This window comes from Massilia eburnea (assembly GCF_009720745.1).
Lineage (GTDB): Bacteria > Pseudomonadota > Gammaproteobacteria > Burkholderiales > Burkholderiaceae_D > Rugamonas > Rugamonas eburnea.
The window spans coordinates 57,136-111,923 of the sequence record NZ_WNKX01000008.1 but is presented as its reverse complement, the minus strand read 5'-3'; the positions used below and the strand labels follow the sequence as shown (position 1 = coordinate 111,923).

The window sequence follows — 54,788 nt, the reverse complement described above, 5'->3', positions numbered from 1 at the left end:
CTACATTTCCACCGAAGTGGCCGAGCAACTGGCGCTGAACATCATGCAGCCGGCGGAAACCCTGCTGCACAAACAGCTGTCCGACCGCGAATTCGAGGTGTTTTCGCTGCTGGTGTCGGGAAAATCCATCACTGAAATCGCCAACGGACTGCATTTGAGCGTCAAAACCGTCAGCACCCACAAGACCCGCATCATGCAGAAGATGGGCATGGCCTCCCTCTCGGAAATGGTCCAGTACGCTGTGGCGCACAAGCTGCTGACGCCGTTCAAGGCATGATTGGCAAGCTTAACTTTAGGATAATTCCTACACCTCCCCTCTGCCCTCCTACGGGCATATTCAGCAACGGCTGATATTTTTCCCACAATCTCGTTGGCATACTGAAACCATTCCGTTTGGGAACCAGGAGAACAGCATGCTCTCAACGCAACCCGTGTCCCATGAGGCCGGCCGACAGCGGCAAGGCCGCCTGTGGTCCAACCTGAAAGAAGTCTGCGAGCTGCTGCACCTGCCACCAGTGTCGCTTAACACTGAGGAGCTCCTGTTCCAGCACGTGCAATTCAAGACCGGCCAGCGCATCCACACGATCGGGCAACCGTTCGACATGCTGTACGTGGTGAACTCCGGCTTCGTGAAGACGGTACTGATTGACGAGTTCGGCAACGAGCAGGTGCTGGCCTTCCCGATGAAGGGCGACCTGATGGGCGTGGACGGCATCCACAGCAAGACCTACGCCTCGGAGGCGGTGGCCCTGTCGGATTGCGACCTGATCCTGCTGCCGTTCAAGAAGCTGACCACGCTGGGCCGCACCCACGTGGAGCTGGAGAACATGATGTACGGCGTGATGAGCCGCGAACTGGTGCGCGAGCAAGCCATGATCGGCATGCTGGGCGCCCTGAGCGCGGAGGCGCGGGTAGCGCGCTTCCTGGTCACGCTGTCGGACAAGTTTTCGCAGATGGGTTATTCGAGCAAGCTGTTCAACCTGCGCATGACGCGGCATGAAATTGGCAGCTATCTCGGATTGACGCTGGAAACGGTCAGCCGCACGCTCTCGGCTTTCAACGAGATCGGGCTGATCAGCGTAGACCAGCGCACCATAGGCATCAAGGACGTCGACGCATTGAAATCCCTGCGTCGCCTGCCGCCCTCGCGCACGCGCAGCAAGCTGCCGTCGCGGGCCAAGGCAGCAGCCGCCGCCAGCGAAGCCACCGTGCCGCTGCTGGCGACTTTGTAAAGAGTAATACTCACCCAGCTTTGGCCCGCTTCGGCGGGCCTCTTTTTTTTGTGTTTAATACCTAATATTTCATTTGACAAATATGAATCACATGCGCATACTGCAAATGCGAATCATTCTTATCTGAGGAACCAATGCAATCATCCCCCGTCGCCGAAGGCCCCAAACCCATCGCTGCTGCCGCCAGTGACGCGCAGCAGCCGAAACCCGCCCCGCGCCGCTTCACCACTGCCGGCCTGATGCAAGATCAGCGCGAAATCGAAATTGAACATGCCGGCCGCATCTACCGTCTTCGCATCACGCAGTTGAACAAGCTGATCCTGACTGCCTGAGGCTACCCGCCCCAACCGCCAGCCAGCCGCAGCCTGCGGCAGCCAGCACCCCTGCTTACCGAGGAGTGAACCATGGCTATCGACCGCAACGACCCCATCTTCCAGAACCAGGGAGCCGCCACGCAGCACCCGGAACTGATGTTGTCCGCTGTGCTGCACCTGATGTCCCATTACACGGCCAGTGCGGCTGGCGACGGCGGCTGCGTCAAGCTCGCCTCCGTCATCGAACGCCACCTGAAAGCCCTGTCCGGCCTGCCCGGCCTGGCGCCCGTCCTGCGCGCCACCTGCCAGCAACTGAGCGAGCAGTGGGCCGCCGTGGTCGAGCAAGCCCGGCCACCGCAGGAACGCGCCAGCCTGCTCGCCCGCCTGATCGGACGCCCCCGCCATCGCCCTTCCCCGCTCGCAATCTAAAAGTCGGGGTCAGCTCTGGCAATCGGACATTCATTGCGCTATGCGCAATGAATGTCCGATTGCCAGAGCTGACCCCGACTTTCAATATTCAATAAACGTCGCGGCGGTAACGGCCTGAGCGGGAGAGCTCGGCGATGTGGTCGATGCCGAGGATCTGCGTCAGCGCTTGGTCGACGCCGGAGGCCATTCCTTCCAGGCTGCCGCAGACGTAGAGGGCGGCGCCGTCGGCGATCCAGCTGCGCACGGTTTCGGCGTGGCGCAGCAGCAGGTCTTGCACATACTCTTTGCCATCCGGGCCGCGCGACCAGGCCCGGTCGAGGCGCGGCAGCAGGCCTTGCCGCTGCCAGGCTTCCAGCTCTTCGTGGTAGAAGGCGTCGTGCCCTGGATCGCGCTCGCCGAACAGCAGCCAGTTGCGGGCCTGGCCGGCAGCGGCGCGCGCTTTCAAATGGCCGCGCAGTCCGGCGATGCCACTGCCGTTGCCGATCAGGATCAGCGGGCGTTCCGCATTCGCTTCCAGGCGGAAGCGGCGGTGCTCACGCAGGCGCAGGCGCACGGGGGCGCCTTGCCTTGCCTGCTGCGTGAGCCAGCCGGAGGCCAGTCCGTGGCTGCCGTCACCGTGGCGGTGCAGGCGCACCAGCAGGTGCACGCGGCCATCGGCGGGGATCGATGCGATCGAGTATTCGCGCGGACGCTCGGGATCGGCCGGTGCGGCGATTTGTACCAGGTCGCCCGACTGCCAATGCGGCAGCGCCCCGCCGTCCGCCGGCTCGAGTTCGATGTGGTAGATGGGCGCTCCGACACTGCCCGGGTTCAGTTGGCGCCGTTCGGCCAGGCGCCATGCGTCGAACGCCGGCGCGTCCCAGTCCGGTGCGTCGCTGGTGCCGGCCAGGTGGCTCAGTTGCTGGCGCCAGGCGGCGATGGCTGGCGGCGCGCTGCGGTCCACTTCGACGCGGGGGAACAAGGGCTGGGCGCCGCGGGCGGCCAGCCAGGCGTCGAGCGTACGGCCAAAGCCACAGAAGCTGCTGTAGGCACTGTCGCCCAGCGCCAGCACAGCGTAGTGCAACTGGCCCAGTGCAAGGTCGCTGCGGGCCATCAGGCGCTGCGCAAAGCGTGCGCCGGCATCGGGTGCGTCGCCTTCACCGTAGGTGGAGGCCAGGAACAGGATGCGTTCGGCCGATTGCAGCGTGGCCGCGTCGATCTCGTCGAATTCGCACAGGTGGTTGGCGATGCCGGCCACGCGCAGGGTTTCACTGGTCTGGCGCGCCAGCAGTTCGGCATTGCCGGTCTGGCTGGCGTAGGCCACCAGCCATGGTGAGTCTCCCGCTGCGGCGCGCGCGGCCTTTGCGTCGGCGCGGGCGCGGCGTGCGCGCAGCCAGGGCTGCAGGCATACGGCGCCGTAGGCGGCCAGCATGGCGACTGTGAGGACTAGGCGGGTTGGGTCGTTGGTGAGGATCATTCGTCTTCGAGCATCTTCTGGAACCGGCTGCTGGCGATTTCGCGCAGCGCCCCCTCGTTTTCCCGCAGCAGGAAGCGTACAGCGAGCCGCTTGCGCTCGGCCAGCGCCAGGCCTTCCTCGTGGCCCAGCACCGTCAGGGCGGTGGACCAGGCATCGGCTGCCATGGCGCTTTCATGCACCACCGTCACCGAGGCCAGCGCATTCGCGATCGGCATGCCGGTGCGGGGATCAATCGTGTGCGGCCGACGGGTGGCGTCCTGCATGAAATATTTGCGGTAGTCGCCGGAGGTCGCAACGGCCAGGCCGTGCAAGGCGACAGCAATTTCTTCGCGCCCGCCAAACGGCTCTTCCAGCGCGACCCACCATGGCTGGCCATCGGGCTTGAAACCCGCGCCGCGCAATTCGCCGCCCACTTCCACCAGGTAGTTCGCACAGCCCTGCCCTTCGAGGTATTGCGCCAGCTTGTCCACGCCGAAGCCTTTGGCCACAGCGGACAAGTCGAGCTGCACGCCGCCGGGCTGGCAGGCGCGCTTGCGGGGGATGTCCAGTTCCACCACCCGGCCTGCCATGGCGGCGCAGATTGCGGCGACATCGCGCTCGCCTGGCGCTGCGAAGCCGGCTTCGTCGTGGCGGCCGGTCGGGCCGAAGCCCCACAGGTTGACCAGCGCGCCGGCACAGGGATCGCAGGCGCCGCCAGTATCGCGCGCGATGCCGAGCGCATAGCGCAGGACTTCGAAGAAATCGTCCGGCAACGTGTGCCAGGTGCCTGCGGCCGCGCGGTTGAAGCGGCCAAGGTCAGAGCGCGGCTCCCAGTGGCTCATCTCGGCCACTACCTGGTCCAGTTGCATTTGCAGGCCGGCCTGAAAGGCCGCCCGCTGCTGCACATCGGGCGGAGCAAGCGCCAGGCGCGCCGACCAGCGCGTCCCCATCGACTCGCCGCCGAAATCGGCGATCACCATCCCCGCCGGCGGAGGCTCGGCGGAGATCGCGGGCGGCAGCAGGACGCGGCGCACCAGCTTACTGCGGCAGGACTTCCACCGTCGCCGCGTATGTCACGCGGCGCGGCGGCATCGGGCGCGGGCCAGCCTGCTGGCCAGCTTGCGCGGCAGGCGGCGCAGGCCAGCTGCTCGACACCAGGTACATGCCAGCTTGCGGGATCTTGAAAGTCACCTCGCCCTTGGCATCGGTCGACAAACGGATCTCCCCCAGGGTGCCGCGATAACGCACGCCGCCCGGAATCAGGCTGAACGCCTGCTCGGCCGCAGGCTTGCCGTCCAACAGGAACTTCCACTTGGCTTCCTCGCCCGCACGCATATCGTTCGGATGCGTCACCGGCACCAGCTCCAGGCCAACGCCGGTTGGCTTGAACACAGCTTCGTCGGTCTTGTTGGCGCTGACGAAAGTCTCCAGGCGGCCGAAGGTACGCGACACGTTCAGTTCTTCCGCATGTGCCGGCACATTGGCCGCCATCTCGGCTTCGGTGCCGCGCCAGCGCTTCACTTCACCGTTCGCCTTCCAGCTCGCCATCACGGACTGGCTCACCAGCGCAATCTTGTAGGTACCTGGCTTGGCCATCTTCACGTCGAAGGTCGAACGCAGGCGGCCGGTGGTGGCGTTCTGCATATCCACCTTGGCGCCGTCAGGTCCGGTGATGGTGATGCCATCCAGCTTCAAAGGCATGTGGTCGATATCGAACAAGCCTTCCGAAATGGCCGCATCCACGGTCACCCAGGCATCCTTGGAATCGACCAGCGAAGACGAAGGCAGCAGCCAGGGCTTATGCGCCTGTGCGCTGAACGCTGCGCCGGCCAATGCCAGCGCGATCAGGGTTTTGCTCAACTTCATGGCGATCCTTATGGTTTGACTTGCACCGTGACTTCGCCCAGTTCTTCCTTGCCCTTGGCAGAGAAAGACTGCGCGGACTTCGGCGGCCATGCCATCGGCACTTTGACCAGTTCACGGCCGCCCGCTTCGCGCGCGGCCTCAATCACCAGCTGGTAATTGCCGGCCGGGAGCTTGTTCAGGGCATCCTTTGCGACCGGGAAGTTCAGCGTGTGTTCGCCGGGGCCGCGAGTGGCGCCGCTCACGCCGTCCATCGGCATCTCGACGTCGCGGCCGGATTTGCGCCACCACTGGCGCATGTCCTTCAGCCATTTGGCGCCGCCGTTGTCCTTCTTCTTCACGTCGTACAGCACGGCCAGGTTGGCGACGACTTTCTGGTCGGCGTTTTCCAGCCAGGCAGCCAGGTATGGACGATGGTATTCGGCCACGTTCAGCTGCGGGACGTCGAATTTCAGCGTCAGGTCGGCCGCCATCGCGGACACGCTCACCAGCGGCAAGCCGACGGCGATGGAATAACGAAGTTTCATACAGAAGTCCTTAATGAATGTAGAGCAAAGCAATGACGCATGGGATGACCACGCCCAGGCCCACCATCGGCCAGGTAAAGGGCCGCTTGGCCGCGTGGAATTTCAGGATCAGCAGGCCGGTGATGCAGAACACCAGGCAGGCCGCCGCAAAGATATCGATAAACCAGTTCCAGGCCGCGCCGGTATTGCGTCCCTTATGCACATCATTGAGCCAGGAAATCCAGCCGCGGTCCGTGTTCTCGTATTCCGCTGCGCCGTCTTCCAGGCCGATGCGCACCCAGGCGTCGCCCCCCGCTTTCGGCATCGGCAAATACACTTCATCGACCGACCATTCGGCTTCGCGCCCGCCCGCCTTGATGGACCAGGTCTCGCGCAGCCAGCGCTCGCCCGTTTCCGGCAGCGGCGCCTTGGCGCCGTCATGCTTTTCGGCGAAGGCGTGCAGCTCGTTCACCAGCGGCGACGGCGCCGTGGCCTGCTTGCGCTGCACTGCGGGCTTGGCTTCGATCTGGCTCGCGTGGTTCAGTGTAATGCCGGTAATCGCGAACAGGAACATGCCGAGCAGGCACATGGCCGAACTGACCCAATGCCATTCATGCAGGAGCTTGAGCCATACGGCCCGTTTCGCTTGAATTTCTGGACTGCTCAAGTTGTCGCTTTCGATGAGGGAATTTCAGGATGATAATGCACAGCGCTTGCCAATGCAATTGAGAATCGTTATCATTTACACGCTTTTACTCACCCCGCACTGCCAGCCAGCTCCAGTTCAAGGATGCCGCCAGCTTCAAACGCATCCATCTGGAGAACATTTTGACCATCCGTAGCCGCAAGCACACGCTGGCAACCCAGCCGCTGCTGAACCAATCCCTGCTCGCCATGGCCGCCATCGGCCTGCCCCTTGCAGTCCACGCCCAGGCCCAGGAAAAGACCATGGCCGAAGTCAAGGTCGAAGCCGGCGCCGACGTGCCATACAAAGCCGACCGCGCTTCCTCGCCTAAATTGACCGCCCCACTGCTCAATACGCCGCAATCCATTTCAGTGATCCGCAAAGAGATGATCCAGGAACAGGGCGCCACATCGATCGTGGAAGCGCTGCGCAACACGCCCGGCATCACGCTGCAACTTGGAGAGAACGGCAACACCAGCGCCGGCGATACCTTCCAGATGCGCGGCTTCGCAGCCCAATCTTCGATTTTCGTCGATGGCATTCGCGACCTGGGCGCGGTAACGCGGGAGGCTTTTAACATCGAGCAGGTGGAGGTGGCCAAGGGCCCTGCCGGCGCCGATATCGGGCGCGGCGCAGCGGGCGGCTACATCAACCTGGTGTCGAAAATGCCCGTACGTGAAGATTCGATCGCCGCTTCACTCGGCCTCACACAGGGCGGCGTCAAGCGCGGAACGGCCGACGTCACGCGCAGCTTCGGCAGCAGCGGCGCCTTTCGCATCAACGCGATGGCGCAGGATGGCAGCGCCAAAGGCAGCAACGCGCTGGACCGCGAAAGCAAGGGCTTCGCGCCTTCGATCGCCTGGGGACTGAGCACGCCAACACGCCTCTACCTGTTCTCGCAGCACGTACGCCAGGACAATGTACCGGACGGCGGCAACCCGAGCGTGGGCATGGAAGGCTTCTACAACGCTGGCGAGGCGCTGCGCAAGGCGCCGCGCGTGGACCGCAACAACTGGTATGGCATCAAGGGCGATATTGAAAAAGTCGATGCAGATATGTTCACCGCAAAGATCGAACACGAGCTGGCGCCCAAAGCCACGCTGACCAACACCACGCGCTGGGGCAAGTCGAAGATGGACCGCATCATGACCGGCATCTACACGGTGGCCATGCCGAGTGCTGCCCCTTCCACCTGGACCGTGAGCCGTATTCGCCAGAGCGTCCTGCAGGAAAACAAAATCCTGGCCAACACCACCAACATTTTCAGCGAGTTCACGCTGGGCGGCCTGCAGCATACGCTGTCGACCGGCATCGAGCTTCTGAATGAGGAACAGTTCTCGCCGTCCCGGCTGGCATCCAGCCTTGGCGCCGCGCCCGCCGCCAAGCTGTACCAGCCTGACCAGAACGACGCGCTGACCGGCTTCAAGCCGGTTCTGAGCGGCGCCTTCAGCAACGGCAAAACGAACACCGTCGGCGCCTACGCCTTCGACACGGTCAAGCTGAACGAACAGTGGCAGTTGAACGGCGGCCTGCGGGTCGAGCGCTACACGACCAGCACCGACAGCGCCACGCTCAACACCGCCACCAACGCGCTGACCGGCAGCCACCTTGAGAAGTCGGGCAACTTGGCAAGCATCAAGGCCGGTGTGCTGTACAAGCCGGCCGCCGACGGCAGCATCTACCTGGCATATGCCAATTCCAAGACGCCGCCGGGCAGCGCCAACCTGTCGCTGGCGGCGCAGAACGCGTCAAACGCCAACAACCCTGCGCTGAAGCCGCAAAAGACCAGCAACCTTGAACTGGGTACAAAGTGGGACGTGATCCAGAAACAGCTGGCACTGACGGCGGCGCTTTACCGCACCACCAACAAGGATGAATTCCCGCAGCTGGTTGATGCGGTGAGCAACACCTGGGCGCAGCTGGGCGAGCGCCGCGTGGAGGGCGTGGAGCTGGGCGCCGTCGGCCAGCTGACCAGGGCCTGGAGCGTGAGCGCAGGCCTCGCTACGATGCATACCGAAATCAAGGAAGGCACGAGCGGCAATAACGCTGCCGGCGCGGCCTCGCGCTGGTCGCCGAAGGTGTCGGCAACGATGTGGACCGCGTACAAGTTCGACGACCGGCTGACGCTTGGCGGCGGTGTGCGTTATATGGGGGAGCAGAAGCGCCTTGTCGACCCGTCGCAGGCAGCGGCGTCCACCAATATGCCGGCGATCCCGCACTACACGGTGGTCGATGCGATGGCGTCCTACAAGGTGAGCAAGCATGTTTCGCTGCAGCTTAACCTGTACAACCTGTTCGACAAGTTCTACATCAATACGCTGAATAACAGCGGAGCACGTGCGACGCTTGGCGCGCCACGCTACGCGCAGCTGACTGCGAACTTCATCTTCTAGGGCTCAAGCGAAAAAAAAGGCGGGCCATCAGCCCGCCTGATTCATACACCAGAACTTGCGTCCGGACCTGGCGCACCGCCTTCGGTGCCCAGTCCACTGCCGCCCTGCCGCGAACCGCTTTCCGTAGCGCTTTGCCGGTTGCCCGGCAAAGGTCGGTCGACGCGGCGGATCTGGCCTTCCGGAATCGTCGTGTTGCCGATCTCCGGATGCTCTGTATCGACCAGCACAAAGTTTTGCTGGTTCTCCGTGTCCTTACTGGGTTTGTCAGGCCTTCCCATGCTGGCCTCCTTGCTGCAAATAAAACCTTAATACTTATCGCCACCCTGCTTATTGCCCTGGTAGTCCTTTTGGTAGTCCTGCTGGTATTCCTGGCCTACCTGTTGGCCTTGGCTGGGTTGCTGCTCGGTACGGCTGGCATTGCCACGCGAACCGCTCTGGCGGTTGCCGTCGTTCTTGTGGCTCATGCTGCCTGCCTTGCGTGCTTCCTCGGAAGTGAACTCATGCGCCGTGCCCTTCTGGTGGGCGGCGCGTCCGCCCTCGGAAGCGATTTCGCGCTGACGCTGCGGGTCCATGGAGGCAAAGCCACGTGCACTTTGCTTGCTGCCGGCCGGACTGTCCTGCCGGTTGCCGCGTTTGTCGCCTGGATTGTTCGAAGCCATGATTCGTCCCCCTGCTCGGTTCGGATGGAAAAGACCCCCGCCCCCTTTTAGTAGGCGCGGGAGAACTCATGTTAGTGCAAGCACTGTACAGGTAATATAGGACGTTCAGCGCGACAAATGTAGGATATCGCCTACTTATTTTCGATCGGGAAATCTGATTCCTCCACTGTTGGCGGGGCGATACAGTTGTCGCAGCTACCGCAATGCTCTATGCCAGCGGACTCATCGCCGAAATAATTTAGCAATAGTTTCCACCGGCAATATCCTGACTGTGCGTAGGACACCATCTGGGCCAGCGCTTCGCGGTCATGCTCCTGTTTTTCCCGATAGCGTTCTGCCAGCCGTTCCATATCGAGCGGACGCGGCGCCTTGTCAGCCAGGCGGTATTGCAATTTGCGGTCCTGCAGTAGCCAGCCGCCTTCTTTCAGCAATTTCAAAGCCACCTGGCTGCGCTTGTCGCGTGGCCGCTCGCCATGGCCTATCGCTTCATAAGCGGCGTGCAACAGGCCCACGTCGGGATAGCTGCGCGCTAGAAAGAACTGTTGCACGCGCTTGTCTTCATGAAAGTACAACAGTGTGCAGGCTGCGGTATGTGCGTCGCGCCCCGCGCGGCCGGCTTCCTGATAATAAGCCTCGAGGCTGGCCGGCACCTGCAGGTGAATGACAAACCGGATGTCGGGCTTGTCGATGCCCATGCCGAAGGCGTTGGTCGCCACCATCACGCGGCGTGCGCCGGACATGAACATTTCCTGGTTCTGGTGGCGTTCCGCGGCGTGCAATTTGCCGTGGTAGAGCACCACGCTTTCACCAGCTTCTTCCAGCACCGCCAGCATATCCTGGGCGGCCTTCACGGTAGCGGCGTAGAGGATGCCGCTCCCTTCCGTTTCGCGCACCAGGCGCAGCGCCTCGGCCGCGCGCTCGTCGGCATTGGTGACCTGGCGCACCGCCAGGCGCAGGTTGGGACGGTAGATGCCGGTGTTCACCACGCGCATCTTTGGCGCGCCCAGCTGCTGGCGGATGTCGTCGATCACCTCCTCGGTAGCGGTGGCAGTGAGCGCCAGCACCGGCGGACGGCCCAGCGCGTCAAGCGCCGCGCCGATGTCGAGGTAGGCGGGCCGGAAATCATGGCCCCAGCGCGAAATGCAATGCGCCTCATCCACCACGACCAGGCCGATATCGGCCTGGTGCAGCAGGGACATGAATTCAGGCGTCGCCAGCCGCTCCGGGGTGCAGAACACAATCCGTTCTTCATTGTCGCGCAAGCCCTGCAGGGCGTCTTCCTGCTCTTCGGTTGGAACCTTGCTGTTGATCTGGGCGGCATCAATGCCGATATCGTCCAGCTTTTCCGCCTGGTCCTTCATCAGCGAGATCAGCGGCGACACAACCACGGTGCTGCCCTTCAGGATAGAAGCCGGAATCTGGTAGCACAGCGACTTGCCGCTGCCCGTCGGCATGATGGCGAGCGTGTCATGCCCTGCCAGAACACTGTCGATCACTTGTTTCTGGCCGGCACGCAGTCGTTCGACGCCGAATACTTCGCGCAGCAAATGGTTGATTTGATGATGAGTAGTCATGTCCGCAAGGTATCGCCATTGCTGGTAACATGTCGGCCACCTAAGTAACATAGCGGATTGCAAGATGTCCTTTTCCCTCAGCGAAACTATTTACAGCACCGATACCCCGGAAGCCAAGCGCACCATGTATGAAGACCTGCGCTCCCAGCTGGGCGGCCTGGTGCACGGCGAACACGACTGGATCGCCAACACGGCGAATGCCAGCGCGCTGGTGTTCAACAGCATGCCTGGCCTGAACTGGGCCGGCTTCTATTTCATGCAAGGTCCGGATGAACTGGTGCTGGGTCCGTTCCAGGGCAAGCCGGCCTGCATCCGCATCAAGAAGGGCCGTGGCGTGTGTGGCAGCACCGTTGAAAAACGCGCCACCAGCGTGGTGGCGGACGTCCATGCCTTCCCTGGCCATATTGCCTGCGACGCAGCCTCGCGCTCGGAACTGGTGGTGCCGGTCTTCGGCAAGGATGGCGAAGTGATCGGCGTGTTCGACCTCGACAGCCCGCTGCCGGGCCGCTTCGATGCAGTCGACGCCGAAGGCATCGAGTCGCTGGTCCGCATCCTCGAACAAACCCGCCTCTGATCCGCCTCAATATTTGCCCCGGTCGCGCTTGACTGGGGCAAGTTCCGTCGCCTAGCCTGTCTTTAGGGAGGGCTAGCCATGAACCACACTGCCTACGAAGAAGATTTCATCCCCTGGGTCGAAACCCAGGCCGCCTTGCTGCGCGACCGCAAGTTCGAGTTGCTCGACATTCCAAACCTCTACGAGGAGTTGACCAGCATGGCGTCCCATATCCGGCACCAACTTGCCAGCCGCTTGTGCGTGTTGGAAGTGCACTTGCTCAAATGCCGTTACCAGCCACTGCGCAAATCGCGCAGTTGGCGAGGAACAATCCTTGAGCAACGCTCGCGGATCGAAATGCTGATCCGGCGCTATCCCAGCCTGCAGCACGACCTCCCTGACGAGGCGACGGGCGCCTACCCAACGGCAGTCCGTAAGGCCGCGCGCGAAACGGGCTTGGCACAGGCCATCCTACCTACTGCGCTGCCCTTCACTGTCGACGAGTTGCTTGACTTTGCTTTTGAGCCTTAGGCCAGCACGCCACGATCTTCATCACGACGCTGGCCAGGACACCCAGCGTACCGATTGTTTCCAGCAAAGCGTTGAGCATGGGTTCCTCCTTTGAAGTAGCTTTCGCCTGAACCAGTGGCACAACCACCATCTCAGCGATCTTAGCCGCCTGACATAAGCGGCACAATCTGGCAATTCCGGTGCTACACTTCGGAAATTCCGAATGCTGGAGGCGTCATGCGTTTTGACCTGACCGATTTGCGGCTGTTCCTGTCCGTGGTGGAATGTGGCAGCCTGACGCAAGGTGCGTGCGCCATGCACCTGGCGCTGGCCTCGGTCAGCGAACGCATCGCCGGCATGGAGGAAGTGCTCGGCGCCGCCCTGCTCGAACGCAACCGGCGCGGCGTGCGCACCACCGCCGCCGGCGAAGCCCTGGTGCGCCATGCGCGCTCGATCCTGGGCCAGGTGGAGCAGATGCGAGGCGAACTGCGCACCTACGCAACCGGGCTGAAAGGCCGTATTCGCGTGATGAGCAATACCGCCGCGATGGCGGCCTTCCTGCCGCCGCACCTGTGCCGCTTCCTCGCGGCGCACCGCGACCTGTCAATCGATTTGCTGGAACGCCCGAGCGCGGAAATTGTGCATTCCATGGTGGACCGCCGCGCCGACCTTGGCATCGTGGCCGACATCACCGATTTCGGCCCTCTGCAAACGCATCTGATCGCCAGCGACAAGCTGGTGGTGGCAGCCAGCCATGTGCATCCCCTGGCACGGGAATCGTCGGTGACATTTGCCGATATCATCGGCGAGCCAATCGTGGGCATCGCGGATACCGCGCTCGAAGTGCACCTTGCGGAACGCGCATCGCGGCTGGGCCGCCAGCTCGACTACCGCATTCAGTTGCGCAATATCGAGAACGTGGCGATGCACGTGGAGGCCGGCATCGGCATCTCCATCCTCTCCAGCGCCCTGGCCCGGCAGTTGCGGCGCGACCTTGCCATCGTGCCCCTGGCGGAGCCCTGGGCTACGCGCCGCCTGTTTCTTTGCGCACGCGAGTTTTCCGAGTTGACGCCGCACGCCAGGCTGCTGGCGCAGCAACTGCTGCAGGACGCGCCATCCGCTACTTCAGGCAAGTAGCGCAGCCCCCATCGAGCGCGCTTCGACAGCGGCAATATCGAGCAGTTCGGCCAGGCCGGGGAAAGTCTCCAGGCATTGCACCATGTCGGCGCGCCGCACCAGGTAATCGTCCTGCGGCGCTGGCAATGGCGAGAGCACCGGGCACAAATGGCGCGCCAGCAACAGCGTATCGCGCAGGCCGGCTGGCGGCAGGCTGATGGCGCCATCGCGCAAGGTAATGATGGCGGCAGCCACCGCATCCGGCACCTCGAGCTTGCGCAGCACTTCGCGCGCGACAATCTCCTGCACCGGGCCCAGGCGCCGGCCCATTTCATCAAGCAAGCCAGGCACCTGGTCGGCTTGCGACAGCAGGTAGAAATTGCCCGCCTCATGGACGATGCCGGCAAATAGCGCGGTGTCGGGATCCGTGCGCGTGATGTGCTGCGCCACCTGGTAAGAGATAGCCGCCACATGGGCCGAAAACTTCCACAGCTGCTCGGCGCGCTCACGCAAGGCACGGTCGCGGATGCGCGCGCCAAACTGCCGCACCACCATGGATGCAGCCAGCGAATACAGGTTGCGGTAGCCAAGCCGCTGCACGGCAGCGCGTGCGCTGGTGACCGGCGGCGCGCCATTGCGCCGGAACACCGTGGCATTGGCCAGCGCCACGGCGCGCGCCGCCAGCACGGGCTCGCCCAGCACCCGGCGCAACACCTCGTCGTCGTGGCAATCGGGGTCGGCCAAGGCCAGCTGCAATGACAGCGCGGCATTGACGCTGGTGGGGAACACCAGTTCCCCACGCTGCATTTCCGAAATGATGGTGGCTAGATCCCTGAGCTTTTCCATGAAGGAAATTATACCGAGGCTGCCCTCAGCGCGCGCACATTGCCCGGCATGCGCCGCTTGCCGGCCGCCGGCGCCAGGCGTGAAGCCAGCACCGCCGTGCCGCCATCCTCATTCCCCAGCGTGAAGATGCTGATTGCTTTCACCAGCGTCTGCGCCTGGTCTTGCAGGCTGGCTGAAGCAGCCGCGGTCTGTTCCACCAGCGCCGCGTTTTGCTGCGTGGTGTCATCCATCTGCGTCACCGCCATATTGATTTGCTCAATGCCGTTGCCCTGTTCCGCCGAGGCGGTGGCGATGTCCTGCATGATGGCGGTGATGCTTTGCACGCTCTTCAGGACTTCCTCCATCGCGTGGCCGGCTTCGCCCACCAGGCGGTTGCCGGTCTCGACCCGATCGACGCTGTGATTGATCAGGTCCTTGATCTCCTTGGCCGCCGAGGCCGAACGCTGCGCCAGGTTGCGCACTTCGGAGGCGACGACCGCAAAGCCGCGCCCTTGCTCGCCGGCGCGCGCCGCTTCCACTGCCGCATTCAAGGCCAGGATATTGGTCTGGAAGGCGATGCCATCGATCACACCGATGATGTCGACGATCTTGCGCGAGCTGTCGTTGATTTCGCCCATGGTCGTCACCACTTGCGATACCACGGCGCCGCCTTTGCCGGCAACGTCCGCGGCACTGTGCACCAGCTGGTTGGCCTGGCGCGCATTGTCGGCGTTCTGCTTGACGGTGGAGGTCAGTTCCTCCATCGAGGAAGCCGTTTCCTCCAGGTTGGAAGCCTGCGATTCCAGTCGCGAAGAGACGTCGGCATTTCCGGTGGCGATGTCGCGGCTCGCAGCGTTGATCTGGTCGACGCTGGCGCGCACGTCGGTCACGATGCAGCGCAGGCTCTCGCTCATGGTCCTGAGGGAGCGCAGCAACTGTCCGACTTCATTGGGTGGGCCGACGTCGATATCGTTATCGAGCTTCCCCTTCGCCACCTCGTCCGCCACGGCGATGGCGTTTTGCAGCGGCACCGTCACCGAACGGGCGATCAGCACGCAGATCCAGCCTGCCAGCGCGAACAGGCCGACCATGGAAACGATCATGATCCAGCGCTGCTTGGTAAAGCCGGCGATTTTCTCCGCCAGCATGGAGTCGATTTCCTTGGCTGCAGCTTCGTTGACGGCGAACTGCATATCGATGGCGGCCGTGCATTTTGCCACCCACTCCTCGCCGGAATAAGTCAGCGGGTCGGCCTTGACGATCTGCTCCGTACCCAGTTCGACGATGTTGCGCGCCGCGGCGGCAGCTTCGCGCAGTTTGGCGCCAAGCTTGGCGTCGATATCGGGATTTGCGGAAGCAGCCTTGCTGAAGGCCGTCATGGTCTGGTCCAGACGGTCGGACACGCGCGACATGATGGCAGCCTCGGTCATACGGTCTTCCGCCGTGGCCTCTTTTTTAGCCAGCAGGCCGGCGCCTTTGGCGCGCGTCTTGCCGGTCTCCTCAGTCAGCCAGGGCAGCTGGTAAAACATGGACTGGATCAGCTGGTAGCTATCCTTGTCCGGATCGAGGCTCAGCCCGTAGGAGTCGCCAATCAGCTCATTCACCTTGAGCAGCTTGGGAATCAGTCCCGTGTGGCCTGCATAGCTTTGCGGCACCGTGATCTTTCCCTCCGTCACGTTGTTACGCAGCGTTTCCCATTCCTGTTTGGCGGCCGCGAAGGCATCGATGATGGCCTTGTCGCCAATCGCCGCGGCAGCTTTCTCCAGGCGGGCGTAGGCAGCGTCGGCTTCGGCTTGTTTGGCGCGGCGCTTTTCCTCCATGCCTTTGACACCGCCCAGCACCAGCGCCGCCAGGCCGCGGTGCTGCTGCGTGGTTTGCACGACCTTCAGGCCATCCACCACCACCGGCAGACCAGTGTGCTCATCTTCATAGGCTTGCAGCACTTTGCCCGCTTCGCGCATGTACAGGTAGGCGGGGATGATCGCCAGCAGCGCCGCAATCAAACCAAGGATCATGAACTTGTGACCGAGCTTGAGCTGGCCGAGAAGGGAGGAAGGATTCATGGCAGTTTCCCAGTGAAAAGATTGGCAAAAGGTGCGTTGCAGCATCGCGATACCTCTTGCTTTGATCATATGCCGAATTGTGTCGCGGCGTTACAATCCGTGAGAATTAACCACAAAAATCTCTTACTTCAACACTACTTCTGTTGCAGCTGCGCGAAACAATTGCCAATGAAGAATTTAACTTTCATGCTGCAAGCGCAAAGCCCTTGCTATAGTGCACACATGAGATTGTTAAAGCCGTTATTGACGCTGATCGTGTCGCTGCTGTTGCCCGCCGCGCAGGCCGACACAGTGACTGTCTATACCAGCGCCAACTTCGCGCCCCTCGTCATCGATGGCAGCCGCGGTATCTATCATGAAGCAATTGACTACCTGAACAAGCAGGCCAGCGACGGCACCAATTACCGCCTGGCTTACCTGCCGCGCAAGCGGCTGCAGATGCGATTGGAAGATGGCTCGCTGGACGGCATCGTTATCGGCATGATGCCGCAATGGTTTGACGACGTCGCACAAAAGAAATACCTGTGGACCACGGCCTTCGCCATTGACCGCTTCGTGCTGGTGTCGCGCACCGACCATCCGGTGCAGCTGGGCCCTCAGGGCGCCTTGGCCGGCAAGTCGATCGGCCTTACCCTGGGCTATATCTACCCCGGCATCGATGAATGGATCAGAAGTCACGGCCTGCTGCGCCAGGATGCCATGAGCGAAGAAATCAACCTGGAAAAGCTGCGCCGCGGCCGCATTGATTGCGTGGCGGTGTCCGAATCGGTGGCGCGCTATTTCGTGCGCCTGCATGGACTGGGCGCCAGCCTGACCTTCGTCGACCTGCCAGGCCGCGCGACGGAACGCCGCTTCCTGGTGCCTTTGGGCCGCAACGACCTGTTCGAGAAGGTTGCGCCTATCGTCAAGCGCATGCGCGATGATCCGCAGTGGCAGCGCATGACATCCCGGTATCAGTAAGCGCCTCCCAGCATGGCATAATGATAGTTTCCATTTGAACCATTCCGGCCATGCCTTCGCTGCTGCGGTCCTTTTTGTTCGCCTGCCTGCTGGCCGCAGGCACTATCGCATCCGCGCAGCAGCGCCCGGGCGTGGTGTCATTCCAGCGCATCGCCATGCCGGACCAGGTGCCGGCGCATCTCGGCACGGCCATGGTGCAGGACGCGCAAGGTTTGCTGTGGATCGGCACCCAGGATGGCCTGGTGCGCTACGACGGCTACGGCTACAAGGTGTTCCGCCCGCATGCCGGCGACGCCACTTCCCTCGGTGGCAGCTATATCCGCTCCCTGCACGCGGCACGCGATGGCCGCCTGTGGATCGGCACCTTCAGCAGCGGCTTGTCCGTGTTCGATCCGCGCACCGAGCGCTTCACCCAATACCGGCATGACCCGAGGCGCGCCGGCAGCCTGGCCAACGACCGCGTGGACAGCATTGCCGAACTGGCGGGCGGCGTCATGTGGCTGGCCACCGACGACGGCTTGTCGCTCTTCGATCCGGCCAGCGGCCAGTTCCGCCATTACCGCCATATCGAGGGCGACCAGGGCAGCCTTGCCAACAACCAGGTGCGTGCGATCCTGCTCGACCGCGAAGGCAGGCTGTGGGTGGCCAGCGAAGCCGGCGTCCAGCGCTGGCTGGGCGACGGCCATTTCTCGCCGCCGACCGGTCCCGCCAATGCAATCCGCCTGTTCCAGGACAGCCAGGGCCGCATCTGGATCTGCAGTGCGCGCGAAGGCGCTGCCGTCCTTGATCCGGCCAGCGGCGCCGTACGTACCCTGACGGGCCTGAACCACTTCTGGATCTACAGCATTGCCGAGCCTGTGCCGGGCGAGCTCTGGCTGGGCACTTTCGGCAAAGGCATCGACGTGGTGGACGGCGCCAGCCTGGCCGTCGTGGACCACCTGCAGTACGACAGCGCCAGCACTTCCAGCATCGGCAACGACCGCATCGGCGCCCTGCTGGTGGACCGCTCAGGCCTGACATGGGCCGCGACCTGGGGCGGCGGCATCGCCCTGCATGATCCGGCCAGCCGCGCCTTCCTCAAGCTACGCTACAGTCCATCGAATCCGCAAGGTCCCAGCCATCCCGCCATCGTGCGCGCGCTGGAGGCGCACGACGGCAAGCTGTGGCTGGGCACCAATGGCAACGGGGTCGATGTGCTCGATGCCGGCGGCAAGCTGGTGGCCGGCTTCCGCCCCGATTCCAAGCGCAGCGATGCGCTGGCCGACGGCGCCGTCACCTGCCTCGCGCAAGGCCCGGATGGCAGCATGTGGGTCGCCACCCTGGACGGCACGCTGCACCGGCAGCGTCCCGGCCAGCAAGGCTTCCAGCGTTTCGGCAGCGCGCAAGGCTTGCCTGGCGGACCAATCCGCAGCATGGTGTTCGGGGCCGACGGCGCGCTGTGGACGGGCGCCCAGCAAGGCATGGCGCGCATCGGCAAGGATGGCGAAGTGCGCGCCTGGCGCCACCAGGCCGATGATCCGGACAGCCTGTCCGGACGCGAAGTGGAGTCGCTCGCCTTCACGCCCGATGGCACGCTGTGGGTCGGCACCAACGACGGTCTGAACGCCTTCGACATCAGGACCGGCAAGGCCCGGCGCATCCAGCGCGACCCGGCGCGCGCCGACAGCCTGCCGGATAACTGGGTGCCCGACCTGATGGTCGCCAGGGATGGCCAGCTGTGGCTCGCCACCCAATCCGGCGCCGCCATCCTGCGCTCCTTTGACGGCAAGACCGCTCACTTCGACGTGCTCGCCACGCGCCTGAAACTGCCGCCGCATCCGCCGGAATCGCTGCTGCAGGACGCGCAGGGCCAGGTCTGGCTGGGCAGCCGCGTGCGCATCGACCCGCTGACCTGGCGCTGGCGCAGCTTCGACCGCGCCGATGGCAACGAATTCCGCACCCTCTACTACGCCAGCCGCGAACGCATGCGCAACGGCGACCTGCTGTTTGGCTCGCCGGAAGGCTTGCTGCGCGTGCGGCCGCAAATGGTGCGCAACTGGGCCTACAAGCCGCAGGTGACGGCGACCGCGCTGAGTATCGACGGGGTCGAACAGCCCGGCGCCGGGACGATCACCGAGCGCACGCTGTCGCCCAGCCAGCGCGACCTGCGCCTGGAATTCGCAGCGCCCGATTTCAGCGCCCCCGAACAGCAGCAATTCCGCTACCGCCTGGATGGCTACGATGCCGGCTGGGTCAACGTCGATGCGCGCCAGCGCGTGGCCGCCTACTCCCACCTGCCGCCCGGGGAATACCAGTTGCGGGTGCAAGCCAGCAACCGCGCCGGCCAATGGAGCCCCCAGGAATGGTCGCTTACCCTGCACGTGCAACCGGCCTTCTACCAGACCTGGTGGTTCCGCATCGCCATGTGGCTGCTCGGCACAGTGGGCGTCGCCTTCCTGTTCCGCTTGCGCCTGCACGCCTTGCGCCGCCGCGGCGAACGCCTCGAGCGCCTGGTGGCCGAACGTACCGCCGAACTGGAAGCGGCCTCGCGCCGCCTGGAGCAAGCCAGCCTGACCGATCCGTTGACCGGACTGCATAACCGCCGCTATCTCGAACAAACCATCCAGGGCGATTTCGACCTGGCCGCGCGCCGCCACCGCAGCGTGCCGCCGGAACCGCATTCCGACCTGGTGCTGTTCATGCTCGACCTCGACCACTTCAAGCGCGTCAACGACGAGTACGGTCACGCCGCCGGCGACGCAGTACTGCAGCAGACCGCCAGGCTGCTGACCGAGTGCATGCGCAGCTCCGACCACATTGTGCGCTGGGGCGGCGAAGAATTCCTGCTGGTGGCGCGCTTCATCGACCGCAACGACGCGCCGGCGCTGGCCGAAAAAATCCGCACGGCCGTGGCCGCGCACGAATTCCACATTCCTGGCGGGCAGGCGCTGCGCAAGACCGTCTCGATCGGTTTCGCCTCCTTCCCCGGCATGCCGGGCCGCCCGAGCGCACTGACGCCGGAGTCGCTGCAGCGCCTGGCCGACGCCGCCCTCTACGCCGCCAAGCACACCTGGCGCGACGCCTGGGTCGGCGTGCAGGCGCGCAGCGGCGAAGGCGGCCTGTCGCGCTTCCTGGCCAACCCTTCAAGCGCTATCGAAGCCGGCGACGTCGAGCTGCTGGTCCCCGAGCAGCGCGGCCGCGTCGTCAATTGGCATTAACCCGGGTTAATTACAGCGCGCCGCCGCGCCGCTACGCTGTCTTCTTTTGTGGAGGAAGACATGTTCTTGCAAGCTAATGCCCGCCTGGTCGAACGCTACTTCGAAGAAGTCTGGAATCAAGGCAAAGTTGAGGTGCTCGACGAGCTGCTGACCGGCGACTACCAGAACCACAGTCCCGGCCTGCCCGATCCGCAGCCCGGCCCCGAAGGCCTGAAACCCATCGTGCTCATGATGCGAGAAGGAATTCCGGATCTGCATTACACGATTGAAGACATGGTAGTCGCTGCGGACCGCGTGGCGGCCTTTGTGCGCATGACCGGCACGCATACCGGCTGCTTCTTCGGCATCGAGGCGACCGGCAGAGCCATCGACGTACGGCAAATGCAGATCGAGTGGATCAGGGATGGCCGCATCTGCCGGCACTGGCGCGTGACGGAAGACTTGAAGCTCATGCGGCAGCTTGCTGTCATCCTATAATCGGCGGCATGGAGCATTTGACGCTGGTGCGCGCACTGCGCCGCCTTGAACAATCCGCCGGCCTGCAGTTACCCGATGTGGAGCAACTGGCCGCCTCCGTGCAGGTGATGCAGCTGCACGAGCGGGAATTCGCCTTTCACGAAGGCGACCAGTGCCCGAGGCTGTTCGCGGTCCGTACCGGCCTGCTCAAGCAGTTCTACACCACCCCCGACGGCAAGGAATGGATCAAGAGCTTCACGGCGGAAGATGAATTATTCGGCTGCCCGATCGGTTTCCTGCCGGGCGGACGCACCAGCTTCGGGGCAGCCGCGCTGGAAGCGAGCGCCGTCGAAGCGATCGACTGGCAACTGATCGACGCACTTGGAGAACGCCACCTGGCCTGGCAAAAAGCCATCCGCTTCGCCTTTCAGTCCCTGACGCGGCTGAAAATGGTCCGCGAGCGCGACCTGCTCATGTACACGCCGGAACAGTTGTACCAACAGCTACAGGGCAACCGCCCGGAAATGGTCGCCCGCATTCCGCAAAAAGAGCTGGCAGCCTATCTCGGCGTTACCCCCGTCGGATTGAATCGGATTGCTCGCCGGCAGACCTAAGGCATTTGGTAAAATGTAAGGTTTACGCGTGCATGACGCGCTGCAAAACCGATTTTCCGAAAAATGACCACCCTGCCATCCGAAATCAACCCCGAAGCAGTCAAGAACAGCCCGGCCGAAAAAATCACGCCGATGATGCAGCAGAGTGTTCTCCCTATGAAATGATCTGTGTAATTTAAGAAGTTACGCCAAAAGCTACGCCACCAGAATCGCTCAAATCTTCCCGGCTCGACTCACTGCCCCAACGCCGGACATCGTCATAAAATCCCCTACATCGCCGCGCTCGGGACGCTCCTTGAGCAAGGTGACATGCCACTCCTGCAGATAGGTCGGCGCCTTGTCATGCTCTCGCTGGTAGCCGCGCCATAGCATCAGCATTCCCTGCCAAGAGACGCAATGAGCATCGAATAGGCTTGGCAATAGGCTATTCGCCTGGGATTGGTCGCCCCAGCGTTCGATGCTTAGACGTGGGTGAGCCCCAAGGTAGATCAGATTGAGCATGCCGGAAGCGCCGGGATCGCTGGCAAAGTCACGGTCGTGACGGCGGACTCCGTTCTTGCGGAGTTGGCGAACTATGCTGTACATGCATACAGTATAAATACCTGAAAAGCGGCGCGCAAGCAGGCCGCTATGGCAATCAAAAATGATGATAAACATAAGCAATTTTGCTTGCGAAACTAAACAAAATTGCTTATACTGACCTCACTTAAGAAAGGAGGTCTAGTTGAAACAAAGCGAATTCGTTCGATGGCTGCTAGAGCGCGGTGTACGGATTGAAAACGCCAAGAAGCACTTGAAGTTGTATGCGAATGGCGAACAAACAATCCTCCCAAGACACCCCGCCAAGGAACTAAAGCAGCCGCTAGTGGATGGCGTGAAAAAGAAGTTAAAACTGAAATGAGGAGCAAGCCCCGAAAGGGGTTTGCCACTTACAACTAGATCGAAGCAGTAGAAGTAATAAAGGTAAAAAGTTCGGGCAAAGGCCCATTTTTTGACACAGTCAATTTAGCTATCTAAATATGTAGCACTAGCTACAAGGCCCATTTATCTTAGAATGTATAGAATGCAAGGAGAGTCATATATGCAATATCCAGCCACCTTCGAACCAGATGCGTCGGGCGGCTTTGTCGTAACCTTTAAGGACATCCCCGAAGCGATTACGCAAGGCGATACCGAAGCTGAAGCACTTGAAATGGCGGAGGATGCACTAATCACCGCTATGGATTTTTATTTTGAGGATCGGCGTCCTGTCCCACTGCCATCCAAACCAGAAGCCGGAGATCGAATTATCACCCTGCCTTTGAGCGTTGCCGCGAAGGTGCTGCTGTTAAATGAAATGGTAAGTCAGCGTGTCCGGCCTGCTGACTTGGCTCGTCAAATGAATACGGCACCTCAAGAGGTTTCTCGCATTATTGATCTGCATCACACAACTAAAATTGACAGAGTTGCTGAGGCTCTTGCCTCACTTGGAAAGCGATTAGAACTTGTAGCCGTGTAATCGTTTCCAATAAAAGAAGGCCCGCCAAATGACGGGCCTTCTTTTTTTTCGACTATAGAATAGTCAAGGTCATAACAAGGAACTCTAAACCCATGAACATCATTACTTTGATAAGTCAGATCCCTGCTACTTTCTGGTCAGGACTATTTGCCGCAGTCCTGACCTTGGGGGGCGTCCTAATTGCAAACAAAGACAACACCAAGCGACTCAGGACACAACTCGATCACGATGCCGAACAGAAGACGAAGGAACGCACGACCACACTGCGGCGAGAGGTGTATATGACGGCAGCGGAAGAAATGGTCAAAGCAACACATCACCTGGGAAATCTCCCTTCGGTGGATTTATCAAAGGAAACGCTCGATGGCGGCCTGCTCGGTTTCGCTCGGGCGAGCGCCAAAATGCAACTCGTCGCCGAGCCGAATACCGCCCTACTCATTAACAAATTGTCAGCGGCTTACGCGGAGGCCGTCGTCCACCTCGCTACGTTGGTCACTCCGATACTTCGACATAAGGGCGACATTCAAATGTATGACGATTTTTACAAGACCTCAAATGGCGAAGTGAGACGAGTGCTTAATTTGCAAACGATGTTCCTTGAATCAGCCCAAACTGATCAAGTCAGGTTCCAAGCCCTACAACAATCGTTCGCAGGCTTTCAAGCTCAGGCTGAACACATGGCCGCAGCAAGAAGCGAAGCGTGGAGTCGGCACAATGCCGAACTCGCACAGTTTTACCGAGCAATGCTTGAAGAACTGCGCGCAATCGCACCCTTGCAAATTTCCGTATTGGTCGAGATACGTCGTGACCTCGGTCTTACAACGGACCTCAACGCATATCGCCTGGAAATGGAAAACCAATGGAATCGGGTTGTATCGAATACTGAACACAGCCTACAACTGCTTAGCGAGAGCAACGCGCCAGAGGACGGAAGTTGAAGGCCCGCCAACGCAAACCTTTTCCTTTGTGCAGACGTATGCACTACCTCAACGCGTTGGTAACGACCTTCAGCCGCTGGTAATAGTCACGCCAGCCGAGGGCTTGTTCCCGCCAGGCACGGCAGGCCGTAGCGTTGTAGACGTCGGCTTCCGCAATTTCAGAGAGCGGAATTCCGGCGGGTTCTCGGTCAGACTCGGCGGCGGGTCCGGGATCGTCACCTGACCAGGCGGCGTTGTATGCACGCACGAAGCCAGCATTAACACCAAAAGCGTCGTCGTCGCTAGGCGTGACGAGGATAGGTACTTGTTTTTCAATCGTTTCTCCTTTTAGGTAGACTGTCTTGATACGGTCGCGGTACTTGATTTCGGTCTGCACCACGACCTTCGACTGCGCCTGGGCGATGCGGACCGTGCGCGTCGCTTGCGCCGTGATGTAGCCGGTCATCACTTCTGCGCCATGGCGCGCCTCCTGAAGCCGGCCTATCGCATAAGTCGCGCCGCAAAGGACCGCGATCGCCAACCACTTGACCCAAGCCGGAACAATCGCGCCCCGCAGGCGGTTCAGCGCCCCCATCATGCCGGCATCCTGGACGACGCGTCATAACGCACCAGGTTCCGGCCACGCATGATGGCGATCAGCTTGTCCGCATAGGCCGGGTCCGTCGCATAGCCAGCTGCGGCAACCGCATGCGCCCAGCCCTCCCCGGTTCCCTCCAGGAAGCACTTCTTATAGCGAGGGTTCTGACGGAAGAAATCCGCGTGATCCTCGATGCAAGCCGACCAGTTGCCGTAAGCGCGGAACGCACACTTGACCGGTGTGCGCACACCACTCACGAACTCATGGGTATCAACCAGCACGGTCGCGCCCTTCCACGCCGGACCAGGTTTCACGCCGAACAGATTGAACCCTGGTGCGCGCGCGCCCCAGCTCGACTCTAGTGCCGCCTGGGCCAGGGTAAAGCTGGCTGGGATTCCAGCTGCCCGATGGCATGCCTGCGCTGCCGGCAGCAGCAGTTCAATAAATTCACCAGGCGCCATCAGAACACCCCCTTTACATCTTTGACTGCCGCAGCGGCGTCGTGCGCAATCTCAGCCAGATCCTTGCCACGGCGGCGATCAAACCAAAGCACGAGGCCACCGATGATCCACCAAGCCGGAAGTCCGGCCATGACGAGGAATGGCGCCGCGACGAACAGGACGCCCATTTCAGTAGGCAAGCCGTACATGACCGCCACTTCGCCCGCGGAAGTGAACAGCGTCGGCCACCACGCGTGCGCCGCAATCACCAGGAAAGGACCACCGAGCGCAGAAGCCAGCAACGTACTCGCAAAGCGAATGGCTGCCTCCTTGAGCGACTTGGGCCACATGAATAAAAAGGCCAGGCCGGTCGCGGCGGCGCCGGCCAGCACAGGAACACCGAAAATCTTGATCAGGGTACCGCCTGCAGTTGCTTCGAGTGACATACTCTCTTTCATAGAAGTTCTGGAACGTTGTTGAGGGTTATTCGGGTCACGCGTAGGTGAGCGCCGCTTTGGGGTAGTCGCACATGTGCAGATCAATCGGGCGGACGCGCTTCATAACTGCCGGATCAAACAGGCGCGTGCCGCCGGCCAGCACAATGGCGAACGCGAGGTCGGAGCACCACCAGCAGCTGTCGTCTGACCAAGCCTCGGAATAGGTGAACGGGATCCCGATCGCGCCAAGCCAGTCGTACCCCTTCCCCACCTGGTCCTCGGCGAATTTGATCGCTGCGTGGAGATCCGGGACCCATACCGGCATGTCGCGATAGAGGACGATACCGCCCATCAACGCGTCGATACTGCCTGCACGGCAACCATGCGTCATCGAGGCCTCGTACGCCCTGTTGCCGATGATCGTGATCGCGTGGCTGAACTGGCGGGAACCAGACAGCACGCCAACAGCCAGGCTCACCGGGTTATAGGGCCAGCGGCTGGTCAGTCGAACAGTGACGTAACCGCCCTCACCCGCGAGCGGAATAGGATTCTTCATCAAATCTCCTCAATTTCGATTGTGGTTGCATACGCCACCGCGTACTGGGTAGCTACGTCAGAATCTTTGGCACGTCGGCCATAGATCATGTTGTCTCGCTCGATGGCCAGGTCAGATACCTGAGGGTATAGGCTGACCAGGATCGGATAGGCTCGACTATTTCGAACGACGTTCACAAACGCCGCACGATCGGCTGCAGGCATCAGATCCAAGCTAATTGGCAGCTTGCGGTACGTGTAGCCAGCAGCAGCCATCTGTCCTCCCGCATCATTCCGATAAAGCTCCGTCGTATCAACATTGGTGAACGTAGCCTCCGCAGCGTTGTACTTCGGCGACCAATATGCCCCAGCCACAAAGCACGCTGCCTCGATGTAGCCCTGCAGATTATTTGGATCCGCGATGTCAACGGCCAGACCAAGGGCCAGCTGCGTCGCCGTCATCCAATGCCTGGCATACGCCCCGCCACCGTACCCATAGGCACTCGCAGCTTGTGTAGCAGTCCAACCACGTAGACTGATCGCAGGTGCAGGACAGGCTGCGACGTAGCCACTGTCGTAGTCATAGCTTTGCCACGTATCTATATAGCCTGCGGGCCTAATGCCAGGCGGGCTAACAGCAATGTCCGCAGCGCGCGTCACCGCAGCGCCGGAGGTCTTGATCGGCGACGACGGCGCCCGGCCTTGCTCCAATTGCGGCAAGCCGATACGCAACGTGATGTCGATCGGAACACCGGTTGCATGGTTTAGAGAAATTTGCGGAACGACATACGCTGTTGACGCGTCCGCAAGCGTTCCAACGACCGCTGTCCGCAAAGGAGCAAGGCTCGCTCCCGACAGCTTCCCCAACAAGTTAGGCCCAATAAAATTGTCCGTTGATCCAGCCCCGCCTGATGTAAAGCCATAGAAAGTGCAATAGATAGACGTTATGCCCGTCTCCGCCCCCGCTACGCGACGAACGAATGCAGAGGCCGTCCACGACTGACCAGGTGCAGCTGCAACGCCGTTCCATTGTTCAAGCCCAATGCCACTTGATGAGGTCGTGGGCGTTCCAAACAACCGGAAGTCAATATAGTCGATACCAGATTCAGCACCAGTTCCAACTACCGTTACCGAGAGACCAGCAGCCAATGAAGTAAACCAGTTTGTCGGCTTCGTGCCAGGCGTTCCCGCCACAGCGCCAACCATCGTATTGTTTCGGATGCCGTTCGTTGCAGCGGCCTCTAGAGAGAGCCCCCTACTGACCAGGCTAACCGGATCAAAGTCAAATGCAGCAACATTGGCCGCCACCTGGTTCATCACGCCAGTTGCGTCGAACACCCACTTAACCGATGCCCTGGATGTGAAAGCAGTCGCATCAGGCACTAAAGAAGTCGCCGTAAGCCCGCTCTCAACCTGGGCGCCCCACAAATAGAATTGATCGCCCGCGACGCCTACATCGTCCGACGGATCGATATACAAGGCGACGTTGCCTGTTGCGTTCGCGGGGTAAGTCCCGCTGCAGGTAAAGCGCGTCCAATTCGCGGTAAGCTGGACAAGATTGGAGACCAAGGTCACGCTGGCGCCATCTTTCAGCCAGACCCTCACGCCACCGGTATAGGTCCCGGACTTCAACCAGACCGACGCGGTAAACGGGTTACCAGCTGCCGGTGCGGCGGTATTCTGGTACATGTAATGGTTGCCAACTGCAATCCGAGTCATCGCGTCCGCCGTCATCGTGCCATCAGGCGCCAAGGCGGCGTTCTGGATAATTGCAGCATTGCCCACACCCCACGGCGACCGATCGAAATTCGAGGGATAGCTAAGCAGATTGGTGGCGCTCGCCTCCTTCGAGACGCGCACGCGCATGGTGGCGCTCGGCGACAGGTTGCAGAACGGCAGCGCGACCGCGCCGATACTTTCCGCATTGGCCCAGGTGGCAGTCAGCCTGGCCGCCTTGCCAGTCGCACGCCATACGCTCGCCTTGTCGTCAGCCTGCAGATTCCCCACTGCCAGCACGCCCGCGGTGCTTGACGCTGCCAGCACGGCGCGGCTTACCGCATTGTCGTAGACGATACGCATATTGCTCATGCTGGCCATCCGATCGCATTCACGGCCTCAATCGTTTCAGCCTGGTTGATCTGCACGCGCAGGGCGCGCCCGATGGCGTATACGCCCGAAATGAACTGCCCCAACGCCAAGCCGAGGGCAATCAGCTGGTCAGCGTCAAGCTGGCGCGTCGAATTGTCGGTCAATGTCCAGGTTTCGGTGTGCGCCACATTATTGGCCTTGGCCAGCACCGCCAGCTGGACGGCGCCGTTGATGCGCGTGATGTCCGCCTGATAGCTGCCGCCATCGTAGGTGAAGTTGCCCTGCTCGGCGACAGCGCGAGCGGCCTTAATCGCCGACCATGCCCTGTCCTTCGCCGCCTGCAGCGTACCGCTGCGATCAGCGACCAGGACGCCGCCATAGAACAGGTTCGGAGTTGTAGCGCCCTCCTGACCGACAAGCGCACGCTCAAACGCCGCGACGAGACCTTCCTCGGACAATGCGATCGCACTAATGGGAAACGACAATTCGCTGAATGCGCAGGCGTGCGGCTTCCCCTGCAAACATGCCTCTTCATTCGGATAGCTGCGGACGTGCAGCCTGATCGTGCCCAGCTGAACGTCGATGCTGCCGTTGCTCAAAATGTGGTACGTGACGATGACGCCGTTCGGCGCCTGAATTTCCTTGAGAACTGGCATGAGCCCCTTTCAATCGTAAATGTAGCGGTCGGCAACAAAAATGGTGAAGCTGTTCGATTTCGAGATGTAGAAATTGGAGTAGCTAGTGTCTGGCGGCGCCTCATTGGTGATTTGGTACTCCGTGCGCAACATGACCGCCTGCAGTGCTCCCCCATAAAAGCGGTAGAACAAACGGCATGTGTCCTCGCCGCTGTTTTGAAGCCGGCGCCCCCATGAGGTGAATCTTGTAAATGCTTGCGGGCAGATTGCCGGTGTGGCGGGCATTCCTTTGGCGGGCACGCTGATATTGGTGACGATCGACTTGCTCGCGTGCGCAACGTCGTCATAGTCGACGCTGATATTGAGGGCGCTATAGATGTACCAGAGATTGAGGTGACCGTTCCCGCTGTCGTAAGTCACGCTTCCGTTCGATCGCATTACCCTGATGCCCCAGGATGCGCCGGACCTTGTCACGTAATCCAGAGCGAACACGTACAGCACTGGCGCCGAGAATGTGGCACCAGGCTTATACATCACATTGAATCCATCGGTGTAGACATCCTGCCCATTGGCCGGAAGCGAGAAAAACACCATGACCGGCCTGGACGCAATGGACGCCGGCAATTGAAAACTGTATGAGCGCATGACCCAGCCAGGCTGAGCACCATTCGCGTCTGTCATATCCCCATAGGAGTAATTCGCCATATCGAAACGACCAACCAACTGCGGGACGATATGCTTGGCATCGATCTGGCAGTAGCCGGCGGCCGTGTTGATCCGGACTCCAAAATCGCTCATCGCGCAAACACCCCCACGACCGTATCAAAGCTGCCGGCGGGCCAACCGCCCCACGTCGGCGTCGGATAGCCTTGCGCTTCGATATAGGGGTAGCCACTCGCATCCCGCCCCGTAGTGATCGTGTGATATCCCCCACGCGTCACAATGTAGAAAAGATTCATCGCCCCAAGGTCCGTGAAAGTACGCCGAAAATAATTGGCATTGAACGTCACCAGCTCAATGAACACGCCCCCCTCGCCATCGGGGGTAAGCACGGCCTTTCCGTTCTTGATTGTCTTGATCCCGTATGCCATCAGTCAAAGTCCTATGGATCCAGTCGCCCGATTTGAACGACCAGGTTGTTGCTGTCGTCGTAGATCCGCTGCTGGTTGCTCTCGATCTCCATGCGCCCGCCCCAATTTGCCGTGCGCAGCGTGCCAATCGTGGCGCTCAATGCCGAGAGACTTCCAATGCTCGCCGTGTTGATCTGGGCAAGACCGATGACGGCGCCTTGGATATAGGATGAAACGTTGCCCATTGTGATCGGTGCGACCGCCTGCCCCACCGACCATATGCCAGGCGTCGTTACTCCCGCCGGCACTTCCTCCAACATTACCCTGCCGACAAACATGTACGAATCGCTGTTGCCGGCAATCGTTGCGTATTTGCGCAAGATCACACGGCAATAGACTGTGCCAGCAGGAGCAACGTTGTAACCGTACAGGCGCTTGTAACTGGACAGATTAGTCCCGCCGCCAGCCTCCGCTGCATTGGTCCAAACACCCGACATTGCGCCGGCGCCAGAGGTCACGCCAATCACTTGATCCGCGCTGTTGTAGAAATACAGGAACACGTTCACAACACAGCGGTGCGCGCCAGTGTAGGCGCTCACAACGTATGTCTTACCCGCCTCAATCGGAATTTGATAGCCGATGTACTCGTAGTAATAACTTCCATCACTGACAGAGCTATTCGTGACTGTGTTGCCTTGGCATGACCACATCACGTTGGCGCCTGGCTTGCCCTGGCTATACGAAGGCCACCAACCGCCCAAGTTGATCCCCGATGCGGCGACAGTAGGACCGTTACCTGATGGCCCTGTCCACCCGTCCATTACGAGACTGAAGTCGCCGTTGTATAACAGGTTTGACCCAAAATTGGCGTTGACACGCGACTTATCGAGATTGGTCCCTGCGCCAAAAATGACATTGCCGGCGGCATCCTTCACAGTCAGGTTGCGCGTGTCAATAGCCTCAGGCAAGATCGACCCCTTGACGAAGATGTTGCCGTTGTAGACGTAGTCCACCGTGACCCAGGCCGATCCGCTGTACATCTTCTGCACGCTAAACGTGCGGTCAGCCTTATACAGCGTGACCATGTCGCGCGACTTTGGGGCACCGTACCCGGCTGCGCTCAGCGCCGCAGCGGCCTCCGTATCGGACCAGACGTTTCCGGTCGTGATGGCTGCGATGTCCACGTTGCCTCGCGCTCCCGCTGCGCCAGGGGTTCCTGGTGCGCCGGGTGCGCCATTGGTGCCATTGACGCCATCGGCCACCTTGGACAACGTAGCGGTTTGGGTGAACTGCACGCCATCGACTGTAAGAGTTGCGGTGACCGTTCCGGAGACTGCCGCGAAGTTCGCGTAGGTAACCGTGACCTCGTTGCCATTCGTAGTTAGCGTGATGCCGGCGCTGCAGCTCCAGGCAACTGCGCCGGACATATTCAGCAACGTCGCCTTGAAGGTACATGACCCCGGCGATGCGCTCTGACCGTCTGAAGCCACCTTGAATACAGCCGATGCCGGTGTGAGGAACATTCCGCGATCCGTCGGCGGCGCATAGCGCGGATTGGCGGCCATGATCAACACGGTTCGGTCGTTAACGAATGCCGCCATTAGACGGTTACCTCCAAAGTAGAACGAAGTGTGTCCCAGTCGGCTGTGCGAGAAGTCAGCTGGCCAACCTTGCCTGCAGCCAGTCCAAAACGATTACTGAAGAGCTTCACAGCCTGGCCAAGCTCGAGCATCAAGTGTGCCGGCGTCGCGTCGAATCGGTACGTCGTGCGCGGCACCTTGACGATCGCCAAGCGCCGGTTCGCTTCAGCCTGGCCATCGACCTTGCGCAGCAGGCAGGTATCAATCTGCACCGGCTCCGCGTCAAGTTTGTAAGTCGCTTGCACCCCCGCGTCGACAGCTGTAACCGACAGCCATTGCTGCGCATAGAGCGTCTTGTGCGCATCAGGCAGCGACGTCTGCAGCTTGTCCTGCGGAGTCCAATTCCGGCAGTAGCCCACCTTGACCGACGCGGCGACTTCCGTGCGGCGTACGATCGTGATGCTGCGGTCCAGCTGCTGCGATGGAAGGATCTCCGCCGTAGCAGCAGCAGGGAGGGCAAACTGGATGAGGCGCAGCTTGCCAGTCATCGAAGGAACCAACTGGGCACCGACGCTGCTCGCCAATTGCTGACAGGCGACAAGGACGTTCGTCCGATCGGTCAGGTACAGGCCGACCGGCTGCGGATTTGCTGCATCAAAGGCGGCCAGTTGCACAGCATCGAGATCGGCCGCAGTGAACCTGGTAGCCGCCTTACCGCGTTGCGTCACCAGGTATTGCACCAGTTGCGAGATCGTGTTTACGTAACTGCCGTTGTACTTGACGCCTTGTGCATCGCAGGTAACGACGCCCGGGCCGACGCCCTCGTTGAATACCAATCGGCCAGTGTTCGGCGTCACCGTCACGGCACCGCGCGGCTTGCCTTCCGTGCGCACCTCAGCAACGGCTTCATTGGAGCCATCGCCGAAGGCGTATTCCAACGATACCGGGTTGGTTTGTACCGGGCTGATGTTGTGACATTCGCCCAGGAGTACCGGCACCAGGGCATCAGGATTGGTCGCATTGCCGCCAATCTTGACATCCGTCACCGGGGTATTCAGACGTTCAAGCTTATTGACCAGGCGAAGGCTCAGGCGATCGCGCGACTTGCAGCCGATGTCAACAATGACTCCGCTGAACACCTGGCGGAAGTCCGCCCGGTCCCAGCGCACATCGCCAACATAGGCATTCACCGGCTGATTGACCCAAATGTCGTCCAGCCAGCTGTCACGCGCACCGTCGGCATTGTGAATTTCGATATCGCCCGCCGACAGGCTCGCTGCCGAATCGGGTGATATCGATTCCGTCACCTTCAGACCCACGGCAACGACGGCCTGATACGGTGTGTTGGCCGAAGCGGTGTAGGCCTTGGTCGACAAGTAGCGCACAATGTCGACGCCGGCGCTTTTCACGCCGACTTCGAACAACGTCACACGCTGCGCTCCCGAGTCCGCCAACCAGGCTAAGAATTGTGCATCATTGATCAAGAAATAGTCCTCACCGAATTGGCCTGAGCGTACGCGCTATCAGTCACTGCCTGACGGACGCCCTCCACCACTGTTTCTGCAGCGTGCTGCGCGGCGCCGGCGCCAGCTGTAATCAGATCTCCCGTCTGCTTCTGCTGGTCAGAGCGCAGGCCCTTCAGTTCAGCGGCCATCGCCTCATTCGAAGCGCGCAACGCCTTGATCTCATCGACCAGGGGAATCATGTTGCTCGTTCCCATGGCTGAATAGTTGATAGCGCTGGAAGCTTGTGCAGACGTCTGCACTTCTGCACGGGCATTGAGCACTGACTGGGTAGCTCCGGTCAGTGCGATCTCCTTCAGCATCGCGCTGATGTCGGCGAGGCTAGCCGCCGAGTCGCTGAGCGCGTCCAAGCTGGCTTTCGCCACGTCGACCGATTCGTTTGCCCATTGGGAAAACTCATCGTTAGTGCGCATCACCGCAGCCAGATCTGACGAGTACTGCGCATCGCTGCCGTTGATCTTTTGCGAAAGCTGAAGGAACGCTTGCTCCACAGCCCCCAACTGCCCTTGCGCGTTCGCGTCACCTACAGCAGCCAACTGGCGTGTCCTTTCGAACTGACGCCGCGCCTCGGCATATTGCTGTTCAGGCGTGAGATTCGACAGACCACCCAAAGCGAGACTGTTGTTGAGCCCCGCCGTCGTGGCAGCGAAAGATTCCATCTTGCTGATGAAACTGCCGAGACTTGACTTCGCCTGTTCCTGGGCATCGCGAACGGCCTTGGCCGCCTGAACTTGATCAAACAGCGAACGATTGCTTGCGTCTAACGCATCACGCTGCCGCGCAAGCAACTGCGTGGAGTTCAACGTCAGGTCATCCAGCTGCGATTGCAGATCCGCGCGCTCGTTAGCAATGTCCTTCTCATCGCGAACCAGCACCTTCGTCTGCTCATGCGTCTTTGCAAACGCATCGGCCAGATCCAGTAGGCCGGCATATTGCTTCGCGCCCGCTTCCGTCGCCAACGCACCGGAGTTCGCCAAGTTCAGGACCGTCTGCTTGTACTGCTCCATCGTAGTGACGTTCGCCAGACCCAAGGCAGCCATTTGCTGATCGACCCATTTTTGTACTGGCGCCAGGCGCTCAGCTTCAGTCAGGAACTTTTCAGCGAACGATTTGGTCTTGTCGTTCAGATCCTTAACGCCACCAGTGAGCTGCAGGAATCGCTCACGTGCTACCAGGCTTTCCATCCCCACGGACCCAAAAGTCGCGCCAATCGACGCCAAGACGGAATCCAGGTTCGCGTAGTTTGACGCGACCCGCGCAAGCGTCTGGAGGTAACCTTCCCCAACTTCCTGGAATTGCTCCAGACCGCCCACGCTGAAGCGCGCCATGTCGTCGCCCAATTTGGAGAACACCGCCTCCAGCTGCTTCTGAATCTCCTCTGGCTTTAGATCCTTGATAGAGATCTTGCCGACTTCGACAACGAATGACTTCAAGTGATTGGTAAATGCGTCTCCATCGATACCAAGCAGCTTGCCAGCCTCCTGGATACTTCCCGCCATGCCAGTGATCACTTTAGTGAACTGGTCGTTCGCCTCCTTGCCGAGGGCGGCGGTCGTGGTGCTGTACTTATCGCTGTGGAACCAGCCACCACTTTTCTTCGTTTCGGTGTATTGACGCGCTTTCAGCCCGCCGGCCAGAACGCTTCCCAACGACGCAGAATCGGCAGTCAGGCCCGTATCGAGCGTCGAAACTTTGCCGCCAAAAATCGACCCAAGGATCTTCCCGGTAATATTCCCCACCGCTCCGCCTGTGACCTTGTCAAGCAAGAGCCCGAACGGCCCGCCGGTGTTCAATACACCCATTGTGGAGTTGCCAAAGCTATCTGCGCCGGCCTTTGATCCCGGTGTAACGTCACCCGAAAGCGAACCATTCCGAGCCAGCACATTGACCAGCCCGGCAATGTTGCTCTCGATGCCGCGCAGTGCATCCAGCATTCCGGACGTATGACTCAATTCAATGCCCGAATTGCTGGCAACGATATCGAGGGACTTTGCGATCGAATCCGACTTAGCCTTGCTATCTCCGAGTACAGACCCGGTCCCCTGCGCAGCCTGACGATCCTTCGCCGAGACCTGACCACCACCGCCACCGCCCACTCCGCCGATCGCGACCCCCAGGCCTGCGACGATCGCGGCCATAGCTGCCATACGCCCGAATGCGGTGTATGGGTCACCGGTGCCTTGGTTCAGAACAGCAGCAATGCCCTTTGGCACCAGTTCAGCCATAGTCATGGCCAGTTCGGCAGCGTGGAAGACTTTCGACACCGCCATCAAAACCTGGTAGCCCTTGCTTTGTTCGCCAAAGAACCCTGCCGCAGCCCCTGCCATGTCGCCGTAACCGGCCAGCCGGCTCTTGGTCTCCGCAGCATTCAGCGCAGCAATATCTTTTTGGTATTCCTTCTCGGTCATCAGACCATTCAGGTACGCCTTGGCGGCATTGCCACGTTGCTTCGCAATTGCCGCCTGGCGCTGGCCGTAGTCGTCCATGGCGCCGGTCAACTTCGCGATCTCGCCTCCAGCCGCACCAAATGCGTTCCTCAATGCCTCCCCAAAGCTCTTGGCCTTCGCTGGGTCAAGAAACGCATTCACATCGTCTAGCCCCTTCTTCGCGTCCTTCACCTCATCCACGCGCGATGCGGCAGCACTGCTGCGTCGCTTTGCCGCGATGAGTCGCTCCAGCGCGTCGATCTCGTCTTTGGTCAGGCCAAGCGTAGCGCGTTGGGCCAGCTGCTCCTCCGCACGTGCCAGGCCGGCCGCCTCAATTTCAGCGGTCGTCAGCCCGATCGTTTCGGCGAGCTTTTCGTTGCGCTCAGCCTCATGGATCGCATCGTCCACAGCCTTACGGCTATCGTCCTGCAGCTTCTTGTTCAGGGCTTCGATGTTTTGCCGGCCTGCGATGATCCGCTGGTCGACGTCCAGCGTAGCAATACCAGCCTTCAGCTTGTCGAACTCTGCGTCCGTCAACTTAACGGTCCCCTCCGCACGACCACGCATCAAGGCCGCAAGTTCCTTTTCTGATTCTTTCAGGGCCTTGCCAACTGCGATCTCGCGCTCGGCCAGCGCAATGCGCTGCTGCAAAGACTTGTTCAGATGGTCATAGTCGCTCTTGTCATCGCCACTACCGCCGCCGGCTTGATACTTCAGTTCGCCCTTCTTTTCATCTTGAGCGCCGCCTGCCTCCGCCGCCTTACGATCGGCGAGCTTCTTGAGCATGGCCTGCTCATACTCATTTGCAGGCTTGTTCCAGAGGTCGTCGTATTTTTGGTTTGCGGCTTCCAGCTGGGATTGATGCTCCGCCCACGCCTTACGCACGTCGCCGAGCGGGTCACCGCCCGCAGCGACCTTGCGGGCCACATTGAGTGGACTCAGGTTGTCACCGATTTCCGTGATCAACTTCATGTCTGCCCACACAACTTTAAAGCTTCCACTGATGGCCGAGAGAATGCGTGGGATCAGCAAAGCCACGTCAACCAATCTTGCAAACCCTACCGCAGCATCGTCTGCCCAATCAGCAACTTTCGTGGTGGACAGACCGTCAGCCTTGCTGGCTGATTCAGTGAAAACCTCGACCAAGTCATTCATGGCCGGCAGCATACCGGTCGCAATTTGTGTCACGAAGGCCTCGAACTTCGCGCGCATCATTCCAAACTGGTCCTGGAACTTTGCTGCGTTCGCCGCTGCTTCCGCGCTAAAGCCCTGGAACTTGTCAAGGCTCTCCGAAACATCGTTCATGTACGGCAGAAGATCCGCCCCCGACTTCCCGAGCAGGTCGTTGACCAGGCGCGTCTTGGTTGCACTGTCGCCATAGGTTGCCAGCTTCTTGGAGGCCTCAATGAAGACCTCCGATGGGTCGCGCATCTTGCCGGCAGAATCCTTGGCAGAAATGCCAAGCGCATGCAAGGCCTTGTTGACCTTATTGCTATCATCATCGACACCTGCCATGCCCTTAGCCAGCTTGGACAAGGCAGCGTCGACGCCGCCGAAATCATGGCCGAATGCACTGGCGACCTGCTGCATGCGCGACAGGTTTTCAACCGATGCGCCCGTCTTTTGCGTCAGATCATCCAGAGTGGCGAGTCGGTCAACCGCATGATTAAGCGACTCCATCGCCGCGCCCACAGACGCTAGGGCGGCGACAGCGCCAATCGCCCCCTTGACCAGACCACCCATAAACTCATTGCCAGCCTGCGAAGCCGTGTCAAAGTGCTTTTGCGTACGTTCCGCAAATTGCAATGCGGCCTGGTCAGACTTATCCAGGCCCTTTGTATATTCCGCATATTCCAGCGCGAGCTTAACTACCAACGAACCGAGTGCAGACATGGATACTCCGATGCAAACTGTGCCCATGACGGGCGAGAAGAATAAATCACGAGCGCTCGTTCAGGAGCGGCAACGCTTCGCGCTCCATTAACCGCAGGTCATGGAACAGCGCGCGCCAATCGGCAGCAGGTACCTGCTCGAGGCGGAACACCATTTCGATGGCGCCATAGTCGAGCCCAACGTAGAGGAGATCGGCGGCGCCGGCGACCAGCTTCCACTGAGTAGCCAAGGCGCAGAATGTGCATACCGCCTGCCAGTTGTCCTCGAACACAAGGAAGTCAACATCCTGCGCGGCGGCGGCAGATGCCGACACCTCGGCCTTCGCAACGACGTCATCCGGCGCTCCCAGCGCCTTAAGTTGCGCGACAACGTCGGCATCAACCTGCGGAACGGAAGGCCGCTCGCCCGCCCAATACCGCGCCGCCGCGGTTAGTTTTTTTCTTTCGCCTTGTAGATCGAAGTCCAGAACGCGTCAGCCATAGCGAACAAGGCATGCGGGATCGCCAGCAGCGCGTCAAGGTGCGCCTGGTTGAAGGTGACCTCGCTGCCGGTTTCGTCAAACAGACCGGAGAAGCCAGCGACGACGTCACGCAGCACATCGAGTTGTGGCAGCTTGCGCAGCTCCTCCACGCGGTCCATATTCACGCGTTTGAATTCGACCGTGAAGTCAGACTTCTCGATGCGGCCCGCCTCGTTAGGAATTTCCACGGTGACTTTGGTACGGTAGGTTGGGGTTAGTGCGAGTTTGAATGCCATGGTGTGTAATCCTTGTCTTGATAAATAAAAGGGCCCGCTGCACGGGCCCTGGTAGGGGTACTTGAGGTCGACTTAACGAACAGTGAGCGTGAACTCGTCGTTTCCGGTGTTGGGCTGGATATCCAACTTCGTCGTGAGCATGACAATGCCATCGCTGTCATTGAACGACGGATCCAGCACTTGCACCTTAGGCGCGGCGAGTTCGACGATGTTGCCGGCGGTTTTTCCGTGAATCACCGACAGCACGCCGAGGACGCCATCACGGATCGTGGAGTACCAGTCTTTGGTCGCTACAGTATCGAGCTCCATGACGAACGACCCGCTCGGTTCGCGATCCGTGATTTCAATACTTTCGGAGCCGATCAGGTTGCGGTACACCAGCTGGTTCGCCATGTCCACGCTGATGGTCTGCACGCGGCCAGCAATACCGTGCAACGATGCTGTTGGCGTGTTGGCCTTGTTGACCGCGACCGGATCCTTGAAGCCAGAGTAGTCCACGCCAGCCGGCATCGCCGTATCCGTCGGCGTGCTGTACAAGCCGATGAACTTGAACTTCATTACCGGGATACCTTTGGCGTTCAGCTCGAAGCTGACGGTCCCCTTGGCATCAGTCATCTTGTACAGGATGCCATCCAGGTTGTAGTACAGCGTCACGAATTCCAGGGCAGTGGAGACCGGAGCGTAAATGACGCTTGTGCCGGCAGTGACGGTTTCACTGAAGGCACAACCGCGCAGCAGCGGACCGTATTTTGGCGCGGTACCAGCGGCGCCGGCGCCAGCCAGTTCAACGTCAAAGTTGATCTCGGCGTGGATGGCGACCGGCACGCTGCCCATGTTGCCCAGGTATGGCTTGATGTTGTTGCGCTTGGCAAACTCCGCCGAGACCGGCTGCGCGGAAATGTTCATCGCCATGATGGCGTTCGCCGCGCCTGTCGGCACAGCATCAGTACCTGCTACTGGCTGAAGTTTTACCAGCAGTACAGCATTACGCGACTTCTTGGCCATTGTTGTCCTTTCCGTGGTTTTGGTGATGAATCAAGGTTTCTTCCGACGGCACGCGCAACCCGGTCTGCGGGTCAACCAGATAGGTACCGCCCAGGCCCGCATAGGGATCCGGCAGCACTGCGGCATTCGTCACCGCTTGTGCTGCACGGCCTTGGCCCGCCTCGTCGACGGCTGGGGAAAGTCGTTTGCTCACTTTGTTTCCTTCCAATAAAAAGGGCCCGCGATCGGGCCAGTTCAGTGTTTCGATTTCTAACGCCGCGTTCGTAGCCGGAAATTCTGCACATAGGCATACACGTCAGCCTCCCCCTGATATTCGACGTCACCTTGGTGTTCAAGGCCAAGGTAAGCATCCAGCACTTCCAGGGCAGCTTCGGTTCGCGCTTTCAGGTCGTTGATCTCGCGCTTACTACGCGCGAGAGTACTGACCATGACTTCGTGTTGGTCGTAGCCCCCAGCCATCACCCAGCCGTCTTCTGGCGTCGAGTTGATCTCGAACACCAGAGCGGGCCAAGTCGGGCGCTCGGGAAGCTCTACCGAATGCGTGTTAGGCAGCACCGCCGAGAGCGCGGCGTAGACGATTTCGTCAATGGTCATTTGCTGTTAGCCTTTCTGATCGCAGTCTCGAGGCGCCGCGCCATGGCATCGATCGCCTCCTGCTGGCGGTTGTCCAAAGCAGGCGCAATGAATGGCGTGGCCTCGACGCGGCGCACTACTGCACCACGCTTACGCCTGCCATTTCCCTGGTATACGTTGCGACCTTTCTCAAGGAACCACCAGTAGAACGGATCGTTGACATACACGCTGGTAACCCGGCCATTTTTCCCAATGACCAGCTTCTTCTCCGCCTTCTTCCCCAAAGCACGCCCGTGTCGCACGCCCAGGTTGTACTGCGTTACGCCATCCGGCGATTTGTCGCGCTTGATCACGATGTTCTGGATCAGCGCGCCAGTGAGCCGCAGCCCTTGCGCTTGCGCCAGCGCGCGTGCCTCCTTGCGTAGCACGCCACCGGCTGCAGCGACCATCACCCGAGAAGTTCGCAGCCGCATGTCTTCGCCTACTCCCTGGAAGGCGTTGCGCAGCTCGGCAATCCCCTGGATCCCGCTGGCCATCAGATCGCACCAAGCGGAAGGGATTCGCAGGTCAGGACCAGAACGCGGTTTGCGAACCCTGGGTTCTCGATCTGCTTTACCTCATACGTTGCTCCACGAAACAGAATGCGATCGTCGATCGCGACGTCAACGCCGAAGCGAACCTTGATCGGAATCGAGGTTACGGACTCTTCGCCACCCTGCTTCGTTTGTCGACGCCTGGTCAATGACACCGGAGCTACGCCGGCCCATACGTTCCCCACATTGGTCCAACTTTCCACATTGCCGCCAAAGGAATCCTTCGTATGCGACTTCCGCTGGATCGTGATGCGCTTGTTCAATTCCTTCGCAAGGGTCATCAATTGAACCTCCGGTATGGGTCCAGTAAGCTCTCCACGAACGACGTGTGAACGTTTTCGCGCTCCGATCCCGTTGCAGGATCGAATTGCTCGCCAAGTTTCGCGAGCAGGTAAAGCCTCAGGTCGTCAGGGGTTTTCGACGGATCGTCGCCATAGCCGCACGACACGACAATGTTCACTGCGCCGTCAGCCAGCAGCGACGCGGGCCATTGCCGCCCAATTGCAGGCCGAAGGTAGGTGTCGTACTCGCCCCGCACCAGGCGGTAGTCAGTGGCCGTCAGCTGGCACAGCGTGCCACCAGTATCGACGTACTCGACCTTCTCGACTTCCAGGACTGGATGCGGCAACCGGAATTCAGGCAAGAAGCCGGCAAAGGCGCCCTCCCAGCGCTGGCGCATCAGGCATTGCCCAATGCGACGCTCCAGTGTGGCGGTAATACCCCTCAGCCAACCTTCGATACGCGCATCCAGCTCGGTGCCGTCCACGCCCATATTGTCTGCCGCAGCGCGAACGTCGACGGGCAAAACGGTTGGCGCCGCAGTTCGCACGAACGTCATTTGGCCCCCGCTGGTGCCTTCCGGGCCGAGCGCTTCGGTACTGCCGGCGCTTTGACTTCAGCGCCTGCATTCTCGGGGACAGATTTCTCCTCGTCCCCTTCAGCAATGAGCGCCGTATTGTCCACCTGCGCCTGGACTTCGGCAGCAGCGTCACCGCCCACCGATTTAACCTCGGCTTCCGCTGGCGTTTCACGAGTGCCCTCCGCCACCGCATCGACACCGTCGACCGTTTCCGCGATCTCCGCATCAGCTTCGCTTTCTGCTGGCGTCGGAGTCTTGCCGCCCTCCGCTGCGTCGATGACGTATTCGGCAGCGCCACAGTCATCCACAAGATGCGAAGCAAATTCAGGCGACGTGCGCAATTGCGCCCCTTCGGCCAAAGTGCCGTACTGCGCGGTGACCGTAGTTTTGAGAATCTTTACTTTGACCTGGTTCATTCATCTCTCCTGTGCAGACGTCTGCACAAATGGTCCGGCCCACGACTTCAGGCCGGACCGGTTAGCGATTAGGCCGGTACCAGGTCGCCGTAGCGGCAACCAGCTGGCTTGTCCACGGTTTGCGCCAGGCGGCGCTCGGCGCGGATCGTGACCAGGCCGTTCGTGAAGTTGTCACCGTCCGAATCGGACAGGTCCAGCGCGATGCCTTCGCGGTAGTGCAGGGTCACCGCTTGGCGCAGCGCACCAACCCAGACCTTGCCAGCGGCCATTGCGGTGCTGGCGACGACTGGCAGACCGAACAGCATCGGCACGACGTTGGCGCCAGGGTCGCCCAGCAAGTAGCGGCCAGTGTTGTCTTTGGCCAGGCGCAGGGTCCACCAGTCAGCGGTGTTCAGGATGATCACTTCGGCAGGGTTGTCCGACGCCGCGCAGTCGCCGATCATCTTGCCGATCACGTCAAAGCGGTTGTTCGCCAGACCCAAGGCATTGAGCGACGCAGCGGTATAGCCGTGTGCCACGAAGTTGCCGGCAACGGTCAGGCCCGAGATGTTCGGCGACACGCCGTTGCCCGCGATCAGCTGGTTTTCCACGCGCAGGTTCACGCCGTAGACCATGCGACGGTTGATGTACGCGGCCAGCGCGGCATTGTCCATCGCCAGCTGGCGCGAGATCTTGATCCAGTGCGCTACGGTCGAAACCGGCATGGTGCCAGGCGAGAAGGTGATCGAGGACTGCGGCATTGCGGTGCCTTCGGTCGTTTCCGCCGCGCCGTTGGTAAATACGTTTTCACGCACCCAGTCGATCGCATTGCTGGTCGTCGGGATGCGCGTCATCAGGTCTTCCAGCGTGAACACGCGGAAGGCGCCTTCGATGATCGACGGGCGACGCTCGGAGAACGTGTTGCCGACGGTATTGGTCACGGTATTCTTGACCTCAACGCGGGTCTTGAGACGGCCATCGGCCTTGCAGAAGTGTTCGTAGTTCGCGTGCTTGGTGAACAGGGTGCCATAGCTCTCGTCTGCCGGCGCATCATCCTTGGTTGCAGCCGACTTTTGTTCCAGCTGCAGCAAGCGGTCGGCCAGGGAACGCTGTTCGACACCCAGGTTATCCAGCGCCGTTTTCGTGTCGGTGCTGACCTTACCGAGACTCTTGATCTCCTCCGTCGCCTTCTCGGACAGGTTAGTCATCTTAGCCTCGATGCCATCCAGTGCCTTCATGATGCCTTGCGCGTCGATCTCACCGGTCATCAGCAGGGCGGTCGACATGCCCAGGGCGCCCATCGCATCGTGACCGCCAATCAGCGCCTGCACATCAACACCGCAGGCCTGCGCCAGGCCAGCACAGACAGCCAACGCCAACAGCACCGCTGCGCGCAGCGGGATACCGAATACATTACGTTTCATATTTACCTTTCAGGATAAAAAAATGCCACCCGAAGGTGGCCAAGAGGGATTGTTGAACAGCTACTGCGCCAAGCGCTGAAGACGCTCGAGTACTACACCAGCGGTCTTTGCATCCAGACCATTCGCCGCGGCATCCCGCCCGGTGAAGATCTGTTTTGCACGGGAGGCGACCGCCAACGCCCCCTTCTTGCTCAGCCCTGCATCCCGCAGCAGCCGTTCAAATTCGCGCTCAGTCGCGCATTCGGCGAGCGCCTTGTCAAATTCTTCGCTTTTGACCGATTCCAGATTGATCCGCGCCGCACCATCAGCCGGGAAGACCACCGGCGAGATCTCCATCAGGCTCGACCACTTTCGGATTACACGCCCGTTTTCGGTCTCGTCGTAGTCTCCTTTGTTGACGTAACCACCGATCGACAGGCCGTCCAGCGTGCCATGCCGCATCGCAGCGCGTACATCTGACGACAGCGACAGACCTTCGGTCAGTTCGCCTTCCACATACAAGCCATGGTCGTCCTCCTTGGAAAGCGTCCATTTGCCGATCGGCATGCGCCACTCATGATTGAAGAACATCTTCGGCTTGCCGGCGCGCAGGGTCGATGCGAACGCGCCTTTTACAATGGTGTCGCCGTAGCTGTCGACACCACCGAATACCGATGCATAGCCGGCGAACTTCCAGCTCTCGCCTTCCATTTTCAAATCAACCAGATCCAGGTTGAGCATTTTCCGCAAAAGCATTGATTCTCCTTACTGTGCAATGTTGTCGCCGTTGCCGCCGCTGGCGGGACGCACCCGGCCCAGCATCGACAGTGGAACCAGGTTCGACTGCGCGGTCAAAACGTCGGCCTCGGGTCGAGGTGGCAACCCCTCCAGCTGCCGCACCTCAGAGCGAGACTGAATGCCGTTTTGCACGTGTTTCGCATAGATCTCAGCGCGATCCTTCGGGGATGCGCGTAGCAGGGCATCGAGCGAGAACTCCACGGTGAGTGCCGCGCGCTGCCGGGACGTCAGAACACAGCGGCGGATCGCCTGCGCAAGGCTGACCATCAGCGGCGCCAGGCTGAAGATGTACCAGCCTTCCCGGATCTCCGCGATGCCGGAACCCCACGCGGTCACGTTCGCGTGATGGACCAGTACTGGCGGGACGTCGAACCACCGGCAAAGTTCCTCCACGCCGTAACGCCTGGTCTCCAGCAGCTGCTGTTCGGCTGGCGACATGGTGACCTGTTGGTACTTCATGTTCGCCTCGAGTACATGTAGGCGATTTACGTTGCCTTCGCCCAACCCTTCGAAGTTCCGCCGCACCGCAGCGCGTTGTGCATCATTCAGAACCTTGTCGACCATCAGCACGCCGGTCGGCTTGCCACCGGCGCCAAAGATCTTGCTGGCATCTGTCTGCGCTTTTGCCGCCTCGTCCAGTGTTGGCCGCATGAACTCCAGCTTGCGTAATCCGATCGTTCCGTTGCCCAGGTTCTTCAAGTGCAGCACGTTCTCTGCGGCCAACACCGCGACGTTTGCACCGAGCGTGTATTCGTAGACCACGGTGCCATCCTGAAGGATCTTCTGTTCAACCTGGTCCGCCGGCATTGGCCACAGAGCAAGCGCCTCGCCATTGTTATCCCGGTCGATCCTGGCATAGCCATTACCGCGCAAGTCGTGGTTCATCATCAGCGCCCGCCAGAACTCGAAGGGCGTCATGCGATTGTTGGGCGAATCATGCAGCAGCTGATACAGCCGCTCCGTGCGCGCCAACACCTTTTCACCGTTTGGCATTTGGCGGTATACGAAGCAAGGCAGGCTGGCCACTGTCGACGCGCGGCGATCGACGCATGCCCACACGGTACTGACCTGCAAAGCGCCATCGACGTTGACATGCGATGCATCTGGCACCAGGGAACTGCCCGGCAGCGCATCCTGCAAGCCGATCTTGTCGGCCAACGCGCCGCCGCGCCCCCAAATGGAGCGGAAGGATTTCAAAAGTTTCATGTCCGTATCGGTGAGTTAAGGAAGTCATCCAGGTCGCCCTGCAGCTCGTCGCCAGCAAACGCGCGGCTAAGCGCCATCACAGTTGCTACGATGCCGTCAATTCGGCCGTTGGCGTTCGACTTCTTTTTGTCAGGCCTGAAGTTGCCGTTCGAGTCAAACAACAATGCGGTGTTGCCAGCGCACCAGCGCAACACTGAATTGCCACCATGGCGCAAGCGCCTGCCATACACCAGCTGCTCAAGCGCCTTGCTGCCGGGATACATACCACCTGTGTTCTGCGGCACTTCGACCAACGGCACGCCTGCATCGAGCAGTTCGTTCGCCAGCTGCAGCGCGTTCCAGCGATCGAAGCCGATCTCGGCGATGTCGTAATCGCGCACGGCCTGCAGGATGCGTTCGCGCACAGGCCCGTAGTCGGTCACGTTGCCCTCGGTCGCCGTGAGCCAGCCCGCGCGGCGCCATGCCTCGTAAGGGGCCGCGTCATCGGCGGACTGGGCGGCGATCTTCTCTTCCGGACACCAGAACCACACCAGCACGTGCCACTCACCACCCTCTTCGTCTGGCGGGAAGACCAGCGAGAAGGCAGTAAGATCTCGCGTCGAGCCAAGGTCAAGTCCACCGAAGCAGCGGCGTCCCAACAGCACGCGCGGATCGAACTTCTTGCCACCGACATCCCACACGTTCATGTCGAACCAGCCATCGGCGCTGTTGCACCAGATGTTCAAGTCCTTGGTGAGGAAGTTGACCTTGGCGCCAGGCATCGCCGCGGCCTTCCTCGCCTGGGTACGCAGGTATTCAACCGATTTCGACTTGCCCAGGCCAGGATTCGCCTTGATCCAGTTGCGCTCCTCAAACGGATCGTCCTCCTGGTCCAGCGTGTAGATGTAGCCAAAGAACGTGTCATCGACGCGCTTGCCTTCCAGAATCGAGATCAGGTACGAGCGCTGCTCCGTACAAATTCCGTCCAGGATGAAGCCCGCCGTCGTGATTGCCGAAAGCAGCGGCTGGTCGCGTGCGCCCAAGGCCGACTCCATGACATCCCAAACATCGCGATGCTTCTGCGCGTGCAATTCATCGAACAGGATTGCGGACGGGTTCAGGCCGTCCAGGTTCTCGGCATTCGCCGGCAACGGCAGGAACACCGAGTTGTCGTCCAGTTCCACCTTCTCGTGGTTCATACCCGCGAAGATCTTGAACGACCGTGCCACCCCGGCGGAGCGCTTCACCCAGCGACGGATGTTGTCGAATGCCGGCTTGAACACCGTCATCGCCTGGTTGCGCGTCGTTGCTACCGCATACACTTCGGCGCCGGTCTCCCCGTCCATCGAGAACAGGTAGGCGCCTTGTGGCCCTTTCCAGGTGGACTTGCCGTTCTTACGGGCGACCTCTTCATAAGCGCGACTGAAGCGCCGCATGCCGTCGGACTGTCGCCGCCATCCGTACAGCACTGCTGTCCAGAACTTCTGCCAGGGATCCAGCAGGATCGGCTTACCGGCCAGCGGCCCCTTGATGTGAACAAAGAACCGTTCGATGTAGTGGATGATGTGCCAGCCGTGAGCTGGCACGAACACGAAGCCTCGCTTGTGCGCGTCACGCAGATCCTGGTAGTGACGCAGCACCGCCAGGTACACATATTTCCCGGTGACGATTTCTCCGCGCAGAACCGGCAGGCCGTACTGCTCGTCCCACTCTTCCAGCTGGGCCGGCACCAGCTCATCTAGCTTTTTCTTGGTGAGCTGGTGGCGTGGTTTACGAGACTTGCGAACAGGTCGTCCTGCTGCCCTTGGATGCCGGTGTCCTTGCGGACCCTTGCCAGCGAAGGAATCGTTAAACATGCTTTCGGCAACCATTGGCCCAGCTCCATTTTGAGGCGCTTTTCATCGTCCGCCCATGGCGTCGGCGTCGACCAACCGGTCTTCGAGGTCTGCGATCGGCCCTTCTCGTCGCACTCTTTTGCAGCCTTAATCCAGTCCACGAAGGTGCGGACGATGACTGCGATCGGCATGCCGGCAGTCAGATGCTCAATGCCGGCAGTGCGGAGCGATTCGCAGATGTATTCGTAAATTTCGCGCTCGTCGTCGTTTAGGCCGATGACTGGAGGCGGTTCGGGCGAGGTGACATCACCGCCACCAGGGCGCACGGCCGATGCCCCCACGGCGGGGAGCGCCGTGCCGAGACTCGTTTTCATATCCATGTGTTTGCTTCCTGATGTAGGAGACACTGGCGCCGATGGCCAGCTGCTTAAACCCCCAGGGGGTAGTTTTTGTTCCGCGAAAAAATCTGGCTAGGCTGACGGTTTCCAGCGGGGCGGCCTAGACTTTTGACCCGCCCTGCCCCTTTTGCCAGCGCCCGCGCTTGGACTCAGTCGCGCTCTTGGCGTCGTGGCACAGGTCGCACAGCGCCTGCTCGTTGGTCTCATCATCGGCACCGCCTTCGGCCAATGGAATAATGTGGTCGCGCTGGGTCGCAGCAGTAACTCGGCCCTGACGCTTGCACTCCGCGCACAAAGGCGAACGCTGGAACAATGCTGCTCGCATGGCCTGCAGGCGTCGCCCGGTAATGCGTTTGGTCGGCGTCACCTTCGTCCACGCGGCGCGGGGATGTGCAGGGCATCGGCCACTGCCATCGCGCACCAAGACTGAGCATGTCGGATGGCTACAAGGGCGCGGGGCAGAAACAGGCATAGCGCCTCCAGGAGCTGTGCAGACGTCTGCACGAATAAAAAAACCGGACTAGCCGGGCAAAGAAAGAAACGCTGCTTGTATCCCCCGCTATCGAGCGGATCGAGACAAGCTCACCCACCTTTCGTCGTCGAGAATTCGATGTGATCAGCCCAGCCTACAACGGGACTAACTTACTTCGCGCCAAAACAAGTGAGGCACTCGAGTGGGAACGCCTGGTTCAGGAGCTTTCCATCAACCATCCATTGGCACTGAGCAGCTCCCGTTGCGGTAACGTCGCACACGATCATTTCTGGACCGCCAGAACGGAGCATTACGCGGTTACCCGGCATTACCTCACGCAGGCTAGGCGGCGCATAAGTCGGAAGTAAATCGGCAGCCGAAAATACTGCGCCAACAAACGACATGGGACCTCCCATAAAATTAGCCGCCTTTAGGCGGCTAAATACTTCAACTAGCGACTACGATTCGATCGAGTGCTGGAGCTATACCAATTCCAAGACGGCTGCATCAAATGTTTGCGACTGCAGCTTATTCTTTTCATCGAACCAAGTACATTGCACGCCATCTTCTGGGCCAATTGGACCATAGTCCCCCACGCCGACAACAGTCATCTTTGGACCGCCACTCTTCAGCTTAACTACAACGCCTTTTTCAAACGTCGCCATTGATCTACTCCAAATAAATATAGGGAGAGATAGTATAACCACCTGATAGGGCCATTAAATAAGCTGCCAAAAATTACGGCAATTGCATCTGCTATGATCGTATTTCCATTAACTTATGAGAAATCGAAATGAGCATTTACAACAGTCACGCCGCGCATGACCGAGCCATTGATATCGTCAAAGTTGCGCTTCAATCAGGCGCCTTGAAATTAAACGGCCCGACGATAAAGTCGAATCCCGACGAAGATGCCGCTTACGTTAGCGGTTTGATCAATGCCATCGCAAGGGACTTAACAGCGAAGTGATGGTGAAAAAAATAGGCCCATATATGCGGGCCTGTTTCTCACACTTACTTCAGTCGAACGCACGTCTCCAATGAGGAGACGCCGGTTCGGCTGAAGGCTCGGGACACCCCGGCAGACAAGTTGTAAATCGAATGGTATCCGCAACCCCAGGAAGTTATCAAGAGCCTTAGGCGATATTGTTGCGAATTACCTCAACGCTTCCCAATTTCTCGAGCACCGCCTGCAGGTTCCGCTCGGCCTTGGCAATAACCAGGGGGACGTGCGGCCCGCGCACGCCGCGCAAGAAGCGCCTAACCTGATCCACCGGCCACTGGTAGATGTACAGAGCCTTCAGCGCCTGGCGCTCATTTGCATCGCCCAAGGTACGCCATGCCGCCTCGACTAACCAACCATCCAGTTCATCGCTCGCCACTAGCGGGCTCAACGGCCTGATCTTTTCCGCCAATTGCTCGTCTCCTGGCGCGGCCTCTGACGTACGCAAATGGACATACAGCTTCGCCCAGCCAGCGCAATACTGAGACGCGCCGCCCGCGCCGACTGACCGCTTCACCACTTTGCGCCAGTTTGCTAAGCGCGCCTGGAACTCCTGCTTAGCCTTTGGCACCAGATGCGACGACGCATACTTTTGCGACTGCACTGGCCCCACCAGGCGCAACCCGGATTGCTCCACAAACGTAACTCCATCAACCAACAGCACTGCACCCATTAACGATTCCTTTCCGCCCATTTTCGATGTTGCATGCGTCTACGTCCGCAGACCCAGTGCCTCTTCCGCCATTTCAATCGCCGCGATGCATACCGACTCGCCGCGCCCATACTTTTCCAAAATCGTTTTGGCCCATTCAGTCTGCCCACTAACGCCCGCGCGTTGCGGCATGCCCTTCAACCTCAACTGCGACAGCAGCTCCCGCGCTCGCTCTGGCCGCAGCCTCGCTTTACCCGGAGCCGGCAGCTCTTGACGCTTTTCCGGGACCGCCTCCAGCCCCGGCAGCTCGACGTAGTGCCGCAATGCGTCAACCCAGCGCGGGCGCAGCGCTTCGTATCCCTGGTTCGCAATCGCAAACGCGCCAATCTTTACCCATGCCCAATAGATCGCTGGGTGCGACCACACATCAGGGTCATGAGGGTCTGCGCGTTCCCGCTTGATGCCTTGCGCCAAGGCCTCGTAAAACGCCGGCTCAGGATCAAGGTTTGGCCGACAGAGCTTGATGAACTCTGGTAGCGTAGGAGGCCAATCACGAGACTCCAGCATGCGATAACCCGTCGCCAGCTCAGACCGCGATAACTCCCCGAGGCGCTGGGCCCAGTGCTGCTTCATCTCGTCGGGATTGACTCCTGCCCACATGTCCGCAAAACGCGCCCCGTACGAGAAGTGCATCCGCTTGAACAATGACTCAACCCAGCTGATGGGCAGGGCTTGGTGGGGTAATGTCGATGATATTGTTGGCTCCATCATTGCCGCCTCCAGTCAATCCTGTAATCGTTGCCATGCGCGCCGCCGTGACTCCGCCAGCATGCCCCTGCCTTGGCGCCCGCGCACCCGCCACGGAAACTCCCGCAGCTTCACGTGACCAGCGCGCCAGAATGGCATTCACATAGCCAAGGCTGAGCGATTCACCCTTGCTTCGCTTGCCCTCCTCGCACGCTGCTGCAACTGTCGCAGCAGTTATTCCCTGAGCCGCCATCTCGATCAGGCGTGGGTCGGCAGGCTGAGTGAGCACCCCGTGTTTGCGGAATTCGATGCTGAGCGCTACAGCCCCGCGCGCGCTACCTTCGCTCATAGTTGGCTGGTGCTGGGGGTTAACTTGGTTTTGGTTCTGGTTCTGGTTCTGGTTCTGGTTCTGGTTGGCTTCAGCTTGGTTGAACCGCGGTTGCACCTCGGTTGCACCGCGGTTCGATCGCGGTTGCACCGCGGTTGCACCTCGGTTCGATCGCGGTTGCACCTCGTTTGCATCGCGATCCAACTCAGGACAATCAGCGGCAGTGACTTGTACCTTCTCGCCGGCCAGTGCGCCGAAATCAAAGTCGGCCTGTGGCGGCCTCATTAGACTGGAGATCACGTCGCCTTGAGCTACAGCTTCCGGCGTTTCGCCATACTTCTGGATGAAGTCAGACAGGAGTCGCTCAGCACTTACAATGTCACCAGCCATAATGTCCGCGCGGATGCGCTTCTCTACTGCTGTCCAGGCTTTTGAACGCCCACCAGCATTAGCTGCTCGGAGATTTGCGCGATATGCATCGATCTCACTGGCGCAACGCTTGTTCACCCACCCATCCGCAGTCAGTTCAAAGAAGTCTGCCAACACCTGCTCTGCGGCTGCAATCTCTTCGGGAGTAACGACAAGGAGGCGCCTGAAAAGCAAACGCGGATCGGCCGGCAGCGGCGACTCCTTCTCGTAATACAAATCGAGCATATCGCGATAGATGCTGCGCTCAAGGCGCGTCAAGTGCCGCGTCGCGCTGTTGAAGTCGCCAATGTGATGCGGGTAATAATTCATGCTGCCCCTTTCATGGGCGATATGGAATGCGATGGCCTGCCATTACGGACGGGATATCGCGGTAATCAAAAGCACCCTCTCGAATTACCATGGGACTGCGTGCACGCAACGGCCTGAAGCCAATACCAACTCGGGGCTCGGGCACCTTGCCGACGTATGCCTCCACTGGTTTCGCCACACCAAGATGAACGCGTCCCGCTTCGGTCAACTCCACTTCGCCTTCGATCTTTTTGACCAGTCCGTAGAAGACCAGCTGCTCAATGACGATTACGTCAAAGTTGAGACGCGAAATGGATTTGCCTCCGATTCGGTACAAGGTATGAACAGAAGCCTTGCCGCCGAGAGAGAGGAGAGCTGAAAGCGCGTTGGCCTGGCGGCTGCCACGGCGAGGTAAATCACGATTAGCCATTACGCAACCTCCATGGCTACGGGATTCGGGATTGGGCAGTGCATCAGGAACATCAGCGACATCAGTTCACGGATCGTGGTGTGCATGCGGTTCTCGATAATCTGCAACACCGCGCGTTCACGCGTATCGATCTTGCCGTCTTTTTTCGCCGAGGTGTACTCGCGCGATAGCTCGCCCAGTTCGTCGTACAGCTCATGAAACTTGTCGTGCAGATCGACGTCCGACAGATCGCCCGCCTCTGGCAGAGCATAGAAGACGCCGCCGCTGGCGTGTGCAACCGCCTGCGCAAAGTGTTTTGTTCCGGCGTAATTTTGGATTAGCAGCGCGGTATCTACTCGCATGCCACTGCCCTTCACTTCATATACACGCTGCTCCAGGGCCGACTTGGTCATGCCCAGGGTTGCAGCTGTTCCATTCCAGCCATGGACCTTAATCATTGCTTGGTACGCAGATAACAACTCCACAGTATTGCCCCTTCACTCTTGGGTTTCAGATAACAAATCACTCAACTACTATTTCTCTATGCTCAACTGCTCGGCTCCAGCTCATGTCAATCCAAACGAAACTGGCTCAGGCCTAATCATGGACAATCGGTCCGTCGTATGTAGGCCCAATCAACATCCGGCCTCAGGTCCTCACATCGCACAGCCTGCTTCGACTCGCGCTCGATGTTTATGCAAAGATCGGCGCCCAATCGCTGCTGGATGCTGATAGCCTTTCGAAGGTAGCGTTCGCTGGTCCCGCAAGCCCCGCAGAACAAAGCCCGCTCAACTTTTGCTAGACCATTGAGAAACTTTAGTAATTTTTCCATCACCCAATATTACTAAATGGTAATGCTAAAGGTCAACACCATTTGGTTATTTACTAGAAGGTAATCGCCGTACAGAATTGCAGATATGCAGATACAAGACATTCGCCGCCAGAGGCTCAGCCAGTTGATTCGTGAGCGCTACGACAACTCGCAAGCAAAAATGGTTGAAGATACTGGTGAGAACCAGGGAGAGATCTCGGGCCTATTGCGAACGAAGTCATTCGGCGAAAAAAAGGCGCGAAAACTCGAAACAAAGGCAGGCCTGCCAGTTGGCTGGATGGATTCGCCAGATATGCCTTATCACATGGCAAGCACCAGCGACGCCGGTGTGCGACCTGCGCTAGTGTCGATTCCCACGAAAACCGCAGCAAAGGCTAACGTTTCGTTGGTGTGGGCTGACGAGGACGAATTGAAGCTGCTAACCGCTTATAGACTTGCGACCGAGCTTGGCAAAAGCTCAATTATGACAACAGCTGAGGTTGCGGAAAAAAATCCGTCGCTACTTGGTGGTTACCAGTCGTAGCTCTACGCGTTGCACTGGATGGCGCACTGCCATTGCCTCTACAATCTTAAGCACTTCAGCTCTGGCAGCAGGAGACGTTGCCAAATACGCATCAAGCAGACGCCGCTGGTCCTGCGTCAAAGTAGTCAACATTTTTCTTCGAACGATGTTTGGTGAAGGCAGAAATATAGCCGAAAATTACCAGAACTAGCTTATCGGCAACATAGTTGTCGTTAGGGTAAATGATCGTGTACAGCTTTTTGCGCAAAAAAAGTGCCTCCATAGTGGAGGCATTTGCAACAGCATTGTACACAAACGCGCAAAAATCGCGTGATGACCACGCGAAAAAAAACCATCAAAGCTGGGCTGCGCCTACCCGAAGAACTCCATCAAGAACTGCTCGAAGCCGCAAAGCTGAAGGGACGCTCCTTGAATGCTGAAATGATTGCCAGGCTATCAGCCCCACCAGGCGACCCAATCCTAAACGAAGTTCACAAGCAAACCTCAGCACTTCAAGACATGGCGAAGGAGATTTTGGACGCCGTTCGTAACTTGCAATAACGAACCAACTAACAACACAAACCGGCTTCCTGCCGGTTTTTTTTCGCCCGTTCAAAAAATTTTTACCCAACTCATCACCATTTATTACCATTTAGTATTGACATATCAAATTACCGTTTAGTAATATCCAGCTATCCAATCAACCGGAGAGCGTAAGTGATTTACTCAAATGGTAATGAAGTACACGCGCTGTATAGCGACTTAGCGACCCGTCGCCAAATTCGAATGGTGGAATGCAAGCCAGATCCATTTGCCGGCTTGAAAGGTCATGATTACCTTGCTGCTCGCGCCAATAGCCGCCCGACGGATGTGCAGACGTCTGCACAAAATTCCGCGCATCCCTCCCGCGAGGTGTGCAAATGAGCGCACCGATCACCTTCACGACCATGTCCGCGCCGGAGTCCTCGCTGAGCGATCACGCGACGGCGCTTATCATCAGCATGGCAAAGTTGCGTACTGCCGCGAGCAACGTTACTGAGCTGCTTGAACAAGCTGGCTTCGCGGGCCAGCGAGGCGACACCGCCGACGACCTGCACCAGGCGCTCGCCATTCACGACCACCTGGTGCAAGAGTTCAACGTCAAGGTGCGCACTAGCACCGGCACGACCACATTCTGCACCTGCGCAGCGAATGCCGCCGGCGCAGCCGCTGCAGAACTGGAGCGCCAGGGCGACACGCCTTGCGGCATTACTGTTACGCCAGCCGATCCCGACCAGCGCTCGCTCGCCGCGGCGCACCGTTTCATGCAGGTTGCCGACCCGCTGGAAACTGCACTGAAAGATCCAACCATTGGTCGCGCGCTGCGCACCTTTGCACGCAAGCACCCGGCACGACGCCTACCCACCACCGATTTCAAATCCCTTGCGGCAAACGACCGCGATTAACTGAGAGACCCACGCCATGTGCAAACTTGTTGTTCTTCCACCGCCGGTTGTTCCGGCCCCCGCAGACCAGGTAATCGTCGTTGATGAACTCGTCACCGAGGGCTACCGCGACATTCCTCTACACCTGGTACGCATTTCGTACACCAACCGCACTCGCTTCAACCCGGAGGCGCTGCAACAGCTGGCGGACAACATCGCCGAAGTCGGCATCCTGCAGCCGATCCTGATGCGCCCGGTGACGCCGACCGCTGACGCGCCGCAGATCTTTGAGATCGTGGCCGGCGAGCGCCGCTTCCGCGCTGCCGTCATGGCAGGCCTGCTCAACGCGCCGGCCAGCATCAAAGTCCTCACGGACAAGCAGGCAGCCGAGATTCAGCTCCTGGAAAACATCCAGCGTGAGAACCCTCACCCGCTGGAAGAGGCAATCGGCTTCGAACAGCTAATGCTCAAGCACGGCTACAACGCCGACCAGCTAGCCGCCAAGGTTAAGCAAAGCCGCTCGTACGTGTATGGGCGCCTGAAGCTTTGCGCGCTGTCGCTCAAGGCGCGCGAACTGTTCCTGGACGATATCCAGCGCTTCCCCGCGTCGACCGCCCTGCTGATCGCACGCATTCCAACACCGGAGCTGCAGGACAAAGCCCTGAGCGAGATCATGGCGCCGCAGTACGGCAGCAATGAGCCCATGTCCGTTCGCCAGGCAGCCACACATATCGCGCAGCGCTATACGCTGGACCTCGGCATAGCCGTTTTCGACACCAAGGATGCGAAGCTGATGGCGAATGCCGGCAGCTGTGTGAAATGCCCAAAGCGCACCGGCAACCAACCTGAGATTTACCCGGACGCAAAAAATGCAAACGT

The 54,788-nt window shown here is 60.0% G+C and carries 65 protein-coding genes (2 of these 65 only partly in view); 20 read left to right on the top strand and 45 right to left on the bottom strand.

Annotated elements, in window-relative coordinates:
• The 4 genes from GM658_RS12765 to GM658_RS12750 form a co-directional block, all read left to right on the top strand.
• Positions 1-277 carry the 3' portion of a response regulator gene (locus tag GM658_RS12765; RefSeq protein ID WP_155454426.1) on the top strand. Its footprint begins 368 nt before the window's first position, so only the last 277 of its 645 coding nucleotides appear in the window; its start codon lies beyond the left edge, outside the window; it ends in the stop codon at positions 275-277.
• A 136-nt stretch (positions 278-413) separates the two neighbouring features.
• The gene (locus GM658_RS12760) at positions 414-1,232 is read left to right on the top strand and encodes a Crp/Fnr family transcriptional regulator (RefSeq protein WP_155454425.1); all 819 of its coding nucleotides are present in this window, start codon (positions 414-416) and stop codon (positions 1,230-1,232) included.
• A gap of 134 nt (positions 1,233-1,366) precedes the next feature.
• Positions 1,367-1,564 carry a hemin uptake protein HemP gene (hemP, locus tag GM658_RS29085; protein ID WP_211841858.1) on the top strand — a complete coding sequence of 66 codons (198 nt, stop codon included), beginning with the start codon at positions 1,367-1,369 and terminating at the stop codon, positions 1,562-1,564.
• A gap of 72 nt (positions 1,565-1,636) precedes the next feature.
• A complete protein-coding gene (locus tag GM658_RS12750) occupies positions 1,637-1,975 on the top strand; it encodes a hypothetical protein (RefSeq protein ID WP_155454424.1) in 339 nt (112 codons plus the stop codon).
• Between the two features lie 88 nt (positions 1,976-2,063).
• On the opposite strand, the gene GM658_RS12745 is transcribed toward GM658_RS12750, so the two are convergent.
• Genes GM658_RS12745 through GM658_RS12725 form a run of 5 tightly spaced genes read right to left on the bottom strand, consistent with a single transcriptional unit; the run spans position 2,064 to position 6,446 of the window.
• Positions 2,064-3,431, bottom strand: coding sequence for a sulfite reductase subunit alpha (locus GM658_RS12745; protein WP_155454423.1), 1,368 nt, complete (start codon positions 3,429-3,431; stop codon positions 2,064-2,066).
• The gene (locus GM658_RS12740; RefSeq protein ID WP_170298784.1) at positions 3,428-4,444 is read right to left on the bottom strand and encodes an FAD:protein FMN transferase; all 1,017 of its coding nucleotides are present in this window, start codon (positions 4,442-4,444) and stop codon (positions 3,428-3,430) included. The genes GM658_RS12745 and GM658_RS12740 overlap by 4 nt, the downstream gene beginning before the upstream one ends.
• Before the next feature lie 4 nt (positions 4,445-4,448).
• On the bottom strand, positions 4,449-5,276 hold the full coding sequence (locus GM658_RS12735) for a DUF4198 domain-containing protein (protein WP_155454422.1): 828 nt from the start codon (positions 5,274-5,276) through the stop codon (positions 4,449-4,451).
• A gap of 8 nt (positions 5,277-5,284) precedes the next feature.
• Positions 5,285-5,800 carry a DUF2271 domain-containing protein gene (locus GM658_RS12730; protein ID WP_155454421.1) on the bottom strand — a complete coding sequence of 172 codons (516 nt, stop codon included), beginning with the start codon at positions 5,798-5,800 and terminating at the stop codon, positions 5,285-5,287.
• 10 nt (positions 5,801-5,810) lie between these two features.
• Entirely contained in the window at positions 5,811-6,446 is a 636-nt protein-coding gene (locus GM658_RS12725) for a PepSY-associated TM helix domain-containing protein (protein WP_155454420.1), read from the bottom strand.
• Between the two features lie 161 nt (positions 6,447-6,607).
• On the opposite strand from GM658_RS12725, the gene GM658_RS12720 reads away from it, so the two are divergent.
• Positions 6,608-8,857, top strand: coding sequence for a catecholate siderophore receptor Fiu (locus tag GM658_RS12720; protein ID WP_229416884.1), 2,250 nt, complete (start codon positions 6,608-6,610; stop codon positions 8,855-8,857).
• A gap of 41 nt (positions 8,858-8,898) precedes the next feature.
• On the opposite strand, the gene GM658_RS12715 is transcribed toward GM658_RS12720, so the two are convergent.
• The 3 genes from GM658_RS12715 to GM658_RS12705 form a co-directional block, all read right to left on the bottom strand.
• Positions 8,899-9,135, bottom strand: coding sequence for a hypothetical protein (locus GM658_RS12715; protein WP_155454419.1), 237 nt, complete (start codon positions 9,133-9,135; stop codon positions 8,899-8,901).
• A 27-nt stretch (positions 9,136-9,162) separates the two neighbouring features.
• Positions 9,163-9,516: a KGG domain-containing protein gene (locus GM658_RS12710; RefSeq protein ID WP_155454418.1), complete on the bottom strand. Its 354-nt coding sequence runs from the start codon at positions 9,514-9,516 to the stop codon at positions 9,163-9,165.
• Between the two features lie 131 nt (positions 9,517-9,647).
• Positions 9,648-11,090, bottom strand: a complete 1,443-nt coding sequence (locus tag GM658_RS12705; protein WP_155454417.1) for a RecQ family ATP-dependent DNA helicase — start codon at positions 11,088-11,090, stop codon at positions 9,648-9,650.
• A 64-nt stretch (positions 11,091-11,154) separates the two neighbouring features.
• On the opposite strand from GM658_RS12705, the gene msrC reads away from it, so the two are divergent.
• From msrC to GM658_RS12690, 3 genes are all read left to right on the top strand, one after another.
• Positions 11,155-11,664: a free L-methionine (R)-S-oxide reductase MsrC gene (msrC, locus tag GM658_RS12700; protein ID WP_155454416.1), complete on the top strand. Its 510-nt coding sequence runs from the start codon at positions 11,155-11,157 to the stop codon at positions 11,662-11,664.
• 78 nt (positions 11,665-11,742) lie between these two features.
• Positions 11,743-12,174: a DUF29 domain-containing protein gene (locus GM658_RS12695; protein ID WP_155454415.1), complete on the top strand. Its 432-nt coding sequence runs from the start codon at positions 11,743-11,745 to the stop codon at positions 12,172-12,174.
• Between the two features lie 216 nt (positions 12,175-12,390).
• Positions 12,391-13,290: a LysR substrate-binding domain-containing protein gene (locus tag GM658_RS12690; protein WP_155454414.1), complete on the top strand. Its 900-nt coding sequence runs from the start codon at positions 12,391-12,393 to the stop codon at positions 13,288-13,290.
• Here the strand turns inward: GM658_RS12690 and GM658_RS12685 are convergent.
• Both GM658_RS12685 and GM658_RS29655 read right to left on the bottom strand, forming a co-directional pair.
• A complete protein-coding gene (locus tag GM658_RS12685) occupies positions 13,279-14,115 on the bottom strand; it encodes an HDOD domain-containing protein (protein WP_155454413.1) in 837 nt (278 codons plus the stop codon). The genes GM658_RS12690 and GM658_RS12685 overlap by 12 nt on opposite strands.
• Positions 14,116-14,123: 8 nt before the next feature.
• Positions 14,124-16,157 carry a methyl-accepting chemotaxis protein gene (locus tag GM658_RS29655; protein ID WP_155454412.1) on the bottom strand — a complete coding sequence of 678 codons (2,034 nt, stop codon included), beginning with the start codon at positions 16,155-16,157 and terminating at the stop codon, positions 14,124-14,126.
• 222 nt (positions 16,158-16,379) lie between these two features.
• Here GM658_RS29655 and GM658_RS12675 point away from each other — a divergent pair, with 222 nt between their 5' ends.
• Genes GM658_RS12675 through GM658_RS12660 form a run of 4 tightly spaced genes read left to right on the top strand, consistent with a single transcriptional unit; the run spans position 16,380 to position 21,384 of the window.
• Positions 16,380-17,117, top strand: coding sequence for a substrate-binding periplasmic protein (locus GM658_RS12675; RefSeq protein WP_155454411.1), 738 nt, complete (start codon positions 16,380-16,382; stop codon positions 17,115-17,117).
• 50 nt (positions 17,118-17,167) lie between these two features.
• Positions 17,168-20,314 (top strand): ligand-binding sensor domain-containing diguanylate cyclase, encoded by a 3,147-nt coding sequence (locus tag GM658_RS12670; protein WP_155454410.1) that lies wholly within the window; start codon positions 17,168-17,170, stop codon positions 20,312-20,314.
• 60 nt (positions 20,315-20,374) lie between these two features.
• Positions 20,375-20,791, top strand: coding sequence for an ester cyclase (locus tag GM658_RS12665; RefSeq protein WP_155454409.1), 417 nt, complete (start codon positions 20,375-20,377; stop codon positions 20,789-20,791).
• A gap of 8 nt (positions 20,792-20,799) precedes the next feature.
• Positions 20,800-21,384, top strand: coding sequence for a Crp/Fnr family transcriptional regulator (locus GM658_RS12660; RefSeq protein WP_155454408.1), 585 nt, complete (start codon positions 20,800-20,802; stop codon positions 21,382-21,384).
• A 213-nt stretch (positions 21,385-21,597) separates the two neighbouring features.
• On the opposite strand, the gene GM658_RS12655 is transcribed toward GM658_RS12660, so the two are convergent.
• The gene (locus tag GM658_RS12655) at positions 21,598-22,041 is read right to left on the bottom strand and encodes a hypothetical protein (RefSeq protein ID WP_155454407.1); all 444 of its coding nucleotides are present in this window, start codon (positions 22,039-22,041) and stop codon (positions 21,598-21,600) included.
• A 67-nt stretch (positions 22,042-22,108) separates the two neighbouring features.
• Between GM658_RS12655 and GM658_RS12650 the strand changes: the two genes are divergently transcribed.
• The 3 genes from GM658_RS12650 (at position 22,109) to GM658_RS12640 (ending at position 23,820) form a co-directional block, all read left to right on the top strand.
• A complete protein-coding gene (locus tag GM658_RS12650) occupies positions 22,109-22,285 on the top strand; it encodes an mRNA interferase (RefSeq protein ID WP_155454406.1) in 177 nt (58 codons plus the stop codon).
• A 180-nt stretch (positions 22,286-22,465) separates the two neighbouring features.
• Positions 22,466-22,882 (top strand): type II toxin-antitoxin system HicB family antitoxin, encoded by a 417-nt coding sequence (locus GM658_RS12645; protein ID WP_155454405.1) that lies wholly within the window; start codon positions 22,466-22,468, stop codon positions 22,880-22,882.
• 92 nt (positions 22,883-22,974) lie between these two features.
• Entirely contained in the window at positions 22,975-23,820 is an 846-nt protein-coding gene (locus GM658_RS12640; RefSeq protein ID WP_155454404.1) for a hypothetical protein, read from the top strand.
• A gap of 43 nt (positions 23,821-23,863) precedes the next feature.
• On the opposite strand, the gene GM658_RS12635 is transcribed toward GM658_RS12640, so the two are convergent.
• From GM658_RS12635 to GM658_RS12500, 28 genes are all read right to left on the bottom strand, one after another.
• On the bottom strand, positions 23,864-24,397 hold the full coding sequence (locus tag GM658_RS12635; RefSeq protein ID WP_155454403.1) for a hypothetical protein: 534 nt from the start codon (positions 24,395-24,397) through the stop codon (positions 23,864-23,866).
• A complete protein-coding gene (locus GM658_RS12630; RefSeq protein WP_155454402.1) occupies positions 24,394-24,858 on the bottom strand; it encodes a glycoside hydrolase family 73 protein in 465 nt (154 codons plus the stop codon). The genes GM658_RS12635 and GM658_RS12630 overlap by 4 nt, the downstream gene beginning before the upstream one ends.
• A complete protein-coding gene (locus tag GM658_RS12625) occupies positions 24,858-25,283 on the bottom strand; it encodes a hypothetical protein (RefSeq protein ID WP_155454401.1) in 426 nt (141 codons plus the stop codon). Before GM658_RS12625 ends, GM658_RS12630 begins: the two co-directional genes overlap by 1 nt.
• A gap of 46 nt (positions 25,284-25,329) precedes the next feature.
• The gene (locus tag GM658_RS12620) at positions 25,330-25,830 is read right to left on the bottom strand and encodes a hypothetical protein (RefSeq protein WP_155454400.1); all 501 of its coding nucleotides are present in this window, start codon (positions 25,828-25,830) and stop codon (positions 25,330-25,332) included.
• On the bottom strand, positions 25,830-27,887 hold the full coding sequence (locus tag GM658_RS12615; protein ID WP_170298783.1) for a phage head spike fiber domain-containing protein: 2,058 nt from the start codon (positions 27,885-27,887) through the stop codon (positions 25,830-25,832). The genes GM658_RS12620 and GM658_RS12615 overlap by 1 nt, the downstream gene beginning before the upstream one ends.
• Positions 27,888-27,892: 5 nt before the next feature.
• A complete protein-coding gene (locus GM658_RS12610) occupies positions 27,893-28,552 on the bottom strand; it encodes a DUF4376 domain-containing protein (protein WP_155454398.1) in 660 nt (219 codons plus the stop codon).
• 9 nt (positions 28,553-28,561) lie between these two features.
• Positions 28,562-29,329, bottom strand: a complete 768-nt coding sequence (locus GM658_RS12605) for a hypothetical protein (protein WP_155454397.1) — start codon at positions 29,327-29,329, stop codon at positions 28,562-28,564.
• A complete protein-coding gene (locus tag GM658_RS12600) occupies positions 29,326-29,622 on the bottom strand; it encodes a hypothetical protein (RefSeq protein ID WP_155454396.1) in 297 nt (98 codons plus the stop codon). Before GM658_RS12600 ends, GM658_RS12605 begins: the two co-directional genes overlap by 4 nt.
• Before the next feature lie 11 nt (positions 29,623-29,633).
• Positions 29,634-31,202, bottom strand: coding sequence for a hypothetical protein (locus tag GM658_RS12595; protein ID WP_155454395.1), 1,569 nt, complete (start codon positions 31,200-31,202; stop codon positions 29,634-29,636).
• Positions 31,202-32,611, bottom strand: a complete 1,410-nt coding sequence (locus tag GM658_RS12590; protein WP_155454394.1) for a hypothetical protein — start codon at positions 32,609-32,611, stop codon at positions 31,202-31,204. Before GM658_RS12590 ends, GM658_RS12595 begins: the two co-directional genes overlap by 1 nt.
• Positions 32,612-32,661: 50 nt before the next feature.
• Positions 32,662-37,023 (bottom strand): phage tail tape measure protein, encoded by a 4,362-nt coding sequence (locus GM658_RS12585; RefSeq protein ID WP_155454393.1) that lies wholly within the window; start codon positions 37,021-37,023, stop codon positions 32,662-32,664.
• A 46-nt stretch (positions 37,024-37,069) separates the two neighbouring features.
• Entirely contained in the window at positions 37,070-37,336 is a 267-nt protein-coding gene (locus GM658_RS29530; RefSeq protein ID WP_170298782.1) for a DUF1799 domain-containing protein, read from the bottom strand.
• A 116-nt stretch (positions 37,337-37,452) separates the two neighbouring features.
• Positions 37,453-37,779 carry a hypothetical protein gene (locus GM658_RS12575; protein ID WP_155454391.1) on the bottom strand — a complete coding sequence of 109 codons (327 nt, stop codon included), beginning with the start codon at positions 37,777-37,779 and terminating at the stop codon, positions 37,453-37,455.
• A gap of 72 nt (positions 37,780-37,851) precedes the next feature.
• Positions 37,852-38,784 (bottom strand): phage tail tube protein, encoded by a 933-nt coding sequence (locus GM658_RS12570; RefSeq protein WP_155454390.1) that lies wholly within the window; start codon positions 38,782-38,784, stop codon positions 37,852-37,854.
• Positions 38,765-38,977 (bottom strand): hypothetical protein, encoded by a 213-nt coding sequence (locus tag GM658_RS12565; RefSeq protein WP_155454389.1) that lies wholly within the window; start codon positions 38,975-38,977, stop codon positions 38,765-38,767. The genes GM658_RS12570 and GM658_RS12565 overlap by 20 nt, the downstream gene beginning before the upstream one ends.
• 56 nt (positions 38,978-39,033) lie before the next feature.
• A complete protein-coding gene (locus GM658_RS12560) occupies positions 39,034-39,378 on the bottom strand; it encodes a hypothetical protein (protein ID WP_155454388.1) in 345 nt (114 codons plus the stop codon).
• Positions 39,375-39,893 (bottom strand): HK97-gp10 family putative phage morphogenesis protein, encoded by a 519-nt coding sequence (locus tag GM658_RS12555; RefSeq protein ID WP_155454387.1) that lies wholly within the window; start codon positions 39,891-39,893, stop codon positions 39,375-39,377. Before GM658_RS12555 ends, GM658_RS12560 begins: the two co-directional genes overlap by 4 nt.
• Entirely contained in the window at positions 39,893-40,231 is a 339-nt protein-coding gene (locus tag GM658_RS12550; RefSeq protein ID WP_155454386.1) for a phage head closure protein, read from the bottom strand. The genes GM658_RS12555 and GM658_RS12550 overlap by 1 nt, the downstream gene beginning before the upstream one ends.
• Positions 40,231-40,788 carry a head-tail connector protein gene (locus tag GM658_RS12545; RefSeq protein WP_155454385.1) on the bottom strand — a complete coding sequence of 186 codons (558 nt, stop codon included), beginning with the start codon at positions 40,786-40,788 and terminating at the stop codon, positions 40,231-40,233. The genes GM658_RS12550 and GM658_RS12545 overlap by 1 nt, the downstream gene beginning before the upstream one ends.
• On the bottom strand, positions 40,785-41,225 hold the full coding sequence (locus GM658_RS12540) for a hypothetical protein (protein ID WP_155454384.1): 441 nt from the start codon (positions 41,223-41,225) through the stop codon (positions 40,785-40,787). Before GM658_RS12540 ends, GM658_RS12545 begins: the two co-directional genes overlap by 4 nt.
• Positions 41,226-41,293: 68 nt before the next feature.
• Positions 41,294-42,628, bottom strand: a complete 1,335-nt coding sequence (locus tag GM658_RS12535) for a phage major capsid protein (protein ID WP_155454383.1) — start codon at positions 42,626-42,628, stop codon at positions 41,294-41,296.
• A 60-nt stretch (positions 42,629-42,688) separates the two neighbouring features.
• Positions 42,689-43,363, bottom strand: a complete 675-nt coding sequence (locus tag GM658_RS12530) for an HK97 family phage prohead protease (RefSeq protein ID WP_155454382.1) — start codon at positions 43,361-43,363, stop codon at positions 42,689-42,691.
• 9 nt (positions 43,364-43,372) lie between these two features.
• Positions 43,373-44,611 carry a phage portal protein gene (locus tag GM658_RS12525; protein WP_155454381.1) on the bottom strand — a complete coding sequence of 413 codons (1,239 nt, stop codon included), beginning with the start codon at positions 44,609-44,611 and terminating at the stop codon, positions 43,373-43,375.
• The gene (locus GM658_RS12520; protein ID WP_371865095.1) at positions 44,608-46,320 is read right to left on the bottom strand and encodes a terminase large subunit; all 1,713 of its coding nucleotides are present in this window, start codon (positions 46,318-46,320) and stop codon (positions 44,608-44,610) included. Before GM658_RS12520 ends, GM658_RS12525 begins: the two co-directional genes overlap by 4 nt.
• An 8-nt stretch (positions 46,321-46,328) precedes the next feature.
• Complete coding sequence (locus GM658_RS12515) at positions 46,329-46,805, bottom strand: hypothetical protein (RefSeq protein WP_155454379.1); 477 nt, start codon at positions 46,803-46,805, stop codon at positions 46,329-46,331.
• Positions 46,806-46,923: 118 nt separating this feature from the next.
• Positions 46,924-47,295 carry an HNH endonuclease signature motif containing protein gene (locus GM658_RS29905; protein ID WP_155454378.1) on the bottom strand — a complete coding sequence of 124 codons (372 nt, stop codon included), beginning with the start codon at positions 47,293-47,295 and terminating at the stop codon, positions 46,924-46,926.
• 170 nt (positions 47,296-47,465) lie between these two features.
• The gene (locus tag GM658_RS29765; protein WP_371865103.1) at positions 47,466-47,606 is read right to left on the bottom strand and encodes a DUF2158 domain-containing protein; all 141 of its coding nucleotides are present in this window, start codon (positions 47,604-47,606) and stop codon (positions 47,466-47,468) included.
• 171 nt (positions 47,607-47,777) lie between these two features.
• Positions 47,778-47,960 (bottom strand): YodC family protein, encoded by a 183-nt coding sequence (locus GM658_RS12500; RefSeq protein WP_155454376.1) that lies wholly within the window; start codon positions 47,958-47,960, stop codon positions 47,778-47,780.
• Between the two features lie 128 nt (positions 47,961-48,088).
• Between GM658_RS12500 and GM658_RS12495 the strand changes: the two genes are divergently transcribed.
• Positions 48,089-48,265 (top strand): hypothetical protein, encoded by a 177-nt coding sequence (locus tag GM658_RS12495; protein ID WP_155454375.1) that lies wholly within the window; start codon positions 48,089-48,091, stop codon positions 48,263-48,265.
• Positions 48,266-48,431: 166 nt separating this feature from the next.
• Here GM658_RS12495 and GM658_RS12490 read toward each other — a convergent pair whose 3' ends face one another.
• From GM658_RS12490 to GM658_RS12465, 6 genes are all read right to left on the bottom strand, one after another.
• On the bottom strand, positions 48,432-48,971 hold the full coding sequence (locus tag GM658_RS12490; protein ID WP_155454374.1) for a hypothetical protein: 540 nt from the start codon (positions 48,969-48,971) through the stop codon (positions 48,432-48,434).
• A gap of 39 nt (positions 48,972-49,010) precedes the next feature.
• Positions 49,011-49,721 (bottom strand): hypothetical protein, encoded by a 711-nt coding sequence (locus tag GM658_RS12485; RefSeq protein ID WP_155454373.1) that lies wholly within the window; start codon positions 49,719-49,721, stop codon positions 49,011-49,013.
• The gene (locus tag GM658_RS12480; RefSeq protein ID WP_155454372.1) at positions 49,660-50,763 is read right to left on the bottom strand and encodes a YdaU family protein; all 1,104 of its coding nucleotides are present in this window, start codon (positions 50,761-50,763) and stop codon (positions 49,660-49,662) included. Before GM658_RS12480 ends, GM658_RS12485 begins: the two co-directional genes overlap by 62 nt.
• 10 nt (positions 50,764-50,773) lie before the next feature.
• Positions 50,774-51,172 (bottom strand): hypothetical protein, encoded by a 399-nt coding sequence (locus GM658_RS12475; RefSeq protein WP_155454371.1) that lies wholly within the window; start codon positions 51,170-51,172, stop codon positions 50,774-50,776.
• Positions 51,172-51,636 (bottom strand): YmfL family putative regulatory protein, encoded by a 465-nt coding sequence (locus GM658_RS12470; RefSeq protein WP_211841857.1) that lies wholly within the window; start codon positions 51,634-51,636, stop codon positions 51,172-51,174. Before GM658_RS12470 ends, GM658_RS12475 begins: the two co-directional genes overlap by 1 nt.
• Positions 51,637-51,752: 116 nt before the next feature.
• Entirely contained in the window at positions 51,753-51,983 is a 231-nt protein-coding gene (locus GM658_RS12465) for a transcriptional regulator (protein ID WP_155454369.1), read from the bottom strand.
• An 85-nt stretch (positions 51,984-52,068) separates the two neighbouring features.
• Here GM658_RS12465 and GM658_RS12460 point away from each other — a divergent pair, with 85 nt between their 5' ends.
• The 4 genes from GM658_RS12460 to GM658_RS12445 all read left to right on the top strand — a co-directional run.
• Positions 52,069-52,506 (top strand): hypothetical protein, encoded by a 438-nt coding sequence (locus GM658_RS12460; protein WP_155454368.1) that lies wholly within the window; start codon positions 52,069-52,071, stop codon positions 52,504-52,506.
• Positions 52,507-52,818: 312 nt separating this feature from the next.
• Positions 52,819-53,046 carry an Arc family DNA-binding protein gene (locus GM658_RS12455; protein ID WP_155454367.1) on the top strand — a complete coding sequence of 76 codons (228 nt, stop codon included), beginning with the start codon at positions 52,819-52,821 and terminating at the stop codon, positions 53,044-53,046.
• A gap of 359 nt (positions 53,047-53,405) precedes the next feature.
• Positions 53,406-53,930 (top strand): hypothetical protein, encoded by a 525-nt coding sequence (locus GM658_RS12450; RefSeq protein ID WP_155454366.1) that lies wholly within the window; start codon positions 53,406-53,408, stop codon positions 53,928-53,930.
• Positions 53,931-53,946: 16 nt separating this feature from the next.
• A protein-coding gene (locus GM658_RS12445; RefSeq protein ID WP_155454365.1) for a ParB/RepB/Spo0J family partition protein crosses the window boundary here: on the top strand, positions 53,947-54,788 show its 5' end (the start). The gene runs 1,279 nt beyond the window's last position; the window shows 842 of its 2,121 coding nt (coding positions 1-842); its start codon is at positions 53,947-53,949; its stop codon lies off the right edge, out of view.

Excerpts from the sequence above, each read along its gene's own strand:
- GM658_RS12760 (WP_155454425.1), top strand. The coding sequence starts at position 414 with ATGCTCTCAACGCAACCCGTGTCCCATGAGGCCGGCCGACAGCGGCAA.
- hemP (WP_211841858.1), top strand. The coding sequence starts at position 1,367 with ATGCAATCATCCCCCGTCGCCGAAGGCCCCAAACCCATCGCTGCTGCC.
- GM658_RS12750 (WP_155454424.1), top strand. The coding sequence starts at position 1,637 with ATGGCTATCGACCGCAACGACCCCATCTTCCAGAACCAGGGAGCCGCC.
- GM658_RS12745 (WP_155454423.1), bottom strand. The coding sequence starts at position 3,431 with ATGATCCTCACCAACGACCCAACCCGCCTAGTCCTCACAGTCGCCATG.
- GM658_RS12735 (WP_155454422.1), bottom strand. The coding sequence starts at position 5,276 with ATGAAGTTGAGCAAAACCCTGATCGCGCTGGCATTGGCCGGCGCAGCG.
- GM658_RS12730 (WP_155454421.1), bottom strand. The coding sequence starts at position 5,800 with ATGAAACTTCGTTATTCCATCGCCGTCGGCTTGCCGCTGGTGAGCGTG.
- GM658_RS12715 (WP_155454419.1), bottom strand. The coding sequence starts at position 9,135 with ATGGGAAGGCCTGACAAACCCAGTAAGGACACGGAGAACCAGCAAAAC.
- GM658_RS12710 (WP_155454418.1), bottom strand. The coding sequence starts at position 9,516 with ATGGCTTCGAACAATCCAGGCGACAAACGCGGCAACCGGCAGGACAGT.
- GM658_RS12705 (WP_155454417.1), bottom strand. The coding sequence starts at position 11,090 with ATGACTACTCATCATCAAATCAACCATTTGCTGCGCGAAGTATTCGGC.
- msrC (WP_155454416.1), top strand. The coding sequence starts at position 11,155 with ATGTCCTTTTCCCTCAGCGAAACTATTTACAGCACCGATACCCCGGAA.
- GM658_RS12695 (WP_155454415.1), top strand. The coding sequence starts at position 11,743 with ATGAACCACACTGCCTACGAAGAAGATTTCATCCCCTGGGTCGAAACC.
- GM658_RS12690 (WP_155454414.1), top strand. The coding sequence starts at position 12,391 with ATGCGTTTTGACCTGACCGATTTGCGGCTGTTCCTGTCCGTGGTGGAA.
- GM658_RS12685 (WP_155454413.1), bottom strand. The coding sequence starts at position 14,115 with ATGGAAAAGCTCAGGGATCTAGCCACCATCATTTCGGAAATGCAGCGT.
- GM658_RS29655 (WP_155454412.1), bottom strand. The coding sequence starts at position 16,157 with ATGAATCCTTCCTCCCTTCTCGGCCAGCTCAAGCTCGGTCACAAGTTC.
- GM658_RS12675 (WP_155454411.1), top strand. The coding sequence starts at position 16,380 with ATGAGATTGTTAAAGCCGTTATTGACGCTGATCGTGTCGCTGCTGTTG.
- GM658_RS12670 (WP_155454410.1), top strand. The coding sequence starts at position 17,168 with ATGCCTTCGCTGCTGCGGTCCTTTTTGTTCGCCTGCCTGCTGGCCGCA.
- GM658_RS12665 (WP_155454409.1), top strand. The coding sequence starts at position 20,375 with ATGTTCTTGCAAGCTAATGCCCGCCTGGTCGAACGCTACTTCGAAGAA.
- GM658_RS12660 (WP_155454408.1), top strand. The coding sequence starts at position 20,800 with ATGGAGCATTTGACGCTGGTGCGCGCACTGCGCCGCCTTGAACAATCC.
- GM658_RS12655 (WP_155454407.1), bottom strand. The coding sequence starts at position 22,041 with ATGTTTATCATCATTTTTGATTGCCATAGCGGCCTGCTTGCGCGCCGC.
- GM658_RS12645 (WP_155454405.1), top strand. The coding sequence starts at position 22,466 with ATGCAATATCCAGCCACCTTCGAACCAGATGCGTCGGGCGGCTTTGTC.
- GM658_RS12640 (WP_155454404.1), top strand. The coding sequence starts at position 22,975 with ATGAACATCATTACTTTGATAAGTCAGATCCCTGCTACTTTCTGGTCA.
- GM658_RS12635 (WP_155454403.1), bottom strand. The coding sequence starts at position 24,397 with ATGATGGGGGCGCTGAACCGCCTGCGGGGCGCGATTGTTCCGGCTTGG.
- GM658_RS12630 (WP_155454402.1), bottom strand. The coding sequence starts at position 24,858 with ATGGCGCCTGGTGAATTTATTGAACTGCTGCTGCCGGCAGCGCAGGCA.
- GM658_RS12625 (WP_155454401.1), bottom strand. The coding sequence starts at position 25,283 with ATGTCACTCGAAGCAACTGCAGGCGGTACCCTGATCAAGATTTTCGGT.
- GM658_RS12620 (WP_155454400.1), bottom strand. The coding sequence starts at position 25,830 with ATGAAGAATCCTATTCCGCTCGCGGGTGAGGGCGGTTACGTCACTGTT.
- GM658_RS12615 (WP_170298783.1), bottom strand. The coding sequence starts at position 27,887 with ATGCGTATCGTCTACGACAATGCGGTAAGCCGCGCCGTGCTGGCAGCG.
- GM658_RS12610 (WP_155454398.1), bottom strand. The coding sequence starts at position 28,552 with ATGCCAGTTCTCAAGGAAATTCAGGCGCCGAACGGCGTCATCGTCACG.
- GM658_RS12605 (WP_155454397.1), bottom strand. The coding sequence starts at position 29,329 with ATGAGCGATTTTGGAGTCCGGATCAACACGGCCGCCGGCTACTGCCAG.
- GM658_RS12600 (WP_155454396.1), bottom strand. The coding sequence starts at position 29,622 with ATGGCATACGGGATCAAGACAATCAAGAACGGAAAGGCCGTGCTTACC.
- GM658_RS12595 (WP_155454395.1), bottom strand. The coding sequence starts at position 31,202 with ATGGCGGCATTCGTTAACGACCGAACCGTGTTGATCATGGCCGCCAAT.
- GM658_RS12585 (WP_155454393.1), bottom strand. The coding sequence starts at position 37,023 with ATGTCTGCACTCGGTTCGTTGGTAGTTAAGCTCGCGCTGGAATATGCG.
- GM658_RS12575 (WP_155454391.1), bottom strand. The coding sequence starts at position 37,779 with ATGGCATTCAAACTCGCACTAACCCCAACCTACCGTACCAAAGTCACC.
- GM658_RS12570 (WP_155454390.1), bottom strand. The coding sequence starts at position 38,784 with ATGGCCAAGAAGTCGCGTAATGCTGTACTGCTGGTAAAACTTCAGCCA.
- GM658_RS12560 (WP_155454388.1), bottom strand. The coding sequence starts at position 39,378 with ATGACCATTGACGAAATCGTCTACGCCGCGCTCTCGGCGGTGCTGCCT.
- GM658_RS12555 (WP_155454387.1), bottom strand. The coding sequence starts at position 39,893 with ATGGCCAGCGGGATCCAGGGGATTGCCGAGCTGCGCAACGCCTTCCAG.
- GM658_RS12550 (WP_155454386.1), bottom strand. The coding sequence starts at position 40,231 with ATGACCCTTGCGAAGGAATTGAACAAGCGCATCACGATCCAGCGGAAG.
- GM658_RS12545 (WP_155454385.1), bottom strand. The coding sequence starts at position 40,788 with ATGACGTTCGTGCGAACTGCGGCGCCAACCGTTTTGCCCGTCGACGTT.
- GM658_RS12540 (WP_155454384.1), bottom strand. The coding sequence starts at position 41,225 with ATGAACCAGGTCAAAGTAAAGATTCTCAAAACTACGGTCACCGCGCAG.
- GM658_RS12535 (WP_155454383.1), bottom strand. The coding sequence starts at position 42,628 with ATGAAACGTAATGTATTCGGTATCCCGCTGCGCGCAGCGGTGCTGTTG.
- GM658_RS12530 (WP_155454382.1), bottom strand. The coding sequence starts at position 43,363 with ATGCTTTTGCGGAAAATGCTCAACCTGGATCTGGTTGATTTGAAAATG.
- GM658_RS12525 (WP_155454381.1), bottom strand. The coding sequence starts at position 44,611 with ATGAAACTTTTGAAATCCTTCCGCTCCATTTGGGGGCGCGGCGGCGCG.
- GM658_RS12515 (WP_155454379.1), bottom strand. The coding sequence starts at position 46,805 with ATGGATATGAAAACGAGTCTCGGCACGGCGCTCCCCGCCGTGGGGGCA.
- GM658_RS29905 (WP_155454378.1), bottom strand. The coding sequence starts at position 47,295 with ATGCCTGTTTCTGCCCCGCGCCCTTGTAGCCATCCGACATGCTCAGTC.
- GM658_RS29765 (WP_371865103.1), bottom strand. The coding sequence starts at position 47,606 with ATGCTCCGTTCTGGCGGTCCAGAAATGATCGTGTGCGACGTTACCGCA.
- GM658_RS12500 (WP_155454376.1), bottom strand. The coding sequence starts at position 47,960 with ATGGCGACGTTTGAAAAAGGCGTTGTAGTTAAGCTGAAGAGTGGCGGT.
- GM658_RS12495 (WP_155454375.1), top strand. The coding sequence starts at position 48,089 with ATGAGCATTTACAACAGTCACGCCGCGCATGACCGAGCCATTGATATC.
- GM658_RS12490 (WP_155454374.1), bottom strand. The coding sequence starts at position 48,971 with ATGGGTGCAGTGCTGTTGGTTGATGGAGTTACGTTTGTGGAGCAATCC.
- GM658_RS12485 (WP_155454373.1), bottom strand. The coding sequence starts at position 49,721 with ATGATGGAGCCAACAATATCATCGACATTACCCCACCAAGCCCTGCCC.
- GM658_RS12480 (WP_155454372.1), bottom strand. The coding sequence starts at position 50,763 with ATGAATTATTACCCGCATCACATTGGCGACTTCAACAGCGCGACGCGG.
- GM658_RS12475 (WP_155454371.1), bottom strand. The coding sequence starts at position 51,172 with ATGGCTAATCGTGATTTACCTCGCCGTGGCAGCCGCCAGGCCAACGCG.
- GM658_RS12465 (WP_155454369.1), bottom strand. The coding sequence starts at position 51,983 with ATGGAAAAATTACTAAAGTTTCTCAATGGTCTAGCAAAAGTTGAGCGG.
- GM658_RS12460 (WP_155454368.1), top strand. The coding sequence starts at position 52,069 with ATGCAGATACAAGACATTCGCCGCCAGAGGCTCAGCCAGTTGATTCGT.
- GM658_RS12455 (WP_155454367.1), top strand. The coding sequence starts at position 52,819 with ATGACCACGCGAAAAAAAACCATCAAAGCTGGGCTGCGCCTACCCGAA.
- GM658_RS12450 (WP_155454366.1), top strand. The coding sequence starts at position 53,406 with ATGAGCGCACCGATCACCTTCACGACCATGTCCGCGCCGGAGTCCTCG.